The sequence below is a fragment of the Luteithermobacter gelatinilyticus genome, from assembly GCF_005849285.1.
Lineage (GTDB): Bacteria > Pseudomonadota > Alphaproteobacteria > Sphingomonadales > Emcibacteraceae > Luteithermobacter > Luteithermobacter gelatinilyticus.
Map to the genome: position 1 here is coordinate 708,987 of NZ_CP040517.1, position 57,671 is coordinate 766,657.

The window sequence follows — 57,671 nt, forward strand, 5'->3', positions numbered from 1 at the left end:
ACCGCATAAATCGAGGTTTCCCCCTGGCTTTTGCCGAAAATATAAACCAGTGTGGGGGATTTGACCTGGATATCGGCTATGGCTGGGTCGGCGATGAATATGTTATTGGCCGGCTGCTGAAGGCGCAACAGCGTGCCTTTGCTCACCTCAATTTGGATGTTTTCTTCTTGCAACGCCAAGGCGGAAGAAAACCAGCCGCTGACAAAGGCCAGACCCGCTGCCGTGATATGGGCAAGCAATATTTTTTTCAAAGTGGTCCCCCACCGGACGCGATTTATGGTATGAGCAGACATGGTTATTTTCCTTGTTTTACAAAGCCCATATTCTGAACTTTATTTCCTCTGACCACCTTGAGGCTGAAATGGGTGCCGTTTTTGCTTGCGCCGCCACCTGCACCGCGATACAGCAATTTGCTCACTTCGCTGTCCCAGGTCACGTCATCATGCATGTCGTTTTCCGAGACCTCGGAAGAGGCCCCGTCGCCTCCTTGGGCAAGGCTACGCAAGCTCATGGAAAGGCTGCCCATTTTTTCAAGCAGGGTAATTTTTTCTGCCTCCTCGGGAGTGACTTCGAACGTCACGGTTTTAACCTTGGCGGACGGGGTTTGGGTGGGGCTTGCCGTGCGCTGGTCTGTGGCGATTACCCGGACATTTTTCATCACCGTTTCGCTGACCTGGGCCCCGCCGGATTTATGAGTCAGGATGATATCCACATAATCCCCCGGAAAAATAAACCCGGAAATGCTGGAGGTGATGTTGACCCGGATAGAGACGGCCCGTTTGCCCGGGGCCAGAACTGCCGCCATGAACCCGTGATTCCCGGGTTTGATGACCCGTTCTTTGGTCACCGGCTCCCCGGCGATCATCATGCTGCGTACAACGGCGCCGGCAAAATCCTCTGGACGCACGTCTTTGGATTTACGGATATAACTTTCGTGCAGCTTGGCATCCGGCCAGGATTGCCATGTCAGATCTTCTGCTTTCAGAAGATGACCAGTCGCCAGGTGCCGGCTGGCAACCAGAACCTGAACCCCTGATGGCGCGGCTTTTTGGACCGTTGTTCCCGTGGTGACCGGTTTTGCAGCCGGTTGAATCAGACTGCGGGCCATGAAGGCCGTAATCCCGGCGATCACCAGGGCGATGACAATGAATATGATGCTGCGCATGTTGATAGTCATAACCTGTAATCCTTATAGAAAAGCCCCGTTCAATTTTGCGATCAATTGTGCGGCCACATACAGCCCGCCGAGGGCGATTCCCACTCCATAGGGCATGTTCACTTGTTCCAGTTGTGCCACAGGAACGTTTACATTCTCTGAAGATTTGAAAAATTTTGATCTGTTCAGGTGTTTTTTCGCGAGCAGAACTGCCGCAATGATGCCGCCGGTCACGGACATGATCACCAGAAAATCCAGGATCAGGGAGGGACCGGCCCATAATGCCACAGCCGGGATAAGTTTGACGTCGCCCCCGCCCATTACGTTCATGGCAAACAAACCTGCCCCAATACCAAAAAGAACGGCGGCCAGCACTATGGACCAGAGTATCTGGGCCCCTTCCACTCCTCCATATTCCCATTCCAGGCCGATCAGATAAAGAGGGTAAAGTCCGGCAACCATGAGGCACAACCGGTTGGACAGGATATAATGCTGGATGTCCGAGATGGCCCCCCGGATCATTAATGCGGCAAATCCTGACACGATCAGTATGGTAAACAACTTTTTCCCCTGTACCTGATTTTGTGAATTTGTCTTATGGTTCCAGGAATAAAGGAAAAAGGTGATTTAATGGTTAACGCGCAGCTGCTCTTAATCATTAACTTTAGCGGCGCGGTTAACCATAAAGAAGGGGGTCAATTATTGACGGCGTCGGAAATGGCCGTCGTCGTGCGGGAGCTCATGGACTTGAAGGAATCGCCGAATGCCATGAAGGCGGTCATTACGGCCACGACCAGGATAGCTGCCAGTAACCCGTATTCAATGGCGGTGGCGCCGTGAATGTTCTTGGATAGTTTTTTCAACAGAACATACATGAGTAGGGTCCTCCTCAATGAAAAAGCGGCTTTGGCCTTGCGGGGCCAAAGCCGCTGAATGGTTCGCCAGGCACTATGCCTTAGTTGCTGGCGCCGTCCATCGCTGAAGAAACGGAATTAAAGGTCGCATTCAGTGAGGAGCTCACAGCGCTCAGGCCGGTGATGGCGGCAACCGCGACCAGGGCGGCGATCAGGCCATATTCGATGGCGGTGGCGCCAGCTTCACTTTTCTTCAGTTTTGCAAGAAACTTTTTCATCAGTCTTACTCCATGTGCCTAAATTTAAATTAGCGTGCCAAAATTAAAATCAGCTTCCATTGCCAAGTTTGTGAAGACCACTATGCACAGAAGTTATGAATAAAAAGTTAATGAGTTTCTTTTTTTCCTTTTTTATTACAAAGACTTACGCATAAAATCTTGATATAATTTTAATCATTTTTTAAGATCCGGCACCGAAAGGAAGGCAGATGTGATCCTCTAAAAAGTCAGGACGAATCCCTCCCGCCAAGTATTTTATTTTGGGCACGGTGTCTCAAAAAAACTTTAATATGAAGAAGTTAACTCTGCTGTGGGTAATTGCCGACAGTCAGGACCAAATGGCTTACATACCCCCTGTCACAGTGGCTTTTCAAATCGCCGCCAATCAGGCGCGCCAGATCCCTGGCAATAGATAAACCGTAGCCTGGCGCCAATCTGGGTTCATGATTTCTGGGTTCATGGTTTTGTGTCGCAAAGTCTCCGCCAGATTGCCCCGCGGGGTCCTTGGTAATTTTATTAAACAGGGTTTCGCTCTCTGCTTCCGGGATTTTCTGTCCCAGTAAAGGAACTTCGATTCGGACCTGGGCATTGCTGCTGATCAGAACCGACAGGGTCAGTTGCTCGCCTTCCCGGGCCTCCCTGACGGCGCTGGAGATCATTTTGCACAGACACATTTCCAGACATTGCCGATCATTATAGAGAATGACGTCTATGTTCCTGTCGCCATTGATAATCCGGACATTCTTGCGTTTGAGCAGTGAAGCAACCTTTTCCTCACAGCTTCTAATAACGGATTTAAGAGAAAAGGATTCTGGGCTGACTTCGATCAGACCGGAATCCAGTTTGGCCGAATCCAGAACGTCATTCACGGCCTCTTTCAGCCTGTTGGCAGCCTCAAGAATATTTTGGGTGTGTTCACGATATTTCGGGTTTACCGGGCCCCAGGCTTCCATGTCGATCATTTCCGAAAAACCAATGATGGCATTAAGCGGGGTCCGGAATTCGTGGGACAGATTTTGCAACAATTCAGAAGCAATCTGGTCCTGTTTTTCGGAACCAGTATCATAGATGTCTTCTGTTTCATCCCCATTGGCAACCTTGCGCCCGCGCATTTCCTGCCTTACGGGCATAACCCTGTGGTGCTCAGAGGCGTCAGCGGCATCTTCTGGCGGATGATCCGGGGCTGTCTCTGATCTGTGTTGTGTGACGTGCTCCTCCGGTGTGGGTTGGGGGGGGCTGGGATCTGTCCCGCCTCAAGGCTGCGGGCGCTGCCACGAAATCCTTTAAAGCGACCTGTCTGGATATCGAAGACGGCGACACCGCTCAATAGCCAGATGGACTGGTCTCCTTTGCTGGAGGTAATGGTAAATGCCTCGTTGCGGAAAGGGCTGCGTCTCTCGAACAGTGCTTCAAAACTCAGACTGTTGTCATGTCCCGGCGGGATGTGGCACATGCCGATAAAGTCTTCACCAATCATGTCCCGGGCCGGCCGACCAAAAGCCGTAAACGCTTCGTCAGAAAGAAATCTCAAGGCGCCGTTGCGGTCGATTTCCCAGAACCAGTCCGCACTGGCTCTGACAAAATTCCGGTCTGAGGGGCTGATTTCTTCGGTGTCCGGCAGAGGAGGCGATGGTGCGGCCTGAGAGCCGGCCTGAGAGCCGGCCTGAGAGCCGGTCTGTGGGAAATCGTCTGTTTCTGCTTCGGAGGGGGGCACTGGTTTTTCAAACGCCGTGTCGCGATTTTGTCTTCCCCCTGACGGATTGCTCATGTGCAGGACCGGCTCGTCACTGTCGTGTGACGGGGGGGCGGGTCGGGCGGCTGTGGACTGGGCGGCTGTGGACTGGGCGGCTGTGGACTGGGCGTCCCCATAGGCGGCGGCAAGGCGTTGCTCTTCCTCAAGATTGAAAATCGCCCGGGACAGCTCGGCCATGCTGAGCTTTTTCTGCGATGCTGGCGTCTCGGCAGAGGACGGTGAGGCCTCAAATGCGTTCCCTCTATCTTCCCTGTGTTCTCCGCCGTTCCTGTCTCTTTTGTCATGAGGGGCAGGATCATGGGAAGCAGGATAATGCCATCTTTTGTGATGCCGTTGGGACTTGATCAGGTTGAACAGGCTGGCCGTTGTTTCTTCATCAAGGCTTGGCCGGTTCAGGGAGTCCCGCTCTGCCAGTTCGCTGAGGCTGAATTTCAGGCGCGGGGCAGTCTGCCCGTGGTGATGGCGGTCCAATTCGTGCCGGACCAGCGGGGACAGGCCAAACCGTCGTGAAATGAAATAGCGATGTTGATCATTACCGTAACGCACCAGATGAATAAGATGATCATCAGGAATAATCGCCTGTTCCAGAAGGGGGCCGGAAACTTCGGCTACATCTTCCGAAAAGATTTTGATTAGATCAACCGGCGGGTCGTCCATATTGATCAGCACGGAGACAATGTCCTTACGGGCTTTCAGCTCCACCGAAGGCAGCAACTCCCTCAGAATATCCAGCAGCATGCGAATCTGTTTTTCCGACTGCATCGGGCGATGTTGCACAAACAGATCGCAAATATGTGAAAACAACAAGGTGCGGGCCTGCGGAGAATCATCTCTGGCAAGCTCTAGAAGATTCCGGATTTTATCGTCATATTGCGCGCGATGAGGCACCGAATTCCCTTTAAAAAATTTCGTCAAAAAAAACGGTGCTGCCAACACCGCTGTCCGATCAAGCCAAGTCTGACCCAAGTGTTCGTGTTCAGGGGGAGGTGTTATTAAAATATCTGATTAGAAGACCGCCAATCCCTGTTTTTTTGTTCTCCAAATTATAGCCATTTCTGAAAGATAGTGCCAGTTAAAAGCATCAAATAAATCATTGTATATCCTGGTGATGGGCGGGCTTCAGCGCAGGACGGAAATCAAGTCGTTGAATAATTTCATGGAAAAGACTAATGGCGTCATTTTCTATCACAGGGGAGACATTTTCTTGCTGATGCGGGTCAATTCCTGTATAAAATGTGTTCTGTTTAAAATAGCACTTCAAGGATGATTTATGCATCACATAAAGCTTGACGATATTGATCGCCGCATTTTGGAAAACCTTCAGAATGACGGCCGAATGACCAATGTTGAGCTGGCGGAAAAAGTTGGTATCACCGCGCCGCCTTGCCTCAGGCGGGTGCGGGCGTTAGAGGATGCCGGATATATACAGGGGTATCATGCCGAATTGAATGCCGAGGCCCTCGGATATGGCCTGACGGTATTTGCCATGGTTGGATTGCATAGCCAGGCAGAAAGCGATTTGCGGGCCTTTGAGGCCTTGGTAAATGAGTGGCCCCTGGTGCGGGAAGCCTATATGTTGAACGGGGAGATAGATTTTATTCTGAAAATTGTGGCTCGCGACCTGGCCCAGTTCCAGACCTTCCTCACCTCGCAATTGACCCCGGCGCCCAATGTGGCAAGCGTTAAGACGTCGCTCAGCATTCGCTGTGGCAAAAAACTGCACGGCGTTCCCGTGGACCTGGAGTGATTCGTTAGGAAAATGGGGACAGTATACTATTTTGATGGGAAACGCCCACTTTAGGTGTCGACAAAATAGTATACTGTCCCCATTTTCTTGACTTGTCATCAGGCGTCTTTTACACTCTTCTTATGGCTAGGATAGCGAGACTTGTGGTGCCCGGGCGCCCCCATCATGTGACCCAGCGCGGTGTGCGCCGCATGGAGGTTTTCAGGAAGGATGGCGATTATGCCGCCTATCTCGCCTTGATTTCACAGAGTTGCAAAAAAGCCGGCACGGAGGTGTGGGCTTATTGCCTGATGCCGAACCATGTGCATCTGATCATGGTTCCCGCCGATGAGGACGGTCTGCGTGCCGCCCTTGGCGAGGCGCATCGGCAATATACCCGCAGGATCAATTTTCGCGAAGGCTGCCGGGGCCATCTGTGGCAGGAGCGGTTTCACTCATTTCCCATGGATGAGACCTATTTGACGGCTTGCGTGCGCTATGTCGAGCTTAATCCCGTGCGCGCCGGCCTGGTCAAGCGTCCTGAGGATTGGACCTGGTCGAGCGCCCGCGCGCATCTCTGTGGCAAAAATGACGAAGTGGTAACCGTTGAGCCAATGCTGAGCCGCATTTCGGACTGGGCGACGTTTCTTGAGGGCGGCGTGCGGGAGGCCGAGTTGGAGCGGCTGCATCTGCACACGAGAACGGGCCGACCTCTGGGGGATGATGACTGGGTGCGTGGCCTGGAAAAGCAAACGGGCCGAAGCTTAAGAGCAAAACCCGTCGGCCGGCCGAAAAAGGGCCGGAAAAATAAGAAATAGTATACTGTCTTCGTTTTTCGCCCATTTTTCGTATACTGTCCCCATTTTTCCAATTAAGGACAGCTTCCTTCCCCCGCCCCCGGACATCCCCCATGTTCGAGGGTTTTTTATTTTCATATTCCCCTTTTTCTTGAATATAACCTTTCTATGTAGTATTGTTGCTACAATTGAATAAGGAGATCGTTTTATGCCCAATACCACATTATCGAGCAGAGAGTTCAATCAGCACGTGAGCATGGCGAAACGGAAGGCCAATGAGGGTCCGGTTATTGTGACTGACAGGGGTCATCCCTCTCATGTTTTATTAAGTTGGGATCAGTACCAGACACTGATTCATGGCAAGCGTTCCATCGTTGACGCCCTGGCGATGAATGCGGAGGATGCTCTACAAATTGAATTCGAGATTGAACGTTCAAAAGACAAACCCTCCATCGTGAATTTTGACTGATGTTTCTTCTTGATACAAATGTCATTTCAGAACTTCGAAAAGCTCATACTGATCGGATGAATGAAAATGTACGCGCTTGGGCCGCGACAGTGGAGGCGGGTGATTTATTTATTTCCGTAATTACGATCCAGGAGATCCACATGGGCATCCTGCAAAAGGAACGCAAAGACCCAAAGCAAGGGCGTATATTGCGGGCGTGGTTTGAAAGCCAGGTCATTCATGAATTTCAGGATCGGGTATATCCTGTTGACATTAATGTCGCGCTAAAAGCAGGGGAAATTCATGTCCCGGCCCCCAAACCCATAATGGATGCATTTATTGCTGCGACAGCCCTTGTGCACAACTTAACCTTGGTTACGCGTAACCATAAGGACTTTAGCGTGCCGGGTGTGAAAATAATAAACCCGTGGAATGAGGGTTAATAGAAAAACGGGGACAGTATACTATTTAATCGAGAAGGAGAACAGAATGAATAGGATTATAAATAGTATACTGTCCCCATTTTCCCTGTCCCCATTTTCCCATTCTCATAACCCCATTTTCCCTGCTTGAAAAATAAATGCCGCCCGGAGAGGGCGGCAGGGTTTGCGGTCTATTTTGGTTCGTTTCCAGTCAAATAAAATCACCGAGTGAAATCAGATAAACTCGATCTTGCTGATCTCGTAATATTTTTCACCTTGCGGTGTTTTTACTTCGACTTCATCACCGACCTTGCGTCCAATGAGGGCATGCCCCAGAGGAGAGCTTAAAGAAATTTTGCCATTGGCCACATCAACCTCGTCTACACCGACAATCTGATAGGTGGCTTCCTTGTCGTCTTCGTCCAGGACGGTGACTGTGGCGGCAAAAACCACCTTGTCGCCTTTTTGATCTGCGGGATCAATGACTTCGGCCCGGCTGATCTTGTCTTCAATTTCCTGAATCCGACCCTCGATCATCGCCTGCTGTTCCTTGGCGGCATGATATTCGGCATTTTCGGACAGATCACCATGTGCCCGGGCTTCTTCGATGGCTTTGATCACGGCTGGGCGGGCTTCGTGTTTCAGATGTTTTAATTCCGCTTCCAGTTTGGCGTGCCCCGCGGCGGTCATAGGAACTTTCTCTACCATGGCTCTATTCTTTAAAAGCTTTCTTTAAAAGCATACAAAAAAACTGCCGCATATCCGTTCTTTTCGGGATATGCGATTGGATCATCAAATAAGTGGTCAGGCGATTGCTCGCCTAACGCGCATAGGACTGAAGGGGTTTAACGTCAAGTTCTCTGGATTTCAAGACTTTTATGGCTTCCATTGAACAAAGCGCACCCCTTGTCGTGGTGTAATAAGGAATATTATGCGTCAACGCCGTGCGACGCAACTCATAACTGTCCCTGATGGATTGGGCACCTTCCGTGGTGTTGAAAACCAGGTCAACTTCGCCATTTTTCATGGCGTCCACAATATGGGGGCGGCCTTCCAGAACCTTGTTGATGCGCTTGACATCAACACCTCTTTCCTGAAGATACCGAGCGGTGCCGGCGGTGGCGATCACCTTATAGCCCATTTCAATCAGTTGTTTGGCGGGATCTACCATTTTGGGTTTGTCCCGGTCTTTAACGGAAATAAACACCGTGCCTTCCATCGGCAGATGAGTCCCGGCGGCGATCTGTGATTTCAGGAAGGCGCGGGCAAAATCCATATCTAGGCCGATAACTTCACCCGTGGAGCGCATTTCCGGGCCCAGCAGGATGTCCACTCCGGGAAAGCGGGTAAAGGGCATCACCGCCTCTTTGACGGCGATATGAGGTGTCCTGAAATCGGGCAGGTCAAAATCATCAAGGGTTTCCCCGGCCATCAACCGGGCCGCAACCTTGGCAACCGGCGCGCCGATGGCCTTGGCGACAAAGGGCACGGTCCGGCTGGCACGCGGATTGACCTCAATGATATAGACCACGTCATCCTTGACGGCAAACTGGATATTCATCAGGCCCTTGACGTTAAGCGCCAAGGCCAGCTTTTCCGTCTGTTCACAGATTTCTTCAATGACGCTGTCCTTCAGGGAATAAGGCGGCAGCGTGCAAGCGCTGTCACCGGAATGAACGCCCGCTTCTTCAATATGCTGCATAATGCCGGCTACATGAACCCTGGTGCCATCACACAGCGCATCCACATCAACTTCCGTGGCGTCATTCAGGTACCGGTCGATCAGCACCGGGCTGTCGCCAGAGACACTGACGGCGTCCTTGATGTAGCGTTTCAGGCTGGCGGTGTCATAAACAATTTCCATGGCGCGGCCGCCCAGCACATAGGAGGGGCGGATCAGCACCGGATAACCGATTTTTTCCGCCACGGCGATGGCCTGGTCCTCGCTGGTCGCTAGGCCGTTTTCCGGCTGACGCAGGCCAAGGCGCGCAATCAGGTCCTGGAACCGCTCCCGGTCTTCTGCCAGATCAATAGCGTCAGGTGAGGTGCCAAGGATGGGGATGCCGGCATCTTCCAGCGCATTGGCCAGTTTCAGCGGGGTCTGTCCGCCAAACTGGACAATCACGCCGAGCACTTTGCCATTCTGTTGTTCACAATGGATCAGTTCGATCACATCTTCCGCGGTCAGGGGTTCAAAATACAGCCGGTCTGATGTGTCATAGTCGGTGGACACGGTTTCCGGATTGCAGTTGACCATAATGGTCTCATACCCCTGATCGCTAAGAGCGAAAGCCGCGTGACAGCAACAATAGTCAAATTCGATGCCTTGGCCGATACGGTTGGGCCCCCCACCCAGAATGATGATCTTTTTCTTGTCTGTGGGTTGGGATTCGCATTCAGCGTTGCCTGTGGCGTCGCGTTCATAGGTGGAATACATATAGGGGGTTCGGGCCTCGAATTCCGCGGCACAGGTGTCAATGCGTTTAAATACCGGATGCAGGCCCAGATTATGCCGCCGGGCCGTAACCCGGGCTTCGCTCTGGCCGATCAGCTCCGCCAGGCGGGCATCGGAAAAACCAAGCGCCTTGAGACGGCCCAGTTCAAACTTGTCATGGGGCAGGCCGTTGTGGCGTACTTCATTTTCCGCATCCACAATTTTCTTGATCTGCTCAATAAACCAGGGATCGTATTTGGCGATGGCGTGAACCTCTTCCACGGACATACCTTCGCGCAGGGCCTGGGCCATAACCTGAAGCCGGTCCGGCGTGGGCGTGGCCAGCGCGGCGCGGATCGGGTTGAGGTCATGGCTTTCCGGATCATAGCCGGGGATCTTCACTTCATTGAGACCGGTCAGCCCAATCTCCAGGGACCGCAAGGCCTTCTGCAGGGATTCGGGGAAGGAGCGGCCGATGGCCATGGCTTCCCCGACTGATTTCATGGCGGTGGTGAGCGTCGCTTTGGTGCCGGGGAATTTTTCGAAAGTAAAGCGTGGTATCTTGGTGACCACATAATCAATGGTCGGTTCGAAAGAGGCCGGCGTGACCCCGGTAATATCATTCTGCAATTCATCCAGCGTATACCCGACCGCAAGTTTTGCGGCGACCTTGGCAATGGGGAATCCGGTGGCCTTGGAAGCCAGCGCCGAGGAACGGCTTACCCGCGGGTTCATTTCGATCACCACCAGGCGGCCATCTTCTGGATTGACAGCAAACTGCACATTGGATCCGCCGGTCTCCACGCCAATCTCCCGAAGCACGGCAATGGAGGCATCGCGCATGATCTGATATTCCTTGTCCGTCAGCGTCAGCGCCGGGGCCACAGTGATGCTGTCCCCGGTATGGATGCCCATGGGATCAATATTCTCGATGGAACAGACGATGATGCAGTTGTCCGCCTTGTCCCGGACCACCTCCATCTCATATTCCTTCCAGCCCAGAAGGCTTTCATCAATCAGCACCTGGCCAACCGGTGAGGCGTCAATGCCGCTGCGGACATATTCCTCGTATTCTTCCCGGTTATACGCAACCCCGCCGCCAGTGCCCCCAAGGGTAAAGGCGGGCCGGATGATGGCCGGCAGACCCACATTCTCCAGCTCTTCCATGGCCCGGGCCACGCCAGCGGCTCGGTCATAGCCGATAATCCGACCATTTTCGTCACGGATGGGTGGTGAAGAGGCAATGGCCGAGCGGGGGTTTTCCAGGCCAATGGCTTCCATGGCCGCGCGGAATTTTTCCCGGTCTTCGGCTTTTTCGATGGCTTCTTCATTGGCGCCAATCAGCTTCACCCCGTATTTTTCCAGGACGCCGCTCTGCGACAATTTGAGCGCGGTATTCAGGCCGGTTTGTCCGCCCATGGTGGGCAGAATGGCGTCGGGGCGCTCTTTTTCAATGATTTTTTCCACTATTTCCGGGGTGATGGGTTCCACATAGGTGGCATCGGCGATTTCCGGATCGGTCATGATGGTGGCCGGGTTGGAATTGACCAGAATGATCCGGTAACCTTCTTCGCGCAGGGCCTTGCAGGCCTGGGAACCGGAATAGTCGAACTCGCAGGCCTGGCCAATAATGATGGGGCCGGCGCCGATGATGAGAATGGAGTTAATGTCGGTACGTTTAGGCATGTTTCTCAATCATCTCCATAAAACGGTCAAACAGATAATGGCTGTCTTTCGGGCCGGGGCTGGCCTCCGGGTGGTGTTGGACGGAAAAGGCCGGGCGATCCGTCAGCTCAAGGCCGCACAGCGTCTGATCAAACAGGGAAATATGGCTGATACGGGCATTTTCGGGCAGGCTCTCCTTGTCCACCACAAAGCCGTGGTTCATGGAGGTAATTTCCACTTTATTGGTATTATAATCCATCACCGGGTGGTTGGCGCCGCGGTGGCCCTGATGCATTTTTTCGGTTTTGCCGCCCATTGCCAGGGCCAGAAGCTGATGCCCCAAGCAGATGCCAAACATCGGGATGCCGCTGTCCAGAAGTGTCCGGATCACCGGGATGGCATAGACGCCTGTGGCTGCCGGATCACCCGGACCATTGGATAAAAAGATCCCATCCGGTTTCAGGGCCAGAATATCCTCAGCACTGGTCTGGGCCGGCACGACCGTAACTCTTGCCCCGGCGGAGGCCAGGCACCGCAGGATGTTGCGCTTGATACCGTAATCCACGGCCACCACGTGGGCGCGGGGCTGTTCGAGCTTGCCATAACCTGTGCCGAGGCTCCAGCAGCTTTCCTCCCAGCTATAAGGTTCCTTGCAGGTGACGTCGAGGGCCAGGTCCATACCTTTCAGCCCCGGCCAGGCCCGGGCCTTTTCCAGCAGCGCAGGGATGTCGAAACGGCCCTCAGGGTTGTGACAGATCACCCCGTTGGGAGCGCCATTGATGCGGATGAAGCGGGTCAGCCGTCGGGTATCGACCCCAGAAATGCCAACCAGGCCCCGTTCGCGGCACCAGTCGTTGAGGGGCTGGTTGTTGCGGAAATTGGACGGGCTTGTGATGTCTTCGCGGATCACCATACCAAGGGCCGCAGGGCCGGTGGTTTCAATATCTTCTGGGTTGGTGCCGACATTGCCGATATGAGGAAAGGTAAAGGTGATGATCTGTCCGGTGTAGGAAGGGTCCGTCAGAATTTCCTGATACCCGGTCATGGCGGTGTTGAAGCACACCTCGCCGACGACGTCACCGGCTTTGCCAATTCCATATCCCCAGAAGACCTGGCCATCTTCCAGAACCAGTACGGCAGTGATGTCCTTGTGGGGGGGGCTGTAATCCGTATTGTCTAGAGGCGCCGATTTAATTTGGGTCATGAGGTGTCAATTTCTGTCTGTCAGTGTCCGTTACAATGTGAAGTCTAATCCAACTTGACGTTCGGCGGCAAGAAACCCCGGCTGGAAATTATGGCCAGAAACTTGATCCGTGGTCTGGCCGGAACTTTCAGGGTCACAGCGCAGAAGGACGATGTTTCTGTGCCAGCCGCAACGCAAATTGACGGGAAGGTAAGGGAAGAGGTTTGCAAGGTCAAGAAAAAGATTTATAAAAATAGTTCTTTAAAATCAATAGGTTACAATAATATTTGAGGTTGCATTCCGGGATGATTTGCGTTAGAGTCTATCTTTCCCAATAAAAAAGCCGACAATCGCCTTTCTGGCTCTGTCGGCCTTTTTGTGAAAAAGGACATATAAAACAAGATGTTGCGGGATAAACTCAATGACGCCATGAAACTGGCGATGAAGGAAAAGGACAAACGCCGACTGGCGACAGTCCGACTCATTCTGGCGGCAATCAAGGACCGGGATATTAGTAAACGCACGGAAGCTGGCGCGAGCGGGGTCAGTGACGATGAAATCATCGAAATCCTGTCCAAGATGGTTAAGCAGCGTCAGGAAAGCATCAAGGCGTATGAGGAGGGGGGGCGTCTGGAACTGGCCGAACAGGAACGCGAGGAAATGGAAATCATCCAGGAATTCCTGCCGCGGCAAATGGGCGAGGATGAAATCCAGGCCGCTGTGGCGGAGGCCATTACGGAAACCCAGGCATCGGGACTGAAAGATATTGGCAAGATCATGGCGTTTCTGAAGAAAAAATATACCGGCCAGATGGATTTTGCCAAAGCCAGCGCCGCCGCCAAATCTGCCCTGTCCTAAGCGGCCGCATCTTGAATTTTGCTGGAATTGTCCTACATGAAGGACCGGCATGATGATTTTACGGGGTGGTCATGGGCTTCACGCCGGACTTTCTTGAAGAACTCAGATCCCGTTTGCCGATCAGTGATGTGGTGGGCAAACGGGTCAAATTGATCCGCAAAGGGCGGGAATATTCCGGCTTGTGTCCGTTCCATAACGAAAAAACCCCTTCCTTTACTGTGAATGATGACAAGGCCTTTTACCATTGTTTTGGCTGCGGGGCCCATGGAGATGTCATTCGTTTTGTCACCGAGACCGAAGGTTTGAGCTTCCCCGAGGCGGTAGAGCGCTTGGCGGCACAGGCCGGACTGGCGGTGCCGGAATACCGCCCGGAGGACCGTGAGAAGTCGGTTCGGCGCAAGACGCTCTATGACGTAATGGAAAGCGCAGCGCAGTGGTATGAAAGTCAGCTCAAGGCGCAGATCGGCCGGGAAGGCCGGGAGTATCTGCGGCGGCGGGGATTGACGCCGGAAACGGTGCAGCGGTTTCGGCTGGGATATGCGCCGGACAGCCGAACGGCGCTTAAGGAAGCGCTGCTGGCGCGAGACGGCATCAGCGAGGATCTTCTGGTGGAGGGCGGTCTGCTGATCCGGCCTGAGGCGGGGGACAATCGTGAAACCTATGATCGTTTCCGGCACCGGATCATGTTTCCGATTACCGACCGACAGGGCCGGGTGGTGGCTTTTGGTGGGCGGGCATTACACCGGGAGGCTCGGGCAAAATATCTGAACTCGCCGGAAACGCCCCTGTTTCACAAGGGCCGGCTTCTTTATAATATGGCGAGCGCGCGCAAAAGTGCCCATGAACAAGGCCGACTGCTGGTGGCGGAAGGGTATATGGATGTCATCGCTCTGGCGCAGGCAGGGTTTGAGTATGCCGTAGCCCCTCTGGGCACTGCGGTGACCGAAGACCAGATTACCGAATTATGGCGGATGGCGGCCGAACCCGTGATGTGTTTTGACGGGGACCAGGCGGGCCTTCGGGCCGCGCATCGGGTGGTGGAGCGGGCCTTGCCGCTCTTGAAACCCGGTTATTCCCTGCGGTTTCTTTATCTGCCCGAGGGCGAGGACCCGGACAGCTATATCCAAGGGCATGGGGCCCGGGCTTTTCGGGACCTTCTCGAAGGCAGTGAACCGTTGGCCAATGTGCTGTGGGGACTGTTGACCAGGAAGGCGCCGGTGGAAACCCCGGAACAGCGAGCCGGATTGCAACATAATATTCATCGCATGTTGTCGGAAATCCGTCACGATACCATTCGCGGCTATTATGAAAATGATTTCCGCCAGCGTCTTAAGGCACATCTGGGGCAAGATCATTTGCCTGCAGAGAGTGATGTGGCGAAGGAAGAACAGGGGGGGCCGTGGGAGAATCGGGGAGCGTATTCTCGTCCTCTTGCGGTCCGAAGCCGGAAAAAACGTCCATGGGAGGAACAGGAACAGACAATCAGCCTGACAAAAACATCGCTGGCTCAGGGACATATTTCTCCGTCCTTGATGCGCGAAAGGCTCATAATCCTTACGGTTTTGAACCATCCGTGGCTCTTGAAAGACCATCATGAGGAGTTCGCGGTTTTTGATTTCGAATCAGAGGAGCTTGACAAACTCCGTAATGAAATCATAGGAATATCCATTCGCGACTCGGACCTTGACAGAGAGAGCCTGCATCGCCACCTGGAAAAATCGGGATACGGCAGGGCATTAGAAGTCATATTTGAACAAGGTGTGCTCAAGGGCGATTGGTTTGCGTGGCCGGACGCTGCCCCGGAAGACGTGGTGCAGGGCTGGATGCATGTGGTCAATCGTCAGCGGCTGTTTATTCTTGAAAAAGAGAAAATGTTGGCGCAACAGCAACTGGCTGAAAATATGACGGAAGAAAACTTCACCCGCCTGCAGGCCATTAAGGCGGAAATCGAAGCAGTCAAGGCCATGGAAGCCAGCATGGAGGGATATGGATTGGCCTCGGGAAGACGCAAGCCTTCCTGAGACGGAAATGTGTTATCGGGTCTGTCCCTGTGAACTGTGAACCGGTGATTGGGCAGCCCGAAAGAAACTGAGGTGAAGAAGACACGGGCCGTCAACGACGCGGGGTTCGAGAGATGAGGATAAGGATTTCGGACTTTCAGCGGGGGGCCCCGAAGCGCAAAAATAACAGTTGGCCTAAGGGATATTGAGGTTAATATGGTGGATAAGGCATCACAGACGACAGAAGCGACCGTCGAGAAAAACGAAGATGCAGCTGATGGGCCGATTGGCGACCCGACCCAGGAGACCGTAAAAAAGATGATCGCCACCGCCAAGGAGCGGGGGTACATCACCTATGACGAGCTGAATGCAAGCCTGCCGCAGGATGAAATGTCTTCGGAACAGATCGAAGACGTGATGACCATGTTATCGGAAATGGGAATTAATGTGATAGACGGCGATGAAGCCGAAGAATATGCCGATGACGACCAGGGGACGTCTTCTCCCGGAGCGAAAAAGTCTGGCAAAAAAGCCGATGCGCCCGATGACGAAGACGAGGACAGTGGCGAGGAAGAGCTTTTCGCCAAGGAAAAGACAACGACTACAGACCGCACCGATGATCCCGTACGCATGTATCTGCGCGAAATGGGCAGTGTAGAACTGCTGTCTCGCGAAGGGGAAATCGCTATCGCCAAACGCATTGAAGCCGGTCGGGAAACCATGATTGCCGGCCTGTGTGAAAGTCCGCTTACGTTCCGTGCTCTGGTCAATTGGGCTCAGCTACTGGACGAAGGCGAAATTTTGCTGCGGGATGTGATCGACCTTGATGCCATGTATGGGCTGGATCCCTCGCAGGAAGAGTCTGCCGACCGTCTGCCGACCTCTTCCGGGGCGGCGGCCAAGGAAGAAGAAGCCAAGGAACAAGGACCCCAGCCGGCCGAGAAGAAAAAGGCCACTGGCGAGGATTATGACGGCGAGGGGGAAGATGGCGAGGATGATGACGATGATGGCATGGACGATGATGCCGAAAACAACATGTCTCTTGCCGCCATGGAAGAGGCCCTGCGTCCCGAAGTCATGGAAATCTTTAACAAGATTCAGCAGAACTACAAGAAGCTGGTTAAATTGCAGGCGGCCCGCCATGACGCAAGCCTGAAAAATGAAAGCCTGTCCACGGTTCAGGAAAACCGGTTCCGCAAGCTGTCCAATGAAATGATTGAGCTGATCAAGCGGTTGCGTCTGAACAATGCCCGCATTGATGCCCTTCTGGAACAGCTTTATTCCCTGAACAAACGCCTGATGGGGCTGGAGGGTAAGATGCTGCGGTTGGCCGAACGTTACAAGATCAGCCGCCAGTCTTTTATTGACAATTATATGGGCCGAGAGCTCGAACCCGGCTGGCTGGACGAAGTGGCGAAACTTCCCGGCAAAGGCTGGGCGGAATTCGCCAGTCGCGAGCGGGAAATTCTCACCAATATGCGTGAGCAGGTCGTAGACATTGCCCAGGAATCCGGGCTCACCATCGGTGAATTCCGCAAAATTGTCAGCATGGTACAGAAGGGCGAAAAGGAAGCCCGCATCGCCAAGAAAGAGATGGTGGAGGCCAATCTGCGGCTGGTGATCTCCATTGCCAAGAAATACACCAACCGCGGTTTGCAGTTCCTGGATCTTATTCAGGAAGGCAATATCGGCCTGATGAAGGCGGTGGATAAGTTTGAATATCGCCGGGGGTATAAATTCTCCACCTATGCCACCTGGTGGATCCGCCAGGCCATCACCCGCTCCATCGCCGATCAGGCCCGCACCATCCGCATTCCGGTGCATATGATCGAAACCATCAACAAGCTGGTGCGTACCGGTCGGCAGATGATGCATGAGATCGGCCGTGAGGCGACGCCGGAGGAACTGGCCGAACGGCTCAGCATGCCGCTGGAAAAAGTGCGCAAGGTGATGAAAATCGCCAAGGAGCCGATCTCGCTTGAAACCCCGATCGGGGATGAGGAAGACAGCCATCTCGGCGATTTCATCGAGGATAAAAACGCCATCCTGCCGGTGGATAGCGCTATTCAGGCCAATCTGCGCGATACCACGACCCGCGTTCTGGCCTCGCTCACCCCGCGCGAGGAACGGGTGCTCAGAATGCGGTTCGGTATTGGCATGAACACGGACCATACGTTGGAAGAAGTGGGGCAGCAGTTTTCCGTCACCCGCGAACGGATCCGCCAGATCGAGGCCAAGGCGCTCAGGAAACTGAAGCATCCGAGCCGCTCGCGCAAGCTGCGGAGCTTCCTGGATACCTGATCATGATCTTTTTAACCTCACAAGGAGGCGCGGATGGGGGTTTTTGAAATGGTGGTGCTGATCGTGCTGATCAGCGTCATTGGCGGTATTATTGGCAAATGGATCAAGGCCAGGGAAAGCGGCGCCCGGTTCGATCTTGACGAACTGGCTCATGATCTGGGGCTGGATGATGGCTATTACGACAAAAAGAAACTCCAGCCCTATCTGGACCGGATCGAGAAGCTGGAAGAACGGGTCCGGGTGCTGGAGCGCATCGTCACGGATAAAAGCCATAACCTGTCTCAGGAAATCGACAAACTGAAATAATCAGGCCTGAAATAATCAGGTTTGAAATAATCCGGTTTGAATAGGGGCGTCGTTTCGAGCGGAAGCGACGCAATCCATGCTGGCGCCTGAGAGGCGCTGCGGCCCTAAACCAGAATAGGCAACCTATTCACAATTCACTCTAAAAATGGAATGGTGGGCCTGGCAGGACTTGAACCCGCGACCAAACCGTTATGAGCGGTCCGCTCTAACCAACTGAGCTACAGGCCCCCACGAAAGAACAGTCTAACGATCATGCTCAATAGCAGATCAGGCGGAAGGGGGGCAAGCGTTAATTCGGGGCGGCCAGGCAAAAAGTGTTTGATGATCTATCGCCGTGAAGTGTCCCTCGTCACGACATGGGGAAAAATGTTATCGCTGGTGCGTTTTGTAATGACAATGACAAAAACAACGCCATTGCGCCTTTCCCTATGGTAAAGACTGATGAGAGTCAGGGGTCAACCTGTTTCAGGCCGGCCTTCTGATGGTAATAGCCGTTGGAAAAATCGGCCGTAATTATGGTGTCTTCCAGCGCCGCTACGGCCGCATCGCCGTCCAGCGCGCCATCCATCCGGTCGCGGAAAATCCGGCAGACTTTCACCATGTCTGTATCATGGGGGGAAAGCCGGAAGCTGCCGATGCCCATATGGGCCATCTCGTCCAGTTCGCGGATCAGGTTGACATAGCTGTGGGACAGGGTCTGAAGCCCGTTAATGGCGAGGAAATGCTGCCCGTCCAGGGTGTCGACGGCGCGCCCGTCCGCATCCTTACCGCAAACATATTGGCAGTTGTCCTTGTGCAGGTTATGGCTGCGGGCATGATAACAGCGTGCGGAGATGGCCAGTGGCAGTCGCCCGAACACCTGTACTTCCAGCTCGGCCCGGGCGGCTCGCGCCAGCATCTCAAGCGAAGGCTTTGGCAGTTCAAAGGGCAGGGTGATCCGTTCCGCGCCGCCGTCTTCAAAATATTTCAGGCTGGCCTCGTTATAGATATTAATAAACGGGCCGATGGCGTGGGGCCGGCCCCGAAGTGCGCTTATGGCAGCAAGGTCATTGGCTTCCACAAGATAATCCGGGCTCGCCGCGATGTCTTTCATGGCCCGCTCCTCCCGGTCGTTCATGATCAGGATCAGGGTCGACAGGATCACCTTTTTGCCGCCCCGTTCCAGCCGGTCGATCACGTCCGGTAGCCAGTCCTGAAAGGGCATGCGTTTGGAACAGACCACTTCGCCCACATGCACGATGTCTACCGGCGCCTCGTCGGCAATGGCGAAATAAAAATCCCGGGCTTTGTCCTTGTCCCAGTTGAACAGCAGCGGGCCAAGGCTCAGTTTTGTTTCCGTCACATCCATTTTTTACTATAGGCTCCTGTGGTGTTGCGGCCGCCTTCCGAGAGATTGCCCATGCCGCTGTCTGCCTCGGCTATTGGTCTCTCTCCCCGGGCGCAGGCGTCTACGGCCCGGCGGAAATTGGTGACCACGTCGCGCACATAGGCCTTGCTGCGCTGGCGGCCTTCGATCTTGAGGGCGCTGACGCCGGCTTCCATGAGGTCGGGCAGAATCCGGGTGGTATCCAGGCTGACCGGCTCCTCGAACAGGTAACCGGCTGTGCTGCCAGCCGAAAATCGCCCCTTGCACAGGGTCGGATAGCCGGCCTGTTCATGATCAGCGAATTTATTGATGGTGAAGCCGGCCAGGGTCGAGGTGAGGCCGTCTGGGGTCTGGACATAGGACACGTGGCTGGCGGGCGAACAGACACCGTTCATATTGGGGGATTTGCCGGTGATATAGGAGGACAGCGAACAACGTCCCTCCGCCATCGGGCACATGCCGCCAAAGGCGAAGACTTCCGTTTCCACGTCGATTTTCTGGTTCAGATCACGAATCTGCGGGACGCTCAGCACCCGGGGCAGCACGACCCGGCGTACCCCGAATTCGCGGGCATAATAAGTGATCGCGGCGGCAGTGGAGGCCGACGCCTGCACCGACAGATGCAGCCGCAGTTTCGGATGAGTTCGCCGGGCATAGTCCAGAAGTCCGATATCGGCGAGGATCAGCGCATCTACCTTCAGCCGGGCGGCATCATCCACGGCCCGGATCCAGGGCTCATAGCGGCCCGCCGTGGCATAGGTGTTGACAGCGAGAAAGACTTTTACGCCCCGTTTATGGGCATACTCCAGCCCTTCTGCCAGCTCCTCGCGGGAAAAATTCAGTCCCGGAAAGTTGCGGGCGTTGGTTTCATCGCGAAATCCCAGATAGACCGCGTCGGCGCCGGCATCGACGGCGGTTTGAAGGGCAGCCGGGGTACCGGCGGGGCAGACCAGTTCCAGTTGTGTCATGAGGCCACCTTTTTATTCAGTCGGTCCAGATGGCTCCGGGTGCGCGTGAGCGCCTTTTCCAGATTGGCGATTTTATCCGCGAGATGCCGATGCTCGGCACTGACCTGTTCCAGGCGCGCCTCCAACGGCGCGGTTACGGCTCTCTCAACAGCGGCCATGTCATGGGTCAGCACCCGATACAGCCTCTTGCCCGCCTGCAGGGCCCGGCCCGCCGGGTACCCGACAGGCCCGAGCGCGGCAATCATTTCCTGCTCCAGGTTGATGTCTTCGCTGTCCAGAGCATTGCGCAGCGTCAGCAGCGCTTCCGTATCCCCCTCGACCGTAATGTCACGGGAAAAAAACAGTGCATCACCGTCCACATGCCCGTCCAGCATGTCCAAAAGCACCATGAGCGCCCCCGAAACCCGCACGTCGCCGTCTTCCTCGGGATCATTGCCGAGAGAGACATCGAGCCGTTCCTCTGCAACCACCAGCCGGATTACATAAGGCAGGTCGAGCGGGCGGATCAGAAAACGCGTGCCTTGGATAGGAGCAAGCCGTTCCAGTGCGCCGGGATGATTCTTTTGCAGCCGGTCAGCGATCTTGTGCAATAACCGCTCCAGCGGCCACCGGGGCAACGGGCGCAATACTATTCCGGCCAGGAGCACGGGGGAAAAAAGGCGAGATTTGTGTGGAGGCATCACTATCACCGTTCTGATTTGGGATCTGGTGACGTGTATAGGACGGAATGTGGGCTGCCGGTTTGATATAAGTCAAGGAAAATGCCCGCTGATCTCAGCGGGGCAGCCGCCGCGCCACCCGCTAGGGATCATTGACAGAAACCGGGGGGGATCTTATATCCGGCTGCAAGAAGGATATGGGCCGGCAAGGGAGTGTCATGTCCTGAATGGCCGGAAACGGCGGGTAAATTATATGAAAGGGTAAAAGATGAGCTGGGTTTATCTGTTTGTGGCGGGGCTTCTGGAAGTGGGCTGGGTCGTGGGCATGAAATATTCCGAAGGGTTCACCCGCCCGGTTATTTCCCTCGCCACCGGTCTGGCCATGTTTTTCAGTTTTTATCTGTTGTCCGCCGCTATGAAGAACCTGCCCATGGGCACCGCCTATGCGGTCTGGACCGGCATTGGCGCGGTGGGCGCCGTGGTGCTGGGCATCCTTCTGTTCGGTGAGGCCATGACCGCGGCGCGGCTGCTCTGTGTCGCGTTGATCGTGTCCGGCATTCTAGGGCTTAAACTGGTGACCAACTCCTGAACCAGACCTGACCGCCAAAATGGGTCAACCTATGCACAATTCACTCTATATCAGAAGGGGGTCATTCGCCCCCTCTGGATCGCCGCCCCCCTTTCCCAAGATATATGGCGCGGGTTCACGATGACGTTTTCCCTTCATTGTTCTTGCCTCCCCTTCCTGCGTCATTGCCCCTTCCTGTGTCATTGCCGCGAAGGCGGCAATCCAGCTCATAAATAAAACGTCTCGCTGGTTTTGGGGAGTTTTTAGCGGACTCTGGGCTCCCGCCTGCGTGGGAGCGACGGAAGAGGGCTTCGGAGCTCGCGATTGTCTGTTTAAATTTTGCTATATGTATGGGATCCGCCATACTGCGGATGTCGGGGAGGCAGGAGGCCTCCTGCCCCCCGATGTGGGCCAGTGCGCCGTCTCGCAATAGGGCTTTTACGCCCGTCGTCATCAAGGCCACTGGTCCGCTTTTCATCCCGCTTGATGTGTTGAGGGGGCTGTAGACGCCCGCAGACAATCCCAAGCCAGAAAAGGATACCAGACCATGACCCAAACCGCCAGTCTTCCCCCGCCTCCCGATCTCGTTTCCGCCCCTTCCGTTTCTGCCCCTCACGTTCCTCATGGTCCCGGGCATCATGGCCCCGTTTCTCATGGCCCCGTGTACGGCTGCGACGTCGGCAAGGACAGCCTCACTGTCGCACGTGACGAGTTTATCTTATCAGGATTCCCTCTAACGCCCCACTTTTTGCATCAGCCGGGCGTAAAACTCGATCATGCTGAAATAATCCCGAACCGGCAGGCGCTCATTGATGCCATGATAGCCGCTGAGCAGTTCCGGCGTCATATGCACATATTGAAAGCGATAGATGTTGTCGGCCACTTGGGTGAGAAACCGGGAATCGGTGGCGGCGGTGACCAGTTGCGGAGTGGTCGCCATCTGTTCCGATCCTGCCGTTTCGAGGATGCTGTCGCGGATGGCATGGAACGCGGCGCTGTTGGTATCGGATACCGGGGACGGGTCAATAAAGTCCTGTTTTTCAATTGTGATCTGGGGGTCGTCAATGACGTTGCGTACCCTTTCGACCACATCATCGCTGGTTTCCCCCGGAATGATGCGGAAATTGATGATGGCGCTGGCCTGTGCGGGAATGACGTTGGATTTTTCCCCGGCGCGCAGGATGGTGGGCGCGGTGGTGGTGCGCATGAAGGGCGACAGGGTTTCATTGTTGCTGAGCGCCACTTTCAGTATGCCTTCCAGAAGATCAAAGTGATGAAAGGCCAGTTTCCTGCCGAACGGCATATAATATTTCAGATTGTCGGCCAGTTTTTCGATATAGTCCATGTGTTGGGGCAGGGGGGTGTCGTAAAGCCGGGTGAGCGCCCGGCTTAAGCGTTCGATACTGGTGTTGTGTTTAGGCATGCTGGAATGACCGCCGGGTCCGTGGGCGGTGAGTTTCAGGTCCAGGTATCCTTTTTCCGCAATGCCAATGAGCGCCACGGGCAAGGACAGATCCGGTAACAGGCCGTCCGAGATGACCATGCCTTCATCCAACACGAAATCCAGCCTGATGCCCTGTTCCTGCAGATGACGGCCGATGGTGGCGGCGCCGCCCTCGGGACTGCCGACTTCTTCGTCATGGCCGAACAGGAAATAGATGGTGCGTTCCGGTTGAAACCCCTGCTGCAGCAGATGTTCCGCGGCCTCCAGTATGGCCATCACGCCGCCCTTGTCGTCCAGCGTTCCCCGGCCCCAGATATACCCCTCGGCCATGACGCCAGAAAAGGGGGGATGGGTCCAGCGATCAGGATAAAGCACCGGCACCACATCCAGATGATTCATCAACAATGCCGGCTTCAGATCGGGGTTGCGGCCCACCCAGGTATAAAGCAGACTGTGTTCGTTAAAGACCTGTTTGCGCAGATTTCGGTGGACCAGCGGAAAAGAGTGTTCCAGAAAGCTATGCAGTTCCCGAAACGGCACCGGATCAAAATCTTCCGGGTTTTGGGGGGAGACGGTCCTGAAGGAAATGGCCCGGGATAAACGGGTCAGTGCTGCGTCCCGGTCCAGCGCTGCCACCGGGGAGGGCGGGGCGGTTTCAGACGACGGCACTTCCGGCGGCGCGAGAAAGCTGACCGGCAACACAAGATAGGCCGCCAAAAGCGCCAGTCCGCCTGTTACAACATAAATCCCCTTTTTCATTTCACTCTCCCACAGTGGAATTTATTCTGCCAGCAAATGTCGGTTGATCAGGATTTTCAGCAGATCGTTGGACAGTTTATGGACTTGTTTGTCCTGTCCTATGATATAGCCGTCGGACATGCACTGATCCTTCATATGTTTCAGCACCCGCTGGCGCAGATGATATTTATCTTCCCGGGTCCGGGCGTCACTGAGGTCCAGAAATGTGCCGTTGATGATCCAGTTGCCGTCCGCCGTGAGAATCTGATGGCAGGGGGCCGGGTTCAGGGTGGAGACAAAGGCGCGGGTGCGTTCCATCTCCCAGGCATGGCCGGCGCTGGGGAAGATGTGGCTGCCGACAGGGGAGCCCGCTTGACGCAGTTTTTGTTCCAGCAGGGCGCAGGCCACCAGATCGTTGGAGCCGTCTTCCGCTCCGCGTAGGCTGTAGAGCGGCGCGCCGGTGGTTTCGGTGGTTTGCAGGTCAAAATGGCAGGGACCATAATAATCCAGATGCAGGGCAAAGGGCGCTACGCCTTCGGCCTGGGTATCATAAATACGCTGGTCCAGGGCGGCGCGGGTGGCCATGCCGCCATAGGAAAACCCCATCACGCCAATGCGATCGGCACGGATGGCCGGGTGGCGGTTGAGAAATTTTAATGCCGCATAGGCATCGGCGACTTCATCCGCATCGGTCACAAGGGTAACCCGTTCCCCGTAAGACGTTACTTCGGTCACCCCCCGGGCTTCATAGGAATGAACGACAAAACCAGCAATGCCCTGAGCCGCCAGTTCCCGGCCATAGGCCATTTCGCGGCTGTCCTGAACACCGCCGCTGCCATGCAGGATCACCATTGCGGGAACGGGATTTTGGAGGGACGCTTGTTTGGGCAGGAACAGGGTTCCCTTGACCGTGGTGGGAACGACGCTGTCATCAGGATAAAGAAGCCATTTATATTCCCCGGGGGTTGTGGAGGAAAAATACAGTTCCCCCTGATCTGCTGGGTTTGGATTTTTCTGTGGGGCGGGATAGGCCGGCAGGGGCGGCAGCAACGGTTTGATGGTGCTTTCTGCGGCGATTGTTGTTGCGTATCCCGCAAGACTTATTGCGACGAGAAACATAAAACGTTGAAGAAGGTGTCCCAACAAGAGCTTTTCCCTTGACTGAAGAGGGGGACGAATCTCCCCTCAAAGGTGGTTAGAAATTCCAAATCAGCTCAACGCCATAGGTCCGGGGTTCGGAATAGTTTTCGACGATCGTATTAAAGAAATCACGAATATTGTCTATGGGCTGTTTTTTGTCGAACAGGTTGCGTCCCCACAAATATATTTCCCAGGTTTCATTGAGCGAGGCCAGCCCGATACGACCGTTGACCAGAGTAATCGGTTCGATATATCCGAAATCGACGCTGTTCCCCATCGCTGTGGTGATGGTTTTTATATTTTCCACCGTTGTGAAATAACCGCTGGAATGAGTGACGTCGCCGCGCAGAAGAAGCTGTGCGTCAAAATCGGGAATGTCGTCAACATATTGTATGCTCACGGCATAATTCCACTCCGGCGCATTGATCAGGTCATTGCCCGCCGCATTGCCGCCGCGACCCAGCGCATCGGGAAAATCATTAAAGGTGGCGTCCAGATACCCGGCGGAAGCCTGAATTTCGAGGCTGTCCAGGGGGCGGTAAATCAGTTCGGCTTCCACCCCCTTGGTTTCCACCTCGGCGGCATTTTTGATGGTGATGGAAGAGCCGTCCCCCAGTTCAATGAACTGATTGACCTGGTAATCATCGAATTTGGACAGAAAAGCCGCCAGATTCAGGATCACCCGGTTGTCCAGGAAATTGGCTTTCAGCCCCAGCTCAAAACTGTCCACGGTTTCCTTGTCAAAATCAATCCCTTCGGCCAGGGTATCGGCGGTGACATAGTCCAGATTGAAACCACCGCTTTTGAACCCCGTGGAATATTTGACATAACTGTTGAAGTTTTCGGTAAATTCATACCCTATACTGAGGGTATGGGACAGATGTTCATCGCTGCGCTCGTCCCGCAGAGTGCCGTCGGTGGAGGCGATGCGGAACAGGCCCGAGGTGCGGCCATCAAGCAGCCAATCCACATCTTTTTCTTCATAAGTATACCGCAGTCCGAAGCCGAGCTGGAGCCGTTCCGTAATGTCATATCCGCCGTTAAGATAGGCGGCGTAGCTGTTGGTTTTTACCGTGCCCTGATTAAAAATGGTGCTGCCATGCACTGGAACCAGGAATCCCAGTCCTGCAGCAATCAGCCCTGGTTCAAACGGGAAAATGTCCTCACCAACCCGGGCGTCGCGCCGGGTGTCGCCGCTTTGGTAAAAATAATACAGGCCCAGGACATAATTCAGCGGCCCTTCGCCCGGGGAAAGCAGCTGAAATTCCTGGGAAAACTGTTTGTAACTGTCGTCATATTCAATGGTGATCCAGTCTGCTACGGCATAATCGGAATCATTGATATAGAAAATCTCGGTTTTGCGATAGGCGGTAATGGATTTGAGGCTGTAGCCATTATCAAACTGGTAATCCAGATTGATATTGCCGCCATAAATGTCCCGGTCTTCAGAAGTATCCGTGCCGGTGTTTGTCACATAGGGATCGGGCGTATCAGACAGGGTAACGGCAAAGGTATCGGTGGACGGTTCGCCGAGAAAGGACAGGCGATCTGAATGAAGACCGTCCACGGCCAGATTCAATTCCAGACTGTCGCTTAGCCCGGCCCGAAGCTGGGCGCGCCAGGCAAAGGAATCCCGGGCATTGAGCTTGTTGCCGGTATGAAGGTTCCTGATATAACCATCCCGGTCCTGTTTGCTCAACGAAATTTTTGCGGCCACTGTTTCGCCAAGTGGCACATTAAGATGGCCCTGAAATTCCCGCGCGTCGAGATTGCCGAGGGCGGCGCTGAACCGACCTTCCAGTTCATCGGTCGGTTTGCGTGAAACCAGGCTGATGGCCCCGGCGACGGTATTTTTGCCGAACAAGGTGCCTTGGGGACCACGCAGTACCTCCATACGCTCCAGATCCACCAGTTCCTGATTGATGGCCGGGGACTGGCCCAGATAGACCCCGTCCAGATAGACCCCCACGCGGGTATCAAAGCCGATGTTGCGGCTGTTGGCGCCGACCCCGCGGATGGTGATGCTTGAGGTAAAGTCTGTTCCCCGGGAGATTTGCAAATTGGGAATGAAGTCGGCCACTTCCCGCAGTTGGGTAATGCCGGTCTGTTCGATATTCTCCTGGCTGAAGGCGGAAATGGCAATGGGGACTTCGGAAATTTTCTGGGCCCGTTTCTGGGCCGTGACCACAATTTCCTCAAAGGCTGATGCAGGGGGCGTTCCCGGCACGGCGGCGTTTTGTGCACTGGCGGGTAAGGCCGTTGCCAGAATAGCGCCAAGCGTGGTCAGGGACATGGTTGTTCCTATGGTGTAGTTCACAGTATTTCTCCCAAAATTTTAACGGATTCTACGCCCTAATTCTTATTTTATCGTTAGTGCCGTCCTGATTTTTTTATCCGAAGTTTTTAGAGGCCATTTCTGGTGCCTGAGGCGCGAAAAGACCATGGCAGGATGCCATAGTCTTTTTCTGTTTCATGTACTAAAACGAACGTTTTTAAGAGGTTATCATGTCAAACTGGAAATGCAACCTCAACCTTTTGTTTTTGAAGATGTATGCTGTAATAAGTTGAGTCGGAAGGAATGTTGCAGCACCATCTGTCCGTCTTCATTGCGGATTTCGGCGGTGATCTGCGGGTCTTCTAGACCCCAATCAATGTAAATCAGGCCAAAATTTTCCCGGTCGTAATACAGGTTGTTAAACCGCCGGTGATTGGGATTAATGCCGGGATAGACGGATGCCTTGAGCCCGCTGGAGGTAAAATCCCAGAGCGGATAGGCCGGCGTCGGCATGTTCCCCGTTTTTGTTACCGGCAGCAGGGAAAATTCACCCCGATGGATGTCGCCGCTGATAAAAAACACACCCTGGGCGCCGGTCGTGTTGATCAGACGGATCAGGCGGGCCCGTTCATGGGGGAACTGGGCCCAGCCTTCCCAGCCGGAGGTGGCCGCGACGAACTGGATGCTGCTGCCGATGATTTTGATTTCAGCGGGCCGGCGCAGTTCCTGTTCCAGCCATTGCCATTGTGTCTCGCTCATAAGGCGGGTGGAAGGATCCGAGAGCGGGCGATAGGGGCCATAACCCATTTTTACCCGCTTGTGAAATTCTTCCTTGGTGTATCCATAGGGCAACCGGTCCCGTTCATAGCGCAAATCAGGCAGGATAATATGCACCCGCTGTCCTGCTGGCCCAAACAGGTAGGAGGTGTAAATGCCGCCCTTGCGGGTGCGTCTTGGCGAGTTGGCCGGTTCTTCAAAAAAATCAAGAAAGATGTTCCGGGCGTCCTGTTTCATGACATAGTGTTTATCTCCGTCATTGACCCCATAGTCGTGATCGTCCCAGATGCCGATCACCGGGGTCCCGCGCCTTAGGGCCTGAAAGCCCGGCTTTTTACCCAGAAGCTCGTAATCCGCGGCCATTTTGTCCATGTTTTCCGTATCCGCATAGACCGTATCCCCCAGGAAGACGAACAGGTCCGGCTCCAGCGCCGCAATGCTGTCCCAGACCGGCTGGTCCATATCCTGTCTGGCGCAGGAGCCGAAAGCAATCATGTCCAGTCGCCGTGAGGAAATGTTATGGTCTGAAAGTGAGGGGGGCGCGGCCAAAGCCGGGGCAGACAGGGGGGCGGTGGGCATCGCGCCGGATAAAAACAGCGCGGAAGCGCCAAGCGTGAAGTGGCGTCGGGAGAGTTTGAGGGCCATTTGTCTTAATCCTTTTCCATAAACATGAAAAAGGAAGGCGGCCACAGCCGCCTTCCGGTTGAGATGTTGTGTCTTAGAATTCGTAGCGCAGACCCAGACGGATCTTCCACAGGGACGCCAGCGTGTCGGTGGTCTTTTCCCCTGCTGAACTGTTCAGGTTGCTGTAGACATATTTGCCGGTTGCCGGATCAATCACGGTACTGACCACTGGCTGGACATAATGGAATGGGGTATAGTCATATCGGCCCCAGTCATTGTTCAGCAGGTTGGTCAGATTCTGGATGTCAAAGGTGAACACCCCGCGGTGTCCTTCTGAGAAACCGGGCAGTTCCTGACTGAATCTGAAGTCAACCGTGGTCACCCAGGGATCGTTGAAGGCGTTGCGCGGCGCAATCCTGCCGCGGTATTTGTCCAGACCGCTTTCCTGGATAAAGACGTTCAGTTCTTCCCAGCTAATGCCGTCCAGAAGGACATCATTTTCATCGACCGGTACGTAAAACAGCTGGCTGTCACGGTAATTATCCGGGTTGCCAAAGGTGGAATTGCCGTCAAAGGTATAACTGAACGGCCGGCCGGACTGGCTGGTGAACAGCAGACCAAAGCGGCTTTCCAGGTCTTTCACAAGTTCGGTACGGTAATTGATGTTAAAAATGAACTTGTGTTTAATTTCGTAGTTGGAGGTGGCGAGCGCCGGGAAATTCGGGTCGCTGAAGGCCAGTTTGGCATAGTTGGAGGATGCGGTGGAACTGGTGCCCGGATTGACATCCTTGGCATCGGTATTGGTATAGGAAAAGAAGAAGTCGAGGCCGTTGTCATATTCCTTTTGCAGTGACACGACAAATACCGTGCTTTCCCCGTCTTCGGAATTGGTCAGTCCGATATGCTGGTCGCCGCCGTTGCAGATGCTGGAATAGATCGGCCGGCCGTCGGGTGCCGTATCGCTTTTTTCAATACAGATATCTACCCATTTGGTGCCTTTATCCGTACGGCTTAACAGGGCCTCTGCGGTGAGATGATAACCATCGCCCAGAGCCCCGAGATCAAGGGTATACTCCGCAGCCAGATTAAATTTCCAGGCCCGGGGCACCTCAAAGCCGGGATCAATATAATTGACATCGCCGGAGGCGTCGCCGCTGCTGATGGCGTCCAGTGCCTCTTGCGGCAAAGTAAACCCGTCCACATTGCTCACCCCGTCACTATCCCGGTAGCTGACAATGGTGACGCCATCGTTGGAATAGCTGTTGGAAATCCACACATTGGGATTGCCGCCGCTGAACAGGCCCGCGCCCCCGCGCAAGGTAAGCCGTTCCGTGGCCATATAGTTGAAGCCGAAACGGGGCATGAGAATATCCAGCCCGTCAATGGTTTCATTATTGGCAAAACCATGCAGGTCCACAAAGTCCTGATTGAGGCGCGGGGTGTCGCTGGTGCTATAGCGTTCATAGCGCAATCCAAACATCATGGTCAGCCGTTCGTTCAGGTCCCAGCGATCCTGAAGATAAATGGTGTCAATGGCATAGCCGAACGCGGCGGCGCCGTCATTGGCGTCATTGCTGAAGGCGTTGTTGTAGCTTAGTGAGGCAGCGTTGCGGTTCCTGAAATCTTCAATGCTGTCAAAAACATAGGATCCTTTGCTACCGGGCACGAACAGGTTGAAAATATCCAGCATCTCCCGCTCATAACCGCCGGAAATTTCATGGGCGTCCAGATAATAGGTGCCGGCCAGCTTGATCTGCCAGGTGTCATTTTCCAGATCGTTGGCATGGCGGTAAAAGTCCGGCCCGAGATAGACATCGCCGCCCTCAGGCGTGCTGATCTGCATCAGTGCAAAATCATTGCCGGTCATGCTTTCCTGCCGGGTTTCAACGTCCTTGTAGGAGACCCGGACCTCCGTAGAGAAATTCTCGGACCAGTCGGAAAAAACCTGTAATGCATAGGAGTTCATTGTTTCGGTCTTATTGTACCAGTTGGACAACAGGCCGTAGCGGCCGCGCGAGGCCGAGGTGTTCTGCGGGTTGATGTTGTTGCCTTCAGCGCGCTGATAGGTGAAGGCCAGGCGGTGATCATCATTCAGGTTCCAGTCAATTTTGCCGAAGACTTTTTCATCCGTTTCGTCAAGGCTGCGGGCATTTTCATAAGACCCGGGATCGTAGTCATAGACCTCTTGGGCAATCGAGATGATCTCATCCACATCGGCCTTTGATACATTATTGATGCTGTTGGCGAATCCGGCCCCCTCCGGTCCACTGTCAAACGGTTCCGTGGCTTCCAGCTTTTCATAGCCCAGCATAAAAAACAGCTTGTCTTCAATGATCGGGCCGCCAAAGGTGGCGCCGTATACTTTTTCCTCGAAGGTCAGCATTTGGTCTTCGCCGTCCAGCTCACTGCCGGTGAGGCTGTCATCGCGGTAATAGAACCAGGCGGATCCATGATAATCATTAGTGCCGGATTTGGTCACCACATTGATGTTGCCGCCCTGGAAACCGCCATATTCCACATCAAAGGGGGCGGCATTGACGGATAACTGGTCGATTACGTCGAGGATAATGGGGCTGCGCTGGGTCGGATAACCGCCGTTATTGAGGCCGAAATCGTCATTTTGTTTCACGCCGTCAATGGTCAGGCTGTTGAAGCGGTTATTGCTGCCGGCGATGCTGATGGCGTTGCTGTTGGTGGGATCGACGGTGACAAGAGGGTCAATGCGCACATAATCGTGCAGATCACGGCTGGTGGCCGGAATGCCTTTACGGCGGTCTTCATCGATCATTGTCGCCATGCCCATTTTGATCTGCTGGCTCTGGGCGGCAGCGGTTACGATGATTTCCTCCAGGGGGGTGGCTTCTACAGTAATTGTTACGGTGGATGCTTCGCCCAGTGTCAGGAAGACATTGTCTTCCCGGCCATTGCCGGACGGAGCTTCCACAAGCACGCTGTACGGACCGCCCACCCTTAGCCCAGCGGCGCTGAAATGGCCGTTGCTGTCTGTGGTCAATACCTTTTTGGTGCCGGAGGGGAGATGGGTGATGGTGACGGTGGCGTCGGCAATGGCCGATTGGGCGGGAGTGAGTACGGTGCCCTGCAGGCGGGACGTGGTTTCCACGGCCTGGGCCTCAAGGCTCAGTGTAGCCGCAGAAAGCAGGGCCAGGGACAAGGCTGTAGATGACCTGAAAAATGAAGAACGCTGTTTGAAGAAAGACATTTTCTTCCCCTCTGTCAGATAGTTAATAACGTCGGTAAATAATGTGACTGGATGTCGGGGTGTGACTTTTAGATATATATGTTGCAGTGCAATGAAAGCTGTGTGGAGCTTTTATGACAAGCGTGCGGGGCCGAAACAGGAAAAGTTGAAACGGGGGCTCTTTTAGGGGACCACCCCGAAAGGGTCTGAAATGTTGGCTCAAAAAAAAGCCCCGGCGGGTGAGACCGGGGCAGTGGAAGATATCAGGAGTTAAGCTCCCAATATAGGAACAGCGTTACTGGTTGTTTCGGCGGCGCAGGTGAATGCTGGCGAAGATCATGAGACCTGCTAGGCCAAGGCCGATCCAGAAAGACGGGAGGGTTGCAGTCTTAAGTATTTCCAAACTGTTCAGGATGGTGAAATATTCCACATCGCCGAGTGTGACGTAACGGAACAGAAGCTCACCGCCAAGGTGGTTGTCCAGCCATTCCATCAGATAGGAATGGTCGTAAAAAATGGCTTCAATGATCGTGATGACGACAACCGGCAGCACCGCGGTGAGAAACGGGGTGCGTTTGGCATAGGCCGAGGCCAGAATGAGGTAAGCAAATACCGGCAGGGCCCACAGGCTGTACATCAGTACAATCACCAGTTCATTCAGAAACAGGGTCGGCAGGTTGAGTGGCGCCCAGAACAGTTCCCATGCGCTATAGGGAGTGCCCAGGGTGAAAAGACTGAGCAGCACAAGGATGACCAGCTGTGTCAAAAAGATAAAAAGCAGGGCGACCAGCGGGGTAACAAAAACATTGCTGACGATTTTGGACAGGACCGTCTGGTGATCGGAGACGGGCATGGACTTCCAGAAAAGAATGCTGTTGTCCTGACGTTCGTCATACAGGCTGCTGAGGCTGTTGGAAATCATCACGATCCATGTGCCAAGGCCAATGATGAAGCCCATGGAGATAACCAGTTTGGACATGGCTTCACCACGCCGTTCCATGGAAAGCCCGGACAATTCCTCAAGCAGGAAGCTGGAGACCGCCAACCCTTCATTGGAGATGCTGATCTCGCCGTCGCTAATATGAATGTTACTATAGAACAGGGCAAACAGCGCCAGCGCAACGGATAGGCCGGCGCCCACCATCGGCCAGTAGAACATGCTGCGGCGGTTTTCCCAATACTCCCGGATCAGCAAGGTCTTGAATGGGCTGTATCCGGTGATTTTCAGCAGCGCGGGGGTCATGGTTTTTCTCCGAATCCTTGTTTTAATGGTTGTCTCGGTCATGGTCTTCAGGCCAGATCGCAACTGTCCAGATGGCAAAACACCACGCGGTCATTGGCCTGTTGGGGGGTCAGCCCCGCCCGGGAGGTGTCCTGCCGGGCGGCATTCAGGGTCAAAAGACCCATAATGCCAATTAGGAGCAGCAGGGCCGCAAGCGCGGTATTGACCAGGGCATGGTTGACAGGGGAGTCCCGCCGCGGTCCATATCGTGGCGTTTTGGGGGCCGGGCGGAGCGGGCGACGATGAACCGCCGGTGTCTGGACCAGTCCCAGAAAGGTGCCAGGGTCGGTTTGAGTGGTAAAGATACGGATCACGGTAGATCTCCTCGCTGGCGGTTCCCGGTCTGCGCCTTAGGACTGCAGGGTCCGGGAAGACGTTATGTCTCTTTGGGTTTCATATTTACTTTGCAGACTGGAGGCGCCGGCGATGGTCGCCACGATCAGCAGGCTGCTGAGCGCGACGGTGGTCAGCACCTCACGGCTGTGTCGCTGTAAATTCGCCAGAGTGCGCCGTTTTGCACGTTTGGGCAGGGGCCGCTGGCGGGTTTTTCCTGTCATGCGAGCCGTCAGGCCCAAAAAGCTCTGAGGGTCGATATTGTCGGTAAAAAGGGTTGTCATGGCTCTTCTCGCTTTCAGTGTGTTTAAACGGGGGACTGCGTTTCATTCATCAGGGTGACAAACAGGTCTGAAAGGGACAGACGGGAAATGTCACCAAGATCTTCAAGTTCTTGCCGCGGGCGGCCGTGAAAAATCATACTGGTGCGCCCCAGGGTTGTGCGTTCGCTCACTGGCTCCAAGGCCCGGGCAGCGTCCAGATTTTCGCGCCTTGGATGCAGAATCAGCCAGCTTTCGGCAATCTGTTCCATGGTTGCGGCCTGCAAGATGCGGCCCTCGCGGATGAAAATGACATCGGTCAGAAGATTTTCGATTTCATCCACCTGATGGGTGGTAATCAGAATGGTTCTTTCCTCGTCATAATAATCTTCCAGCAACTGGTGATAGAATTTCTTGCGGTTCAGGATATCCAGCCCGAGGGTTGGCTCATCCAGAACCAGGAGTTGGGCGTCAATGGCCATCACCAGCGCCAGATGGACTTGAACGATCATGCCTTTGGACAGCTGACGGATTTTTTTCTCCAGGGAAACCGCCGTGCCGTTGAGAAAATCCAGCGCCTTGTCGCGATTGAACCCCGGATGTACGCCTTCGACAAAGTCTATCGTCTCACACACCTTCATCCATTTCGGCAGGGTTGCCACATCGGAAATGAAACAGACCTGTTTCATCAGCGCATTGCGTTCGCGGTACGGATCAAAGCCCAGGACGTTTAAGTCGCCGTCATAATCCGTCAGTCCCAGAATGGTGTTGATCAGGGTGGTTTTACCGGCCCCGTTCGCCCCAATGATTCCGGTGATTTGACCCTTGTGAATGTCGAGGTCAATGCCCTTCAGGGCCTCAAAAGAGCCGTAGGATTTTTTCAGATTGCGGGCGGTTATCAGCGTTGTCATGGTTCGGTCCCTGTTTATTCTTGTGAGGTGTCTTTGTCAGTAATGGCGCTTTCCGCGACCAGGCGGTCTAGATCAAGCCCCAGGCGGCGAATGCGTTGTAGAATTTCCGGCCATTCGGTGGTCAGGAACTTTTCCTGTTCTGCCTGTAGTAATTTGTTTCTTGCGCCTTCAATGACAAACATGCCAAGACCTCTTCTTTTTTCGACCAGTCCTTCATCCACCAATTCGCTATAGGCTTTGGAGGCGGTGATCGGGTTGATTTGATATTCTACGGCCACCTTGCGGACGGAGGGGAGGGCTTCTCCCTCGCCAAGGGTGCCTTCCATGATCATGGTGCGCACCTGCTCCTTCAGCTGAAGGTAAATGGGTTGATCATTTTTCCACTGTTCTGCCACGGGCCTATTCCAATCCTATTCGGGTTCAGTGTGGTAACAACTGTTTTACTGTTGTGGTGTTTAAGTGTTGTAGTCATATATAACACTAAATCATTATTTGTCAAACAACATTTGGGCATTTTTTATTATTCCTTTATTATCAACACTTTAAAATGATATTGTTTTTGGTGGTGGTGTGTTATAGCCTGAATGAAATAGCAATTTCAGGTCGATTCAGGTGAGGATGCCGTGACAAAATCAGAAAAATACGACTCCGTGATCCGGGAAATCCTTGCGGTGATCGAAGGGGAAAATAATCTCATTGCGAAAATGGCCACCATAAGCTGTCTTCTGGCGCAGGCGTTTGACAGTTATTACTGGACCGGCTTTTATCTGGTGGATGCCGAAAAAGAGGGGGAACTGGTGATTGGCCCGTATCAGGGCACGCTGGGATGTCTGCGAATCCCTTTTGGCAAAGGGGTCTGTGGCGTTGCGGCGGCAACGGGGGAGACCCAGCTTGTCGAAGATGTGCATGCCTTTCCCGGTCATATTGCCTGTGACAGCCGCTCCAATTCGGAAATTGTTGTGCCGGTGAGGGATGCCAGGGGCGAACTGGTTGCGGTTTTTGATGTGGACAGTACCGAATTTGCAGCGTTTGATGCGGTGGACCGGGAAAAGCTGGAATATCTGGTCTGCGAGGCCTTCGGGAAATGAATGGAAATGAATGAACGGAAATGGCATGGCGCTGATTCTTCTCACCCTGGTCATCCTTTATTTTCTGCTGATTCTGATCCGCAGTTTTTCTTTCATTGACAACAACCGTGTACAGAAAAAGGTGCTGGCCAGGACGGCGTTGCTGGCAATGATGGTGCCGTTAGGGCTGGTCGTCGGCGCTCTGCTTGAACGGCAGGGCCTGATGGGGGCCGTGAATTTTATCGGCTGGACCCTGTATCTGTTTGTACCCTATATCGCGCGCCTGCTCATATACGGGATTGTCTATATCTTTCGCGACCGGAAAAACCCTGGTGCTCTACTCTGAACCTGACAAGGTTTAGTTCTTCCAGGTTTTGACAGATCCGTTTTTACGCGGCATGCTCTGCAACATGATATTTCCAGGGGATACTTCATGATGAAAAAAATGCTTTTTGGGCTGATTGCGGCCCTGTCCTTTACACACGCGTTTTCTGTCTGTGCCTTGGCAGAAGAACCACAGGCCGCAACGCCTGCGCGTCTGATTGTCATCAAGGCCGGGCATCTGATTGATGTGGAAAAGGGCCGGGTTCTTGAGGACATGATGATTGTGGTGGACGGTAACAGGATCAAACAGGTGGTCAGTCAAAAGGCCAAAATGGCGCTTCCTGAGGAGGCCAAAATCATTGATCTCGGGCCCGAGGCCACGTTGATGCCGGGGCTGATGGACAGTCATGTGCATCTGATCGGCTCGCCCATCTGGGGATATGATCAGTTACAGCATTCCGTGGCGCGCCAGACGGTGTATGGTGTCGCCAATGCCAGAAAAACGCTGATGGCCGGCTTTACCACGGTGCGCAATCTGGGCGCGCCGGGGTTTGCGGATGTGGCGCTCAGGGATGCCATTAACGCAGGGGACGTGCCGGGGCCGCGCCTTCTGGTGTCCGGTCCCTCGCTTAGCATCACAGGCGGGCATTGTGACAACAACATGCTGCCCTATGATTATAACGATGTGGCCGAAGGGGTGGCCGATGGCCCCTGGGCCGTGCGTCAGAAAGTCCGCCGCAATATCAAATACGGCGCTGATGTGATCAAATTCTGCGGCACCGGCGGGGTGTTTTCCAAGGGCACCAGGGTGGGGGCCCAGCAATTCACCCTGGAGGAAATGAAAGCCATGGTCGAAGAGGCCCATATGGCCGGCCGCAAGGTGGCGGTCCATGCCCATGGGACCGAAGGCATTAAGTCCGCCATCCGGGCCGGGGCCGACAGCATCGAACATGTCAGTTATCTGGATGAGGAAGGCATCAAACTGGCGCTCAAGCACGGGACCTGGTTTTCCATGGACATCTATAATGATGACTTCATTTTACAGGAAGGCGCCAAGCACGGCATGACCGAAGAATCCCTCGCCAAGGAACGAGCGCTGGGCCTGCGCCAGCGCCAGAGTTTCGAACGCGCGGTCAAGGCCGGGGTGAAAATGTCCTATGGGACCGATGCCGGTGTCTATCCCCATGGGGGCAACGCTAAACAGATGGCGAAGATGGTGGAATGGGGCATGACGCCAATGCAGGCCGTGCAAACCGCCACCCACCATACCGCTACTCTGTTCGGGTTGGACCATGAGCTTGGCCTGCTGAAAAAAGGGTATCTGGCGGACATCATCGCGATCCGCGGCACCCCGCTCAAGGATCTTTCTCTGTTTGAGCAGGTCGGGTTTGTGATGAAAGATGGCGTTGTGTATAAAAACACGCTGAATTGACCGCAAAGCCGCCGTAAGGTCTTGTTCCTTGCCCTCTCATTGGGTATGAGAGGGCAAGCTATTTTTTATATGAGGAACTTCGCAACATGGCATCTTATCAATACAGTTTTGTGATGAAAGGTCTCAGCAAGACCTATCCCGGTGGCAAACAGGTGCTGAAAGACGTGACGTTGTCTTTCCTGCCCGGTGCCAAGATTGCCGTGATCGGGGTCAATGGGGCTGGTAAATCCACGCTCATGAAGATCATGGCCGGCATTGATAAGGAATTTACCGGCGAGGCCTGGGCCGCGGACGGCGTAAAAGTGGGGTATCTGCCGCAGGAACCGCAGCTGGACCCGAGCAAGAATGTGTTCGAGAATGTCATGGAAGGCATGGGCGAACTGAAACGGCTTGTGGACCGGTTCGAGGAAATCAGTCTGAAATTTGCCGAGCCGCTGGATGATGAAGAAATGAACGCGCTGATCGCTGAGCAGGGCGAATTGCAGGAAAAAATTGATGCGGCCGATGCCTGGGACCTGGACAGCAAGGTGGAACTGGCGATGGATGCCCTGCGCTGCCCGCCGGGGGAGGCGGAGGTCAGCAAGCTGAGCGGCGGAGAGCGCCGCCGGGTGGCATTGTGCCGGCTGTTGCTGGAAAAGCCGGATATTCTTCTTCTGGACGAGCCGACCAACCATTTGGATGCGGAAAGCGTGGCTTGGCTGGAACGCCATCTCCAGGATTATGCCGGTACCGTCATTCTGGTGACCCACGACCGTTATTTCCTGGACAATGTGGTGGGCTGGGTGCTGGAACTGGACCGGGGCCATGCCTACCCGTTTGAGGGCAACTATTCCGCCTGGCTGGAAATGAAGGAAAAACGCCTGCAGCAGGAAGCTAGGAGCGAACAGGCCCGTCAGCGCACCCTGAAACGCGAACTCGAATGGATTCGCCAGAGTCCGAAGGCGCGTCAGGCCAAAAGCAAGGCGCGGATTAAGGCTTATGACGAGCTTTTGGCGCAATCAAAAGAGCGCCGCCCCGACAGCGCCCAGATCATGATTCCTGTGGGACCCCGACTTGGCCAAGTGGTGATTGAGGCCGAAAATCTGACCAAAGCGTATGGCGACAAGCTGTTGTTTGAGGGACTGAATTTCAAACTACCGCCGGGCGGGATCGTCGGCGTAATCGGGCCTAACGGCGCCGGGAAAACCACACTGTTTCGTATGATTACCGGTCAGGAACAGCCGGATTCCGGGGCCCTGCGTTTGGGCGAGACGGTACAGCTTGGTTATGTGGACCAAAGCCGCGACGCGCTGAATGATAACAAGACCGTATGGGAAGAAATTTCTGAAGGCCTGGATGTGTTTGATTTCAACGGCCGGGAAGTCTCCACCCGGGCTTATGTGAGCAATTTCAACTTCAAGGGGTCGGATCAACAGAAAAAGGTCGGACAGCTTTCCGGCGGGGAACGCAACCGGGTCCATATGGCCAAGATGTTGCGCAAACCGGCCAATGTGCTGCTGCTGGACGAACCAACCAACGATTTGGATGTGGAAACCCTGTCCGCCCTGGAAGCTGCGCTGGAGGATTTTGCGGGCTGCGCCGTGATCATCTCCCACGATCGTTTCTTCCTGGACCGGATTGCCACCCATATCCTGGCCTATGAAGGCAATTCCCAGGTGGTGTGGTTTGAAGGTAATTATCAGGAGTATGAAGCGGATCGTCGCCGGCGTCTCGGGGCGGAAGCCGATCGGCCCCATCGTCTGCAATATAAAAAGCTGACCCGTTAGAGTGAATTGAGCCACCCTATTCACAATTCACTCTAGGCCAGGCGAGCGACAGTGCCGGCCCCTCATATCAGTTTCATATGTGTGGCAATGTTCACGGCCTGGGTGCGATTGCTGGCCTTGAGGGTTTTCAGAATAGCGGCCACATGGACCTTAACGGTGCCGGCGGTGATATTCATTTCCCGGGCGATTACCTTGTTGGATTTGCCTTCGGCGATGCTTTTGAGCACCTGAAGCTGCCGTCTGGTAAGGCGGGGGGCAATCAATGGTCTGTCCTGGTTTATTAACGGGCAGGAATCCCGGTCATATTTTACGGGACAGGCCTGCACCTGCTCCTGCGTGTCCGCCAGGCTTTCCGCCAGAATTTCCGGGGGGAAATAGCGTCCTCCCGCCATCACTAGCTGCAAGATGAGCTTGGCGTTTTTTTTCTGGGTCAGTTTGTTCAGGCAGGCCGACACGCCTTTTTCAATCGCATAAGACGTTACTAGCGGCGGAAAAACCTGGGCCATGGCAATGACCGGCGTATTCCCTGCTGCTGTCATGATACGATCAATGACTTCACTGGCTGACAGAGACCGGCTGTCCAGGTCAACCATGATCAAATCATGGTGCTGGTCTGACAACAGCTTGAGTCCTGCGTCAATGGAACAGGCTTCGCTGACTGTTGCCTCTTGGAAGGTGTCCTGAAGCAGGATCTTCATTCCGTCCCGGCACAGGTCATATTCGTCAATTAATAAGGTACGCATTACTTTTACTATTCCGGTCTAGTCTCACGTCTGCCTCGGGACATGACTGCTTTGAGGTGTTTTCTTGCATGTCCCCTCCCTTGTCTGAAAAGACGACAACGATATCTTGTTATTGTAGGGCATTATACTATCAAAGATATTAAGATATAGTTTCTAAAAGGTATATATCTTATGTGATGAAGGAGATAGGCCATTTGCTTGATTGCAAAGTGGGATATATATTATTAATATATAAAAAATAACAATAATATCATTTCAAAATCGGGGGAGAAGATGAAATGATGTAATTCAGGCAAGAAGGGGACAGTAGGACACCCCAACAGCGGGAGCGATGTGGGCTGTCCGTCCGTAGTACAGTATGTCAAAAACCCTTGAGGAAAAACGATCGGGGAAAAAGCAACCCGGGAAAAAACAACCGGGCCTTTCTGAGTTTGACGAATATATGAATTGGCCCCCCTCGCGCCAGACGGGACGGGAAAACTTCCAGCAAAGGCTATCTTCTCTCAGAAACCGGATCGCTTCACTCGAAAAAAATTTTCTGGACAATGACGCCTCCGTTCAGGAGAGCCAATTGGAGTCGGAACTGAACCTTCTGGAAAAGGAGGTTGATGCGTTGTGTCCGCTGATTGAAGGCCAGGACGGTTTTTTCAGGTTGATTGTCGAAGAAGTGACCGATGCAGTTGTGCTGACCGATGAACGGGCCGATATCCTTTATGTCAATCCGGTAACGGAAAAGCTTCTTGGGTATCGGCCGGAAGAGATGCTGGGCCGGAACATCCGTATGCTTATGCCCGTAAAAGAACAGGGGCAGCATGACAAATACGTAAAAGATTATGCTGAAACCGGCCAGGCGCATATTATCGGCATCGGTCGGGATGTTATGTGCCGGAAAAAATCAGGGGATCTTACGCCCTTTGAGTTGCGGATTTCGGAAACCTTTGTGCGTGGCAGCCGCTATTTTATTGGCACGCTGCGGGACATCAGCCGCCGTAAGGAGGCCGAAAAAAAAGCCCGGGAGGCCACTTTCAAAGCGATCCGGGCCAACAAGGCCAAAAGTGACTTTCTGGCCAATATGAGCCATGAATTGCGCACGCCGCTCAATGCCATTATCGGCTATTCCGAAATGCTTCAGCAGCAGCTTTTCGGAGACATTGGCCATGAAAAATATCTGGATTACGCCCGCTATATTCATATCAGCGGCAACCGTTTGCTGAATCTGGTCAATGATGTGCTGGACCTGTCCAAGGTGGAAGCCGGCCGGTATGAGCTGGTCAAGGCATATGCGGATATGGAAACGATTATCGAGAATATCCGTTATGAATTTCTGCCCATGGCCAAGGCGGCTGGGGTGCGTCTGGTGATGATCTGTCCCGAAAAGATCGGTGAGGTTTTTGTGGATGAAAAGGCCCTCAAGCAGATTCTTGCCAACCTGATTTCTAATGCCATCAAATTTTCTCATGCGGATCGGGACGTGGAGGTGACGTTCACCCCTCTGGATCGCAGACATATAAGCATTACAGTGAGGGATGAGGGCATCGGCATGAGCCCCGAGGAAATGGAGGTCGCATTATCATCCTTTGGCCAGGTGCAATCCAGCCATGTCCGAAGTCATCAGGGAACGGGCCTTGGGTTGCCGTTAACCAGGTCTCTGGTGGAACTGCACGGGGGGGAATTTTTTCTGGAAAGTGAACCCGGCAAGGGCACGATAGTGCGTGTGAGCCTGCCGATCCGGGACGAAAACCAGAAACTGCTATGAGAGCCGGTTAGCAGGACCCGGACATTGTATGTATCTTACAGCAGGTATCTTACAGCCAGTTATTTTGCGGATATGTCAATTATTCACAACTCACTCTAAACGATAGGATGTGGATTGCCACGCTCCTTTTCCAAATGATCCATGGATGATGTGATCATCAATTCGCAACATACATCCGTGGATATTCAAGCGCAAGAAGCCGGGAAAAAAACGGCCCATGACCGGGACCGGGGCATTACTCCTGGCCTGGTGGGTGGGGGGCGTGATTGCCCCAGTTGTCGTAGATGTCCTCAGGCCCTATATAGGCGTCTTCCGGCAGTTTCTTTAACAGGAAACGACGGGCCGTAAAGCCAAGCGCAATGAGATACAACCCCAGCGCCGTGGCCGGTGTCCAGTATACTGTGTCCGGGAAACCGCTGAAAATCGACAATCCCAGAGCCATGCCGAAATATCCGCAATAGACAACGGATTCAATATGCCGGCTGGAAAAGGAATAGCGGCCCTCGATCACCACGTAAAATCCTGTGGCCATCATATAGACCCCGATGGTCATGGTCAGTGGAATATTCAGGTCAAACGGGTTCATCAGGGTGATGTAACTGGCCAGAAAGGTGATCGCCGTCACCACAGCGCGCCAGGCAAAGCCCGGATTAATGCCGTACCTGACCAGAATCATACTTTGCACCAGCGCCGTGATCAGCAACATGCTGCCCAGAAAGGCCGCTTGGTCGACCGGGGTTATCAGGGGCAGAACAATCCCCATAAGCCCCAATACCGTATAGGCCGGCCATTGCATCAGCAGGAAAACCCGGCTGGAAATAATGGCGTTTTTTCTTCGAAGTTCTTCTTCGGACAGCTTTTGTTCTTCCGTCGACATCCATAGGCTCCCATATTTTTTATGGGAGACAGTTTATATATTTAGGGTTTTCCGTCAAAGCCTATTTTATGTGTCTTTAATCTGCCGCCATTTGTTTTAGAGTGAATTGAGCCAACCTATTCACAATTCACTCTAGTCACTTGGGGCAATGGCCGTGTTGATAATGCGGGAAGCCTGCCCGACGGCCAAAAGATTCAGGCTGAGCGCCAGGACAGGGGTCCAGAATGCAACAGAGGGCCACCCTGTCAGCAGGGTGAGGGCAAAGGCAATGGAAAGATAGCCCGTGCCAACCATGGTGCCGGCTTTATGTCCTGCAAAGGTATAGCGGCCTTCAATCACCACATATAACCCCGTGGCCAGCAAATAGCCGCCGATGCTGATCTCAAGTGGGATATGCAAGGAAAGAGGGTCCATCAGGATGCCCCAGGCCACAATTAACGTAAAGATGGTGATCCCCGCCCGCCAGGCAAATCCTGGCCTCACCCCCCATTTTAGCAGTATGGCCAATTGTACCAGCCCTTTGATGAGCAACATTGTGCCCGCCAGCGTCGCCATGTCCACTTCACCAAGCCAGGGCAGCAATATGCCCAGAAGCCCCAGCACCGTATAGGCCGGCCATTGTAGAATCAGAAAATTTTTGCTGGCGGCAAAGGCTCTGTCCTTGACGGTCTGATCGGTTTCCCCATTTTTGCTATAATCCACCATGACTGCTCTCCCTGTTTGTTTTTTTCAGTATACAGTATGTTGTCTTTCAGTATAGGGGCGGGAATAAAAAACGACATTGACTTAGGTCACGTAATTCCCTAACAGCGGGCATTCACCTTGGAAGGAGTCATGTAATGCCACAAGAGGTCAAAAAAGTTAGAGTGGGCTGGGAAGAATGGCTGGCTTTGCCAAAGCTGGGGCTGCCGGCGATCAAGGCCAAGGTGGATACGGGGGCGCGAACCTCCGCGCTGCATGCGTTCGGGATTTATGAATTCACCGAACAAGGCAAGCCCATGGTTTCGTTCGGGGTGCATCCGATTCCGGAACGTCCGGATATTGAAATCTATTGCACGGCCCCGCTGGTGGGCAAACGTGACGTGACCAGCTCCAACGGACAGACGGAATTGCGCCATATTATTTCCACCACACTGGCCATCGGGGGGGAGGAATGGGAAACGGAAATCTCCCTGACCTATCGGGAAAACATGGCTTATCGTATGCTCCTGGGGCGCAAGGCGCTTGAGGGGCGGGCGATTGTGGATCCAGTGCAGTCCTGTCTGTGCGGGGAATTGTCGCCAAGCCTTTATGACGATCTGGTTGCTGAAGAGCCCATGCACCGGCCGCTGAAGATTCTGCTGCTGAGCCGAGAACCACATAATTATTCCAGCCGCCGCCTTGTGGAAGAGGCAGAGCGGCGCGGCCATAGCATGGATGTCATTAATACCAAACGCTGTTATATGAATATTACTTCCGCCCATCCGGAAGTGCGTTATGGCGGACAAGTGCTGGCCAGTTATGATGCCGTCATTCCACGCATTGGGGCATCGGTGACCTCTTATGGCACGGCCGTGGTGCGCCAGTTTGAGGCCATGAATGTGTTTTGCCTCAATTCCTCTGATGCCATCCGGCGTTCGCGGGATAAACTCTATGCCCATCAATTGCTGGCCGCGCAAGGGATCGGCATGCCGGTGACAGGGTATGCCAGTTCTCCCAGCGATACTATGGATCTGATCAAGATTGTAGGCGGTGCGCCGCTGGTTCTGAAGCTGTTGCAGGGCACGCAGGGGAAGGGTGTGGTCCTGGCGGAAACCCGTAAGGCAGCGGAATCCGTTATTGATGCTTTCCGCGGTCTGGATGCCGATATTCTGGTCCAGGAGTTCATCAAGGAAGCGGCTGGTACGGACATTCGCTGTTTTGTGATTGGCAATCGGGTGGTGGCTGCGATGAAACGCACGGGCAGTGAAGGGGATTTTCGCAGCAACCTGCATAAGGGGGGGAATGCGACCAAAGTAAGAATTACCCGCGAAGAGCGGGCTACGGCCGTCAAGGCCGCCCGGGTGCTGGGATTGTCCGTCGCGGGGGTGGATATGCTGCGAACAGAGAGTGGCCCCAAGGTGCTGGAAGTGAACTCTTCACCAGGGCTGGAAGGGATCGAGAGTGTCACCGGCAAAAATATCGCCGGGCATATCCTGGATTATATTGAAAAACGCGCCAAGATCATGGCGGCAAGGCGGGTTCGTCAGGATCGCTCAAGACGGCGCCGTCTGGAAGAGGCCAGCCGCCAGCGGGCGTCATCCTGAGAAGGGGATATGGGAGCCGGGAACAGGTTTAGAAATCTTCGTCAAGATCGTCAAACAGATCATCCTCGGCCCCAAGGTCCAGGGCGCCGTCATTGATTTCATACTGTCGCAGTTGGCGATAGGCGCTGCGTAGCGTGGCATAGAAATCCGTGGATGACTTACTGAGATCGTCCAGGGTTTCCAGGTTTTCCTCGCGGTAAATCAGCCCCCGCAACGCCAGCCGGCCATAGCGGACATAGGTCCAGCCCCGATCTTCCAGCCACAGGCTGACCGGGTCATAGAAAAAGTCCACCATAAATCCGGTAAAATCCCGCACGTTGGAAGGGCCGAGAATAGGCAGAACCAGATAAGGCCCTTCGCCAATGCCCCAAACCGCAAAGGTTTCGCCGAAATCCTCTGTATGACGTTCAATGCCCCAATAGCTTGCGGTGTCCAGAATTCCCAGCAAACCAAAGGTGGAATTGATCAGAAACCGTGAAATCGAGGTCAGGCCCCGTTTCGGTTTTCCTTGCAGGAAATCATTGATAAAGGTGATCGGTTCCCGCCAGTTATTGACAAAATTGGAAATCCCTGTGCGCAGGGTCGGGGGGCCCCATTTGCGATACAGTTTGGCCGTGGGTTCCAGAATGGCATCGTCAAAGGCCATGTTAAAGGCAAAGATTGCTCTGTTGAATGGCTCAAACGGATCGTTTGCCTCTTCATATGCGGCCAGAGCTTCCGGGTCGGACTCCGGCGGGCGTTTGGCGCATCCGGTCATCAGCACAAGAGAGCAGAAAAGACATAACAAGATAAAAAAATGAGCAGGCCCTGATGTGGAGTAATTGCGAACTGTCGTCATTTTTGTCCTTATAATCGGGGCCTTTCTCCCCAAAGCCGATTTGAAGGGCAATTTGTACAGAAGTTGTCCGCTCTTTTCAACAGGCAACAGGTAACATCTTTTTGGGAAATATTTGATGAAGTGTATTTACTTTATATAAATATATATTTATATATTTCTTTGTATCGAGAAGGGATCGGAAATCGTGTCATATTCTGTAGAAGAACTGCTTGCCGGGTTAAAGGCGGCCGGAGAGGAAACCCGGTTGCGTATTCTGGCGCTGTTTGAGTTTAGTGAACTGACGGTCACGGAGCTCGTGACCATTTTGCGCCAGAGCCAGCCCCGAGTGTCCCGACATCTCAAACTTTTGTGTGAAGCCGGGCTTCTGGAACGGCACCGGGAAGGCACCTGGATTTTTTATCGGCTGGCCGAGGCGGGCACGCCGGGTGGCGATCTGGCACGGGCCATTATGGCCTTTATTCCTCTGCAGGACCAGTTGTTGCAGCATGACCAGGAGCGTTTGCAGGAGGTGAAAAGGGAGCGGAAGGAAAAGGCCGCCGAATATTTTCGCCTCAATGCGGAAAATTGGGACAAGATCCGCTCACTTTATGTGCCGGAACGGGATGTGGAAAAGCTGCTTCTGGAACTTACGGCGGGCATGAAAATTGACACTCTTCTAGATGTGGGAACCGGTACCGGCCGTATGCTGGAGATTTTTGCCCCCCATATTGGCAAGGGGATTGGCATTGACCTGAGCCGGGAAATGTTGTCCGTCGCCCGGGTCAATCTGGAAAAAGCGGGGGTGAATAATTGTCAGGTTCGCCAGGGGGATATGTATGATCTGGCTTTGCCGGACCGATCTGTTGATCTGGTGCTGTTCCATCAGGTTCTGCATTTTGCGGATGAGCCGTTATCCGCGCTCAAGGAGACCAGCCGCTTGTTGAAAAAAGGTGGCGGCGTTATCATTGTGGACTTTTCCCCCCATGATCTGGAATTTTTGCGGGAAGAGCATGCCCACCGCCGGCTGGGGTTTGCGGATGAGGAAATCAGCGCCTGGTGCCGACAGGTTGGGCTCATATGTGATCCGGTGATCCGCTTGAAGGGCCGGGAACTGGAGGTTTCCATCTGGATGGCACACAAAAAATAAATACCGCGACGCATCCCCCGGAAACATTTCCCGATACAGGCCCGATACAGGCCCGATACAGGCCCGATACAGGCAAGAAACCCCTTAGAGACAAGAATAAACAAAACACCAAAGAGGCAGCACGTGACTGAAGATCAGAAAGCAGATCTGTTAAGACCCAATCTGTTTGCTACAGAAGCCAAGGACATCAAGGTCTCCTTCGAATTCTTTCCGCCCAAGACGGAACAGATGGAGCAGACATTATGGAGCAGCATTCGCAAGCTGGAACCCCTGCAGCCTGAAATGGTTTCCGTCACCTATGGCGCCGGCGGCAGTACCCGGGAACGCACCCATGCCACCGTTTCGCGCATTCTCAAGGAAACCACCCTGACCCCGGCGGCCCATCTGACCTGTGTAGCGGCCTCGCGGGGCGAAGTGGATGACATTTTACGGCAATACTGGGATGAAGGGGTGCGCCATATTGTGGCGCTCAGGGGGGATATGCCCACCATTGGCCAGGCCTATACGCCGCATCCCGAGGGGTATCGCAATGCCGCGGATCTGGTCGCAGGTATCCGCAAGATTGGCGATTTCGACATTTCCGTCGCGGCCTATCCGGAATGCCATCCGGATTCCCCGTCTCTTGAGGCGGATATCGACAATCTGAAACGCAAAATTGATGCCGGCGCCAACCGGGCCATTACCCAATACTTTTTTGATGTGGACCTGTATTTTCGGTTTCTGGACCGGGTTCTGGCGGCAGGTATTGATGTCCCGATCGTGCCCGGCATCATGCCGGTAACCAATTTCAAAATGGCCAAGCGGTTTTCCGAGGGCTGTGGCACCTCTGTGCCCCACTGGCTTGAACATCTTTTTGAAGGGCTGGATGACCGTCCGGCGATCCGTCGCCATGTGGCGGCCGTGGTGGCGGCAGAACAGTGTATCCGTCTGTATCAAGGCGGTGTGAAAAATTATCATTTTTATACCCTGAACCGGGCCGAGCTGACCCTGGCCATCTGCCATATTCTCGGTATCCGGCCAAAATGGAGCATTGCCGCGGGAGAAAGCGATGACTGAGCGCACCAACCTGTTACATGAAATTCTGAAAGATCGCATTTTGGTGCTTGATGGGGCGATGGGTACCATGATTCAGGCGTATAAGCTGGATGAGGCCGGTTATCGGGGCGCGCGTTTTGCTGGGTGGAGCCAGGATGTGAAGGGCAACAATGACCTGCTTACGCTTACCCAGCCTGACATTCTGAAAGAGATTCACCGGGCCTATCTGGATGCCGGCTGTGACATTTTGGAAACCAATACTTTCAATGCCACCAGCATTTCCCAGGCCGATTACGGCATGGAGGATCAGGTGTACGACTTGAATCGGGAGGGGGCGCGACTGGCCCGTGAGGTGGCCGATGAAGTGACAGGGCAAACGCCGGATAAACCGCGTTTTGTGGCCGGAGTGCTGGGCCCGACCAATCGCACGGCCAGCATCTCACCGGACGTGAACAATCCTGCTTTCCGCAATACCAGTTTCCAGGACTTGTGTGTGGCCTATGAGGAAGCCACGCGCGGGCTGATGGACGGGGGAGCGGACCTGATCATGATTGAAACGGTGTTTGATACCCTGAACGCCAAAGCAGCGATTTTCGCCGTGCAGAATGTGTTTGAGGAAAAAGGCCGCGACCTGCCGATTATGATTTCTGGCACCATTACCGATGCTTCCGGTCGCACCCTCAGCGGCCAGACGGCAGAAGCCTTCTGGTTCAGCGTGCGTCATGCCAACCCGTTGAGTATCGGGTTCAACTGCGCGCTTGGGGCAAGGGAACTGCGCCAGCATGTGCTGACCGTCGCGAAAGTGGCGGATACCTATGTGTCCGCCCACCCCAATGCGGGTTTGCCCAACGAGATGGGCGAATATGACGAAAGCCCCGAACAGATGGCCGCCCAGCTTAAGGAATGGGCGGAAAGTGGCCTGGTCAACATTATTGGCGGCTGTTGCGGGACAACGCCTGATCATATCCGTGCCATTGCCGAAGCGGTAAAGGATATTCCGCCCCGAAAGGTGCCGGTGCTGGACCGGCATTTGCGCTTGAGCGGTCTAGAGCCTTTTGAAGTTATCCAGACCGAGAGTGCGTAAAACGACATAAAGACAGAAAGAAAAAATGGCATGAAAAAAAGTCCGATTTTCGTGAATATTGGGGAGCGGACCAATGTAACCGGCTCCGCCAAGTTCAAGAAGCTGATCCTGAGCGGAGATTACGCCGCGGCGCTGGATGTGGCGCGTCAGCAGGTGGAGGCGGGTGCCCAGATTATCGACGTCAATATGGACGAGGCCATGCTGGACAGCGAGCAGGCTATGGTCACCTTTCTCAATCTGATTGCCAGCGAACCCGACATTTCGCGTGTGCCGGTCATGATCGACAGCTCCAAATGGTCGGTGATCGAAGCCGGCCTGCAATGTCTGCAAGGCAAGGGCATTGTCAATTCCATTTCGCTCAAGGAGGGCGAAGAACTCTTTATCGAGCAGGCCAGGAAAATCAAACGCTATGGCGCGGCAGTGGTGGTCATGGCCTTTGATGAAATCGGCCAGGCGGATACCGAGGAGCGTAAATATGAAATCTGCGAACGCTCTTACAGGGTGCTGACGGAAAAAGTCGGCTTTCCGCCGGAGGATATCATTTTTGATCCCAATATCTTTGCGGTTGCTACCGGGATTGAGGAACATAATAATTACGGAGTGGATTTCATCAACGCCACCCGGCGCATCAAGGAAAACCTGCCCTATTGTCATGTATCCGGCGGGGTGAGCAACATTTCCTTCTCTTTCCGTGGCAATAATCCGGTGCGTGAAGCCATGCACAGCGTGTTTCTGTATCACGCCATTCAGGCTGGCATGGATATGGGGATTGTGAATGCCGGCATGATCACGGTATATTCGGAAATTCCAGCGGAACTGCGCGAACGGGTGGAGGATGTAATCCTCAACCGTCGGCCTGACGCCACGGACCGGCTGCTGGAAATTGCTGATAAATACAAGGGGGAAAAGGGGGCGCGGCCCCAGGAAGACCTGTCCTGGCGGGAGGCGCCTGTAGAAGAGCGTCTTGCCCATGCGCTGGTCAAGGGGATTACCACCTATATCATCGAGGATACCGAAGAGGCGCGACAGAAAGCCGACCGGCCGTTGCAGGTGATCGAAGGGCCGTTGATGGACGGCATGAATGTGGTCGGCGACCTGTTCGGGTCGGGTCAGATGTTTTTGCCCCAGGTGGTGAAGTCCGCCCGGGTGATGAAGCAGGCGGTGGCCCATCTGATTCCGTATATCGAAGCCGAGAAGACCGATAACACGCAGGCCAAGGGCAAGATTCTGATGGCGACGGTGAAGGGGGATGTACATGACATCGGCAAGAATATTGTGGGGGTGGTCCTGCAATGCAACAGTTATGAAGTCATTGACCTCGGGGTGATGGTGCCATTTGAAAAAATTCTGGAGACGGCCGAGAAGGAAAAGGTGGATGTTATCGGCCTTTCGGGGCTGATTACGCCGTCGTTGGAAGAAATGTGTACGGTCGCTGCGGAAATGCAGCGCCGGGGCATGACGCTGCCGCTGCTGATTGGTGGTGCGACCACCTCCCGCGTGCATACAGCGGTGAAGATTGCCCCCAATTATGACGGGCCTGTAGTTTATGTCCTGGATGCCTCGCGCGCGGTAGGGGTGGTCAGCGCTCTGCTGAGTGAAAGCCAGAAAAGCAGTTTTGTGGAAAATATCGCCCGCGAATATACCGATATCCGCGAAAGACATGCCCGCAGCAAAAAAACCGAAAACCAGATCCCCCTGGAGCAGGCCCGGACCAACGCCTATCCTATCGACTGGACGGGATACCACCCGCCCAAACCAGCCTTTACCGGCCTTAAGGTGTTTGAGGAATATGATCTGGCGGAACTGGTGGATCGTATCGACTGGACGCCGTTTTTCCGTACCTGGGAACTGGCGGGCACTTATCCGAAGATCCTTGACGATAATGTGGTGGGAGAGACGGCACGCAGCCTGTTCAAGGATGCTCAGGCCATGCTCAAATCCATAATTGATGAGAAATGGTTGCGCGCCCGGGCGGTAATCGGTTTTTGGCCGGCGGCCCGTGTGGGCGATGATGTGGAACTCTATGACGAGGATGGCGCCGTTCTGGAAACCGTACATTTTCTGCGCCAGCAGATCGCCAAGCGTCCGGGGCGCGCCAATATGTGCCTGGCGGATTTTATTGCACCGAAAGAGGCGGGTCTGGAGGACTATCTCGGCGGTTTTGTGGTCACGGCGGGTCTCGGGATCGAGGACAAACTCGCGGAATTCGACGCGCGGCATGACGATTATAACGGTATTTTGCTGAAAGCTCTGGCTGACCGTTTGGCGGAAGCTTTCGCCGAACGCCTGCATGAGCGGGTGCGTAAGGAATTCTGGGGCTATGCGCCGGAGGAAGATTTCACCAATGAGGAGCTGATCAAGGAAAAATACCGGGGTATCCGCCCGGCGCCGGGCTATCCGGCCTGTCCGGACCATACGGAAAAGCCGGCGCTGTTCAGTCTCTTGAAGGCGCAGCAATACGCCCGGGTGACCTTGACCGACAGCATGGCTATGCTGCCGGCCAGTTCTGTCTCGGGCTATTATTTCTCACATCCGGAAAGCCAGTATTTCGGTATTGGCAAGATTTCGAAGGATCAGGTGGAGGATTACGCCCGGCGCCGAAATAAAACTGTGGAGGAGGTGGAACGCTGGCTCGCCTCTAACCTGGCATATTCAAGGTAGGACACTCATAACAAGCCTTACCATATTTTTTATGGCCATATTTTTATGAATAGCGTCGCTGTCGCGCCTTGCCATGACGGTGAAGCTGTGCCGCAGGCCACCAGAAATTAGAGTGAATTGCGAATAGGTTGACCCATTCACAATTCACTCTAACCCGCCTAGAAATAATGCCCGGCAATGAGGCTGAGAAAAACCAGCAAGCCGAAAATCTTGTTGGACTTGAACAGCCGCAGGCAGGTCGGCTCGTCATGAATGTCCAGCTTGCGGATCTGCCATAACAACTGGCCTGTGGCCAGCAGCATGCCCACATAAAAAGAAAGCCCCAGGCCCGCCATTCCGCCAGCGAGAATGAACAGCACCGCTGCGGAGCCGTAAAACAGCACCAGCCAGCCCGGCGTGGCTTCCCCCAGTCTCAGCGCCAGGGACTTCACCCCGATCAGCGCGTCGTCCTCCTTGTCCTGATGGGCGTAAATGGTGTCATAGCCCAAGGTCCAGAAAATTCCGCCCATATACAGCGCAATTGCCGGGGCCCCAAGCCCGCCTGTCACCGCCGCCCAGCCCATCAGCGCCCCCCAGTTGAAGGTAAGGCCCAGAAAAAACTGTGGCCAGTAAGTCAAGCGCTTCATGAACGGATAGGTGATCACCAGAAGCAGCGAAGCCACGCCAAGCTTGATGGTGAAGAGGTTGAATTGCACCAGAATGACAAGCCCGATCAAACACAGCGCCGCCAGAAACAGCAGCGCCTGTTTCACACTGACCCGTCCGCTGGGCAGGGGCCGGCCGCGGGTGCGTTCCACCATGCCGTCGAAATTCCGGTCGGCAAGGTCATTCACTACACAGCCCGCCCCCCGCATGACAAAAGCCCCGATCGCAAACAGAATCAAGAATTCCGGATGCGGCAGCCCGAGCCGCCAACCCACCTCCAGCCAGTGACTGGCCAGGGCGATGGACCACAGACAGGGCCATAGTAAAAGCCAGGTGCCAATGGGCCGGTCGGCGCGCATCAGTTGCAGATAAGGCACGGCGGCGGCGGGGGCAAAGCGATAAACCCAACTGTCCGGCAGCGAGTCAGCGGGGGTAGTTTCCGGTGGTGTCTGCTGTTTTGTCATTGGTCTTTTGTATCTCTGCCGCTAATATGAAGTAGATATAAAATGAAGGTAAATCATTACATGTCCAGTGCAAATCCCAATATTCGGCTTTTTGTGGAAAATGACCTCTCGGAAGAGGCCGGTTTTCTGATTGACGGTCATCAGGGCCATTATCTGATGAATGTTATGCGCATGAAAGAGGGGGAGGTGGTGGCGCTGTTCAACGGTCGTGACGGCGAATGGATGGCGCGGCTGGAAAAAACCGGCAAGGGCCGGGCCGAGGTCCGGGTTTTGGGGCAGATCGAGGAACAGAGCCCCGAACCGGATCTGTGGTATCTGTTTGCCCCCGTCAAGCGGGCCCGGCTGGATTATATGGTGGAAAAGGCAACGGAGTTGGGGGCGTCGTTAATCTGGCCGGTTATGACCCGGCGCACCAATGTGGACCGGGTGAAGGAGGAAAGGCTGCGGGCCAATGCCATAGAGGCCGCCGAACAGTGCGGGCGCCTCACTGTGCCGGAGATCCGTTCACCGGTGAAGCTGGAGCGGGTGCTGCTGGACTGGCCGGAAGACAGGCTGATCCTGTTTTGTGATGAAGCCGGAGGGGAGGGCGGACAGGACATTGCGCCTTTGGGGATCGCCGTGAAAGCAGCGGAAGAGAAGACGGGATTGGATAAATGGGCTATTTTGATTGGTCCGGAAGGCGGGTTCACGCCAGAGGAGCGTCATATGATTCGTCAGCACCCGCAAAGTGTGGCGGTGACCTTGGGGCCACGGATTCTGCGGGCTGACACGGCGGCCGTGGCAGCGCTGGCTTTATGGCAATGTTATGCCGGGGACTGGCAATAATAGGCCCCGTTTCAGCGATCTAACAAAGAAAGCCAGCAAAGAAAGGGAGACAGAATGAGCATGAATGTAAGACGTATTACCTGGGTGGCGGGTCTGATCCTGTGGGGGGTGTTGGGCGGGGGGCCGATCATGGCGGCAGAGCAGACCGGGCACATCCGGATGGCAGTGGACAGCCCCTTGCGCAGCGCAGAAAACAAAGCCCGTGACGAACGTCGCAAGCCGGCGGAAATCCTTAAATTCTTTGGGGTGGAACCCGGTATGAAGATTGTGGAAATTGCCGCAGGCGGTGGTTATTATACGGAAATTCTGTCTCTGGCAGTAGGCGAGGGAGGGCGGGTCATTGCCCATACGCCGCCATTTCTGGTGACCTATCGCCCGGAAGTATACGGACCCGGCGGCATAATGGCGCAGAAATATTCTTCCCCGCCCTGGAATAAAAATGTGGTCTATTGGGTGGCGGATTTGAGTGCGCCTGATTTCCCTATGGACCAGGACATGGTGACCAATGTGTTATTCTATCACGACACGGTCTGGCAGAAGACAGACCGGGCGGCCATGAACCGGGCCATTTATGACTGCCTGAAACCGGGCGGCATCTATGCCATTATTGATCATAGCGCGCAGGCAGGATCCGGCGGGCGGGATGTCAAAAGCCTGCACCGCATAGACAAGGCCCTAGTGATCCATGAGGTCACGGCCGCGGGATTTGAGCTGGTGGCCGAAAGCGACTTACTGGCGCACCCGGAAGACAGCCGTGACTATAACGTTTTCCGGGATGTGGAAACCAGGCGCGATGCCACGGACCGTTTCGTCCTGAAATTTCGTAAACCGGTCCCGCCCATGTAAACGAACAATCGGCACAAGTAATATGCAATAGTGATGTGAACTTCATGACGGATCCCGATTTTAAATCTCCGTGGGAAAGGGGAAAAGCCTCTGACAATGGGGGGCGGGGAAGCGACCCGACACCATCCGCGCCCCGTCGTCCCTATGTCACTATTCTAAAATGGGTGGCAATTGCGCTGGCCGTGACGCTGGTGCTGATCTGGATTTTTCCCGACGTCATTGTCACCGATCGGGTGGCGGTTGATCTGATTTACGATCTTCTTCTGCTCGGGCTGATTGGGAGTTCGCTGTTGCTGCATGTGATGAGCAATCCCGGTCAGGCGCTGCGTCATGCAGCGCTGTGGGTTCTGATCGGCAGTCTTCTTGCCTTGGGATACAGCATCTGGAGCGGCATGGGGCGGCTGGGCAGTGAACTTAACCCGGTACAGGGCCGCCAAGTGAATGGCGGGATTTCCTTCCCGGCCACCTTAAACGGCCACTTTGTCATCCGGGTGGCGGTGAATGGTGAACCGATTGTTTTTATCGTGGATACCGGCGCCAGCGATGTAGTTCTGCCGGCCGAAGAGGCGCGTCGTATCGGCATTGACCCGGACAAGCTGGACTATACGCTGCCCTTCAGGACCGCCAGCGGCATGACCTATGGGGCGCGCATACGCCTGGAAGAAATGCGGCTCGGCCCCATTACCATGCGCGGCGTGCGCGCCGCCGTTATTCGGGAAGGGCTGGATCATGCGCTTTTGGGTATGAGTTTTCTGGGTCGCCTGTCCTCCTATCAAGTGTCAAATGATGTATTGACATTATATCCCTGAAGCCCCACATGACGAATTCTGGATGACTTCTGATGGAATTGATTTTTGGCACACCACAAAAATTTGACTTTCGCCGGCCGGAAAATAAGTCTATCAGAGCTTTTAGTGGACAAGACAGGCTCGCAGGATAGTAAGATCCCTGTAGCATTATTTCCAAGAAGGGTGGACGCGTGACACAACAACTCCTGGCCAAAAAAGACAACCCGATCACCTCCAAACAGCAGTTAATTGAGTATATTGCCGCGGGAGAAAAACCCCGCGAACAGTGGCGGATCGGCACAGAACATGAAAAATTTGCTTTCTGTAAAGATACCTTGCGTCCTGTGCCTTATGACGGCGAACGCAGCATCCGGGCCATTCTGGAAGCGCTGGCCAAAGAGTTTGGGTGGAGCCCTATCATGGAAGGGGAGTATATTATTGGTCTGAAAAAAAACGGCCAATCCATAACATTGGAGCCGGGAGGGCAACTGGAACTGTCCGGGGGGACGCTTGCAACCCTTCATGAAACCTGTGCCGAGGTGGGCACTCATCTGAAGGAAACCATGGCGGTCAGCGAAAAACTGGGCATTAATTTTCTGGGGGTGGGCTTTAATCCCAACACCCGCCGGGAAGATGTGCCGAAAATGCCCAAGGGCCGGTATGCCATCATGACCGCCTACATGCCCAAACGCGGCAATTTGGGACTGGATATGATGTATCGGACCGCGACCGTACAGACCAATCTGGATTATGCCGATGAAGCGGATATGGTGCGGAAATTCCGCACATCCCTGGCACTGCAACCCATTGTGACGGCCCTGTTTGCCAACTCACCTTTCTCCGAAGGGCAACCCAACGGCTATCTGAGTTATCGCAGCCATATCTGGACCGATACTGACCCGGACCGGTGCGGTATGTTGCCATTTGTATTTGAAGCCGGCATGGGGTATGAGGCTTATGTGGACCATGTCCTGGACGTGCCCATGTATTTTGTATATCGCGACGGCAAATATGTTGATGCGTCCGGCCAGTCCTTTCGTGATTTTCTGCAAGGCCGCCTGTCGGCCTGTCCGGGGGAAAGGCCCACTATGCAGGACTGGGAAGATCATATGAGTACCCTGTTCCCTGAAGTGCGTCTGAAGAAGTTCCTGGAAATGCGTGGTGCGGATGGCGGTTCTTGGAATATTATCTGTGCCCTGCCGGCTTTGTGGGTAGGGCTGCTGTATGATTCTGCGGCGCTTGAGGCCGCTTGGGACTTGTGCAAGGGCTGGAGCCTTGAGGACCACGACTATTTGCGACGGGAGGTTCCGAAAACAGCCCTGAAAACTCCGTTTGGGAAAGGGACAGTATTGGATCTTGCCCGGGATCTGCTCGATATTTCTGCGGAGGGGCTCAAGCGGCGGGGCAAGCTCAACAGCACCGGCGAAGATGAACGGATTTTTCTGAACAGCCTTTTTGCCATCGCCGAAAGCGGCAGAACCCAGGCTGAAGTGTTGCTGGAAAAATATCACAAGGAATGGAACGGCGATATTACGCGCCTGTTTAGTGATCATGCTTTTTGAACCTGGAGAGGTCTAAAATGAATTAGATCTAAGGTGAAATATTGCGGCATGGTGCCCCGTTGGCCGTCTTCATCCTGTCTCTTCCCTGTACTGTAAAACAAGACAGTGCCACTGACCGGGCGTTTGGAATCGGGCCCGTCAGAGGGGGGCGTAGAAGAAAGGGATGTCTCCTGACATTCCATCCTTACGGCATGATGATATTATATGATAATATTCTCATACAGGAGAAGTGGATGGCCGTATTTATGAAGGAAATTGATACGACAGTATTTTCAGATGATCGCCATCATCAGCTTTATCAATATTGGCTGTCCAAATGTGCCGCACGCCCCATGCCAGCCCGCCGGGATCTTGACCCCGGTGATATTCCTGCTCTGCTGTCTTGCCTTATTTTGATTGAGGTCCACCACACCCCCTTACGCTACAAAGTCCGCCTGACCGGCACAGAGGTGGACACGATTACGGGGCTCAGCCTGAAAGGCCATTGGGCGGATGACTTTCCCAATTCCGCTAGCGTCATTGACCGCTTTACCTGGCTGGTGAAAAACCGCAAACCTTATTATGTAGAGGACCGGCTGCGTTACGCCAATAAGGAACTGACCCGCTATTCCTGCCTTGTTCTGCCCCTGTCGGATGACGGCGAAAATGTAAATATGATCATTGCCTCCAATCACTTTTTTTAAACCCGGCCCCCTTCATTGTCATCGCAGGGGCCGTTTATCCTTCCGTACCGCCCACGGTCAGGCCATTGACCCGGAGTGTCGGCTGACCAACGCCCACGGGCACGCTTTGCCCGCCTTTGCCGCAGATGCCGACACCGCT

The 57,671-nt window shown here is 54.2% G+C and carries 51 protein-coding genes, 1 tRNA gene and 1 pseudogene (2 of these 53 cut by a window edge); 23 read left to right on the top strand and 30 right to left on the bottom strand.

The window, feature by feature from the left end; translation table 11 throughout:
- From FE788_RS03210 to FE788_RS14330, 7 genes are all read right to left on the bottom strand, one after another.
- A protein-coding gene (locus tag FE788_RS03210; RefSeq protein WP_168190243.1) for a type II and III secretion system protein family protein crosses the window boundary here: on the bottom strand, positions 1 to 251 show its 5' end (the start). The gene continues 1,204 nt to the left of window position 1, outside the view; only the first 251 of its 1,455 coding nucleotides appear in the window; it begins with the start codon at positions 249 to 251; its stop codon lies off the left edge, out of view.
- A 44-nt stretch (positions 252 to 295) separates the two neighbouring features.
- Entirely contained in the window at positions 296 to 1,177 is an 882-nt protein-coding gene (gene cpaB, locus FE788_RS03215; protein ID WP_138379286.1) for a Flp pilus assembly protein CpaB, read from the bottom strand.
- A gap of 12 nt (positions 1,178 to 1,189) precedes the next feature.
- A complete protein-coding gene (locus FE788_RS03220; RefSeq protein WP_138379287.1) occupies positions 1,190 to 1,717 on the bottom strand; it encodes an A24 family peptidase in 528 nt (175 codons plus the stop codon).
- A 134-nt stretch (positions 1,718 to 1,851) separates the two neighbouring features.
- The gene (locus FE788_RS03225) at positions 1,852 to 2,031 is read right to left on the bottom strand and encodes a Flp family type IVb pilin (RefSeq protein ID WP_138379288.1); all 180 of its coding nucleotides are present in this window, start codon (positions 2,029 to 2,031) and stop codon (positions 1,852 to 1,854) included.
- An 80-nt stretch (positions 2,032 to 2,111) separates the two neighbouring features.
- Positions 2,112 to 2,288 (bottom strand): Flp family type IVb pilin, encoded by a 177-nt coding sequence (locus FE788_RS03230; RefSeq protein WP_138379289.1) that lies wholly within the window; start codon positions 2,286 to 2,288, stop codon positions 2,112 to 2,114.
- Between the two features lie 299 nt (positions 2,289 to 2,587).
- Entirely contained in the window at positions 2,588 to 3,418 is an 831-nt protein-coding gene (locus FE788_RS03235) for a sensor histidine kinase (protein WP_138379290.1), read from the bottom strand.
- Positions 3,409 to 4,929, bottom strand: a complete 1,521-nt coding sequence (locus tag FE788_RS14330) for a hypothetical protein (RefSeq protein ID WP_168190244.1) — start codon at positions 4,927 to 4,929, stop codon at positions 3,409 to 3,411. The genes FE788_RS03235 and FE788_RS14330 overlap by 10 nt, the downstream gene beginning before the upstream one ends.
- Positions 4,930 to 5,311: 382 nt before the next feature.
- Here FE788_RS14330 and FE788_RS03250 point away from each other — a divergent pair, with 382 nt between their 5' ends.
- From FE788_RS03250 to FE788_RS03265, 4 genes are all read left to right on the top strand, one after another.
- Positions 5,312 to 5,788 (top strand): Lrp/AsnC family transcriptional regulator, encoded by a 477-nt coding sequence (locus tag FE788_RS03250; protein WP_138379293.1) that lies wholly within the window; start codon positions 5,312 to 5,314, stop codon positions 5,786 to 5,788.
- A 122-nt stretch (positions 5,789 to 5,910) separates the two neighbouring features.
- Positions 5,911 to 6,585 carry an REP-associated tyrosine transposase gene (locus FE788_RS03255; protein ID WP_138379294.1) on the top strand — a complete coding sequence of 225 codons (675 nt, stop codon included), beginning with the start codon at positions 5,911 to 5,913 and terminating at the stop codon, positions 6,583 to 6,585.
- A 187-nt stretch (positions 6,586 to 6,772) separates the two neighbouring features.
- Positions 6,773 to 7,033: a type II toxin-antitoxin system Phd/YefM family antitoxin gene (locus FE788_RS03260; RefSeq protein ID WP_138379295.1), complete on the top strand. Its 261-nt coding sequence runs from the start codon at positions 6,773 to 6,775 to the stop codon at positions 7,031 to 7,033.
- Positions 7,033 to 7,455, top strand: a complete 423-nt coding sequence (locus FE788_RS03265) for a type II toxin-antitoxin system VapC family toxin (RefSeq protein ID WP_138379296.1) — start codon at positions 7,033 to 7,035, stop codon at positions 7,453 to 7,455. Before FE788_RS03260 ends, FE788_RS03265 begins: the two co-directional genes overlap by 1 nt.
- Before the next feature lie 213 nt (positions 7,456 to 7,668).
- On the opposite strand, the gene greA is transcribed toward FE788_RS03265, so the two are convergent.
- From greA to carA, 3 genes are all read right to left on the bottom strand, one after another.
- Positions 7,669 to 8,142 (bottom strand): transcription elongation factor GreA, encoded by a 474-nt coding sequence (gene greA, locus FE788_RS03270; protein WP_138379297.1) that lies wholly within the window; start codon positions 8,140 to 8,142, stop codon positions 7,669 to 7,671.
- A 112-nt stretch (positions 8,143 to 8,254) separates the two neighbouring features.
- The gene (gene carB, locus FE788_RS03275; protein ID WP_138379298.1) at positions 8,255 to 11,554 is read right to left on the bottom strand and encodes a carbamoyl-phosphate synthase large subunit; all 3,300 of its coding nucleotides are present in this window, start codon (positions 11,552 to 11,554) and stop codon (positions 8,255 to 8,257) included.
- Positions 11,547 to 12,737, bottom strand: coding sequence for a glutamine-hydrolyzing carbamoyl-phosphate synthase small subunit (carA, locus tag FE788_RS03280; RefSeq protein WP_138379299.1), 1,191 nt, complete (start codon positions 12,735 to 12,737; stop codon positions 11,547 to 11,549). The genes carB and carA overlap by 8 nt, the downstream gene beginning before the upstream one ends.
- A gap of 381 nt (positions 12,738 to 13,118) precedes the next feature.
- Between carA and FE788_RS03285 the strand changes: the two genes are divergently transcribed.
- The 4 genes from FE788_RS03285 to FE788_RS03300 all read left to right on the top strand — a co-directional run bounded on the left by FE788_RS03285 (position 13,119) and on the right by FE788_RS03300 (position 18,181).
- A complete protein-coding gene (locus FE788_RS03285; RefSeq protein WP_138379300.1) occupies positions 13,119 to 13,574 on the top strand; it encodes a GatB/YqeY domain-containing protein in 456 nt (151 codons plus the stop codon).
- Positions 13,575 to 13,645: 71 nt separating this feature from the next.
- Positions 13,646 to 15,595 (top strand): DNA primase, encoded by a 1,950-nt coding sequence (gene dnaG / locus FE788_RS03290; RefSeq protein ID WP_138379301.1) that lies wholly within the window; start codon positions 13,646 to 13,648, stop codon positions 15,593 to 15,595.
- A gap of 195 nt (positions 15,596 to 15,790) precedes the next feature.
- Positions 15,791 to 17,875 (top strand): RNA polymerase sigma factor RpoD, encoded by a 2,085-nt coding sequence (gene rpoD / locus FE788_RS03295; RefSeq protein ID WP_138379302.1) that lies wholly within the window; start codon positions 15,791 to 15,793, stop codon positions 17,873 to 17,875.
- A 33-nt stretch (positions 17,876 to 17,908) separates the two neighbouring features.
- Positions 17,909 to 18,181: a hypothetical protein gene (locus FE788_RS03300; RefSeq protein WP_138379303.1), complete on the top strand. Its 273-nt coding sequence runs from the start codon at positions 17,909 to 17,911 to the stop codon at positions 18,179 to 18,181.
- A gap of 151 nt (positions 18,182 to 18,332) precedes the next feature.
- On the opposite strand, the gene FE788_RS03305 is transcribed toward FE788_RS03300, so the two are convergent.
- The 4 genes from FE788_RS03305 to ubiT form a co-directional block, all read right to left on the bottom strand.
- Positions 18,333 to 18,409: transfer RNA gene (locus FE788_RS03305), tRNA-Ile, on the bottom strand.
- 220 nt (positions 18,410 to 18,629) lie between these two features.
- The gene (gene ubiV / locus FE788_RS03310) at positions 18,630 to 19,529 is read right to left on the bottom strand and encodes a ubiquinone anaerobic biosynthesis protein UbiV (RefSeq protein ID WP_138379304.1); all 900 of its coding nucleotides are present in this window, start codon (positions 19,527 to 19,529) and stop codon (positions 18,630 to 18,632) included.
- Entirely contained in the window at positions 19,520 to 20,515 is a 996-nt protein-coding gene (gene ubiU / locus FE788_RS03315; RefSeq protein WP_138379305.1) for a ubiquinone anaerobic biosynthesis protein UbiU, read from the bottom strand. Before ubiU ends, ubiV begins: the two co-directional genes overlap by 10 nt.
- Positions 20,512 to 21,195 (bottom strand): ubiquinone anaerobic biosynthesis accessory factor UbiT, encoded by a 684-nt coding sequence (gene ubiT / locus FE788_RS03320; protein ID WP_138379306.1) that lies wholly within the window; start codon positions 21,193 to 21,195, stop codon positions 20,512 to 20,514. Before ubiT ends, ubiU begins: the two co-directional genes overlap by 4 nt.
- 247 nt (positions 21,196 to 21,442) lie before the next feature.
- On the opposite strand from ubiT, the gene FE788_RS03325 reads away from it, so the two are divergent.
- Positions 21,443 to 21,763 carry a DMT family transporter gene (locus tag FE788_RS03325; protein ID WP_138379307.1) on the top strand — a complete coding sequence of 107 codons (321 nt, stop codon included), beginning with the start codon at positions 21,443 to 21,445 and terminating at the stop codon, positions 21,761 to 21,763.
- 712 nt (positions 21,764 to 22,475) lie between these two features.
- Here the strand turns inward: FE788_RS03325 and FE788_RS03330 are convergent.
- The 10 genes from FE788_RS03330 to FE788_RS03375 all read right to left on the bottom strand — a co-directional run bounded on the left by FE788_RS03330 (position 22,476) and on the right by FE788_RS03375 (position 35,120).
- The gene (locus FE788_RS03330; protein WP_138379308.1) at positions 22,476 to 23,945 is read right to left on the bottom strand and encodes a M20 family peptidase; all 1,470 of its coding nucleotides are present in this window, start codon (positions 23,943 to 23,945) and stop codon (positions 22,476 to 22,478) included.
- Between the two features lie 21 nt (positions 23,946 to 23,966).
- Positions 23,967 to 25,070 (bottom strand): dienelactone hydrolase family protein, encoded by a 1,104-nt coding sequence (locus FE788_RS03335; RefSeq protein WP_138379309.1) that lies wholly within the window; start codon positions 25,068 to 25,070, stop codon positions 23,967 to 23,969.
- A gap of 49 nt (positions 25,071 to 25,119) precedes the next feature.
- Positions 25,120 to 27,381: a TonB-dependent receptor gene (locus FE788_RS03340; protein ID WP_210414116.1), complete on the bottom strand. Its 2,262-nt coding sequence runs from the start codon at positions 27,379 to 27,381 to the stop codon at positions 25,120 to 25,122.
- A gap of 210 nt (positions 27,382 to 27,591) precedes the next feature.
- Positions 27,592 to 28,761, bottom strand: coding sequence for an alkaline phosphatase D family protein (locus FE788_RS03345; protein ID WP_138379310.1), 1,170 nt, complete (start codon positions 28,759 to 28,761; stop codon positions 27,592 to 27,594).
- A 73-nt stretch (positions 28,762 to 28,834) separates the two neighbouring features.
- Positions 28,835 to 31,960: a TonB-dependent receptor gene (locus tag FE788_RS03350; RefSeq protein ID WP_138379311.1), complete on the bottom strand. Its 3,126-nt coding sequence runs from the start codon at positions 31,958 to 31,960 to the stop codon at positions 28,835 to 28,837.
- A 274-nt stretch (positions 31,961 to 32,234) separates the two neighbouring features.
- Entirely contained in the window at positions 32,235 to 33,182 is a 948-nt protein-coding gene (locus FE788_RS03355; protein ID WP_138379312.1) for a hypothetical protein, read from the bottom strand.
- A 47-nt stretch (positions 33,183 to 33,229) separates the two neighbouring features.
- Entirely contained in the window at positions 33,230 to 33,535 is a 306-nt protein-coding gene (locus FE788_RS03360) for a hypothetical protein (RefSeq protein ID WP_138379313.1), read from the bottom strand.
- Positions 33,536 to 33,571: 36 nt separating this feature from the next.
- Complete coding sequence (locus FE788_RS03365; protein WP_138379314.1) at positions 33,572 to 33,838, bottom strand: hypothetical protein; 267 nt, start codon at positions 33,836 to 33,838, stop codon at positions 33,572 to 33,574.
- 23 nt (positions 33,839 to 33,861) lie between these two features.
- Positions 33,862 to 34,725 (bottom strand): ABC transporter ATP-binding protein, encoded by an 864-nt coding sequence (locus FE788_RS03370; protein ID WP_138379315.1) that lies wholly within the window; start codon positions 34,723 to 34,725, stop codon positions 33,862 to 33,864.
- Between the two features lie 14 nt (positions 34,726 to 34,739).
- Entirely contained in the window at positions 34,740 to 35,120 is a 381-nt protein-coding gene (locus FE788_RS03375; RefSeq protein WP_138379316.1) for a GntR family transcriptional regulator, read from the bottom strand.
- 228 nt (positions 35,121 to 35,348) lie between these two features.
- Here FE788_RS03375 and FE788_RS03380 point away from each other — a divergent pair, with 228 nt between their 5' ends.
- The 4 genes from FE788_RS03380 to ettA all read left to right on the top strand — a co-directional run bounded on the left by FE788_RS03380 (position 35,349) and on the right by ettA (position 39,314).
- A complete protein-coding gene (locus FE788_RS03380; RefSeq protein ID WP_210414117.1) occupies positions 35,349 to 35,813 on the top strand; it encodes a GAF domain-containing protein in 465 nt (154 codons plus the stop codon).
- Between the two features lie 25 nt (positions 35,814 to 35,838).
- Positions 35,839 to 36,138 (top strand): hypothetical protein, encoded by a 300-nt coding sequence (locus FE788_RS03385; protein ID WP_138379317.1) that lies wholly within the window; start codon positions 35,839 to 35,841, stop codon positions 36,136 to 36,138.
- Between the two features lie 90 nt (positions 36,139 to 36,228).
- A complete protein-coding gene (locus tag FE788_RS03390; RefSeq protein ID WP_425462973.1) occupies positions 36,229 to 37,548 on the top strand; it encodes a Xaa-Pro dipeptidase in 1,320 nt (439 codons plus the stop codon).
- 86 nt (positions 37,549 to 37,634) lie between these two features.
- Positions 37,635 to 39,314, top strand: a complete 1,680-nt coding sequence (gene ettA / locus FE788_RS03395; RefSeq protein ID WP_138379319.1) for an energy-dependent translational throttle protein EttA — start codon at positions 37,635 to 37,637, stop codon at positions 39,312 to 39,314.
- 62 nt (positions 39,315 to 39,376) lie between these two features.
- Here the strand turns inward: ettA and FE788_RS03400 are convergent, their stop codons facing one another.
- Entirely contained in the window at positions 39,377 to 40,057 is a 681-nt protein-coding gene (locus tag FE788_RS03400; RefSeq protein ID WP_138379320.1) for a LuxR C-terminal-related transcriptional regulator, read from the bottom strand.
- A 571-nt stretch (positions 40,058 to 40,628) separates the two neighbouring features.
- Here FE788_RS03400 and FE788_RS03405 point away from each other — a divergent pair.
- Positions 40,629 to 41,813: a sensor histidine kinase gene (locus tag FE788_RS03405; RefSeq protein WP_168190245.1), complete on the top strand. Its 1,185-nt coding sequence runs from the start codon at positions 40,629 to 40,631 to the stop codon at positions 41,811 to 41,813.
- Between the two features lie 235 nt (positions 41,814 to 42,048).
- Here FE788_RS03405 and FE788_RS03410 read toward each other — a convergent pair whose 3' ends face one another.
- Both FE788_RS03410 and FE788_RS03415 read right to left on the bottom strand, forming a co-directional pair.
- The gene (locus FE788_RS03410) at positions 42,049 to 42,690 is read right to left on the bottom strand and encodes a hypothetical protein (RefSeq protein WP_138379322.1); all 642 of its coding nucleotides are present in this window, start codon (positions 42,688 to 42,690) and stop codon (positions 42,049 to 42,051) included.
- 132 nt (positions 42,691 to 42,822) lie between these two features.
- Positions 42,823 to 43,395 carry a hypothetical protein gene (locus tag FE788_RS03415; protein WP_138379323.1) on the bottom strand — a complete coding sequence of 191 codons (573 nt, stop codon included), beginning with the start codon at positions 43,393 to 43,395 and terminating at the stop codon, positions 42,823 to 42,825.
- Positions 43,396 to 43,529: 134 nt separating this feature from the next.
- Here FE788_RS03415 and rimK point away from each other — a divergent pair, with 134 nt between their 5' ends.
- A complete protein-coding gene (rimK, locus tag FE788_RS03420) occupies positions 43,530 to 44,975 on the top strand; it encodes a 30S ribosomal protein S6--L-glutamate ligase (protein WP_138379324.1) in 1,446 nt (481 codons plus the stop codon).
- Positions 44,976 to 45,003: 28 nt separating this feature from the next.
- Here the strand turns inward: rimK and FE788_RS03425 are convergent, their stop codons facing one another.
- The gene (locus tag FE788_RS03425; RefSeq protein WP_138379325.1) at positions 45,004 to 45,813 is read right to left on the bottom strand and encodes an MlaA family lipoprotein; all 810 of its coding nucleotides are present in this window, start codon (positions 45,811 to 45,813) and stop codon (positions 45,004 to 45,006) included.
- A 184-nt stretch (positions 45,814 to 45,997) separates the two neighbouring features.
- Between FE788_RS03425 and FE788_RS03430 the strand changes: the two genes are divergently transcribed.
- The 3 genes and pseudogenes from FE788_RS03430 to metH all read left to right on the top strand — a co-directional run bounded on the left by FE788_RS03430 (position 45,998) and on the right by metH (position 51,719).
- A complete protein-coding gene (locus tag FE788_RS03430; RefSeq protein WP_138379326.1) occupies positions 45,998 to 46,939 on the top strand; it encodes an ArsR/SmtB family transcription factor in 942 nt (313 codons plus the stop codon).
- Between the two features lie 123 nt (positions 46,940 to 47,062).
- Positions 47,063 to 47,995 (top strand): methylenetetrahydrofolate reductase [NAD(P)H], encoded by a 933-nt coding sequence (gene metF / locus FE788_RS03435; RefSeq protein WP_210414118.1) that lies wholly within the window; start codon positions 47,063 to 47,065, stop codon positions 47,993 to 47,995.
- Positions 47,988 to 51,719 (top strand): annotated as a pseudogene (metH, locus tag FE788_RS03440) (methionine synthase). Before metF ends, metH begins: the two are co-directional and overlap by 8 nt.
- A 158-nt stretch (positions 51,720 to 51,877) precedes the next feature.
- Here metH and ubiA read toward each other — a convergent pair.
- Positions 51,878 to 52,828, bottom strand: a complete 951-nt coding sequence (gene ubiA, locus FE788_RS03445) for a 4-hydroxybenzoate octaprenyltransferase (RefSeq protein WP_138379327.1) — start codon at positions 52,826 to 52,828, stop codon at positions 51,878 to 51,880.
- A 60-nt stretch (positions 52,829 to 52,888) separates the two neighbouring features.
- Here ubiA and FE788_RS03450 point away from each other — a divergent pair, with 60 nt between their 5' ends.
- The 5 genes from FE788_RS03450 to FE788_RS03470 all read left to right on the top strand — a co-directional run bounded on the left by FE788_RS03450 (position 52,889) and on the right by FE788_RS03470 (position 57,532).
- The gene (locus FE788_RS03450; RefSeq protein WP_138379328.1) at positions 52,889 to 53,653 is read left to right on the top strand and encodes a 16S rRNA (uracil(1498)-N(3))-methyltransferase; all 765 of its coding nucleotides are present in this window, start codon (positions 52,889 to 52,891) and stop codon (positions 53,651 to 53,653) included.
- A gap of 54 nt (positions 53,654 to 53,707) precedes the next feature.
- Entirely contained in the window at positions 53,708 to 54,499 is a 792-nt protein-coding gene (locus FE788_RS03455; protein ID WP_138379329.1) for a class I SAM-dependent methyltransferase, read from the top strand.
- 44 nt (positions 54,500 to 54,543) lie between these two features.
- Positions 54,544 to 55,308 carry a retropepsin-like aspartic protease family protein gene (locus FE788_RS03460; RefSeq protein WP_138379330.1) on the top strand — a complete coding sequence of 255 codons (765 nt, stop codon included), beginning with the start codon at positions 54,544 to 54,546 and terminating at the stop codon, positions 55,306 to 55,308.
- 170 nt (positions 55,309 to 55,478) lie between these two features.
- The gene (locus FE788_RS03465) at positions 55,479 to 56,849 is read left to right on the top strand and encodes a glutamate--cysteine ligase (protein ID WP_210414119.1); all 1,371 of its coding nucleotides are present in this window, start codon (positions 55,479 to 55,481) and stop codon (positions 56,847 to 56,849) included.
- A 233-nt stretch (positions 56,850 to 57,082) separates the two neighbouring features.
- Positions 57,083 to 57,532 carry a PAS domain-containing protein gene (locus tag FE788_RS03470; RefSeq protein ID WP_168190248.1) on the top strand — a complete coding sequence of 150 codons (450 nt, stop codon included), beginning with the start codon at positions 57,083 to 57,085 and terminating at the stop codon, positions 57,530 to 57,532.
- Positions 57,533 to 57,566: 34 nt separating this feature from the next.
- On the opposite strand, the gene tldD is transcribed toward FE788_RS03470, so the two are convergent.
- Positions 57,567 to 57,671 carry the end of a metalloprotease TldD gene (gene tldD / locus FE788_RS03475; protein ID WP_138379332.1) on the bottom strand. 1,332 nt of this gene lie beyond the right edge of the window, so 105 of the gene's 1,437 nt are visible here — the last part of the coding sequence; the start codon falls outside the window, past its right edge; it ends in the stop codon at positions 57,567 to 57,569.

Excerpts from the sequence above, each read along its gene's own strand:
- FE788_RS03370 (WP_138379315.1), bottom strand. The coding sequence starts at position 34,725 with ATGACAACGCTGATAACCGCCCGCAATCTGAAAAAATCCTACGGCTCT.
- ettA (WP_138379319.1), top strand. The coding sequence starts at position 37,635 with ATGGCATCTTATCAATACAGTTTTGTGATGAAAGGTCTCAGCAAGACC.
- FE788_RS03300 (WP_138379303.1), top strand. The coding sequence starts at position 17,909 with ATGGGGGTTTTTGAAATGGTGGTGCTGATCGTGCTGATCAGCGTCATT.
- FE788_RS03425 (WP_138379325.1), bottom strand. The coding sequence starts at position 45,813 with ATGACGACAGTTCGCAATTACTCCACATCAGGGCCTGCTCATTTTTTT.
- FE788_RS03350 (WP_138379311.1), bottom strand. The coding sequence starts at position 31,960 with ATGTCTTTCTTCAAACAGCGTTCTTCATTTTTCAGGTCATCTACAGCC.
- FE788_RS03230 (WP_138379289.1), bottom strand. The coding sequence starts at position 2,288 with ATGAAAAAGTTTCTTGCAAAACTGAAGAAAAGTGAAGCTGGCGCCACC.
- ubiT (WP_138379306.1), bottom strand. The coding sequence starts at position 21,195 with ATGCCTCCACACAAATCTCGCCTTTTTTCCCCCGTGCTCCTGGCCGGA.
- FE788_RS03225 (WP_138379288.1), bottom strand. The coding sequence starts at position 2,031 with ATGTATGTTCTGTTGAAAAAACTATCCAAGAACATTCACGGCGCCACC.
- FE788_RS03345 (WP_138379310.1), bottom strand. The coding sequence starts at position 28,761 with ATGGCCCTCAAACTCTCCCGACGCCACTTCACGCTTGGCGCTTCCGCG.
- FE788_RS03265 (WP_138379296.1), top strand. The coding sequence starts at position 7,033 with ATGTTTCTTCTTGATACAAATGTCATTTCAGAACTTCGAAAAGCTCAT.
- FE788_RS03260 (WP_138379295.1), top strand. The coding sequence starts at position 6,773 with ATGCCCAATACCACATTATCGAGCAGAGAGTTCAATCAGCACGTGAGC.
- FE788_RS03235 (WP_138379290.1), bottom strand. The coding sequence starts at position 3,418 with ATGCCCGTAAGGCAGGAAATGCGCGGGCGCAAGGTTGCCAATGGGGAT.
- FE788_RS03415 (WP_138379323.1), bottom strand. The coding sequence starts at position 43,395 with ATGGTGGATTATAGCAAAAATGGGGAAACCGATCAGACCGTCAAGGAC.
- FE788_RS03325 (WP_138379307.1), top strand. The coding sequence starts at position 21,443 with ATGAGCTGGGTTTATCTGTTTGTGGCGGGGCTTCTGGAAGTGGGCTGG.
- ubiA (WP_138379327.1), bottom strand. The coding sequence starts at position 52,828 with ATGACAAAACAGCAGACACCACCGGAAACTACCCCCGCTGACTCGCTG.
- rpoD (WP_138379302.1), top strand. The coding sequence starts at position 15,791 with ATGGTGGATAAGGCATCACAGACGACAGAAGCGACCGTCGAGAAAAAC.
- FE788_RS03365 (WP_138379314.1), bottom strand. The coding sequence starts at position 33,838 with ATGACAACCCTTTTTACCGACAATATCGACCCTCAGAGCTTTTTGGGC.
- ubiU (WP_138379305.1), bottom strand. The coding sequence starts at position 20,515 with ATGACACAACTGGAACTGGTCTGCCCCGCCGGTACCCCGGCTGCCCTT.
- FE788_RS03385 (WP_138379317.1), top strand. The coding sequence starts at position 35,839 with ATGGCGCTGATTCTTCTCACCCTGGTCATCCTTTATTTTCTGCTGATT.
- FE788_RS03450 (WP_138379328.1), top strand. The coding sequence starts at position 52,889 with ATGTCCAGTGCAAATCCCAATATTCGGCTTTTTGTGGAAAATGACCTC.
- FE788_RS03390 (WP_425462973.1), top strand. The coding sequence starts at position 36,229 with ATGAAAAAAATGCTTTTTGGGCTGATTGCGGCCCTGTCCTTTACACAC.
- greA (WP_138379297.1), bottom strand. The coding sequence starts at position 8,142 with ATGGTAGAGAAAGTTCCTATGACCGCCGCGGGGCACGCCAAACTGGAA.
- FE788_RS03410 (WP_138379322.1), bottom strand. The coding sequence starts at position 42,690 with ATGTCGACGGAAGAACAAAAGCTGTCCGAAGAAGAACTTCGAAGAAAA.
- FE788_RS03400 (WP_138379320.1), bottom strand. The coding sequence starts at position 40,057 with ATGCGTACCTTATTAATTGACGAATATGACCTGTGCCGGGACGGAATG.
- ubiV (WP_138379304.1), bottom strand. The coding sequence starts at position 19,529 with ATGGATGTGACGGAAACAAAACTGAGCCTTGGCCCGCTGCTGTTCAAC.
- FE788_RS03470 (WP_168190248.1), top strand. The coding sequence starts at position 57,083 with ATGGCCGTATTTATGAAGGAAATTGATACGACAGTATTTTCAGATGAT.
- FE788_RS03455 (WP_138379329.1), top strand. The coding sequence starts at position 53,708 with ATGAGCATGAATGTAAGACGTATTACCTGGGTGGCGGGTCTGATCCTG.
- FE788_RS03285 (WP_138379300.1), top strand. The coding sequence starts at position 13,119 with ATGTTGCGGGATAAACTCAATGACGCCATGAAACTGGCGATGAAGGAA.
- carB (WP_138379298.1), bottom strand. The coding sequence starts at position 11,554 with ATGCCTAAACGTACCGACATTAACTCCATTCTCATCATCGGCGCCGGC.
- carA (WP_138379299.1), bottom strand. The coding sequence starts at position 12,737 with ATGACCCAAATTAAATCGGCGCCTCTAGACAATACGGATTACAGCCCC.
- FE788_RS03250 (WP_138379293.1), top strand. The coding sequence starts at position 5,312 with ATGCATCACATAAAGCTTGACGATATTGATCGCCGCATTTTGGAAAAC.
- FE788_RS03355 (WP_138379312.1), bottom strand. The coding sequence starts at position 33,182 with ATGACCCCCGCGCTGCTGAAAATCACCGGATACAGCCCATTCAAGACC.
- FE788_RS03255 (WP_138379294.1), top strand. The coding sequence starts at position 5,911 with ATGGCTAGGATAGCGAGACTTGTGGTGCCCGGGCGCCCCCATCATGTG.
- FE788_RS03460 (WP_138379330.1), top strand. The coding sequence starts at position 54,544 with ATGACGGATCCCGATTTTAAATCTCCGTGGGAAAGGGGAAAAGCCTCT.
- FE788_RS03330 (WP_138379308.1), bottom strand. The coding sequence starts at position 23,945 with ATGAAAAAGGGGATTTATGTTGTAACAGGCGGACTGGCGCTTTTGGCG.
- rimK (WP_138379324.1), top strand. The coding sequence starts at position 43,530 with ATGCCACAAGAGGTCAAAAAAGTTAGAGTGGGCTGGGAAGAATGGCTG.
- cpaB (WP_138379286.1), bottom strand. The coding sequence starts at position 1,177 with ATGACTATCAACATGCGCAGCATCATATTCATTGTCATCGCCCTGGTG.
- dnaG (WP_138379301.1), top strand. The coding sequence starts at position 13,646 with ATGGGCTTCACGCCGGACTTTCTTGAAGAACTCAGATCCCGTTTGCCG.